Annotated in this window: 54 protein-coding genes (2 of these 54 only partly in view); 46 read left to right on the plus strand and 8 right to left on the minus strand. The window is 60.0% G+C overall.

What is annotated here, in order from left to right; all coding sequences use genetic code 11:
* Positions 1-419 carry the end of a branched-chain amino acid ABC transporter permease gene (locus J7447_RS04230; RefSeq protein WP_022997697.1) on the plus strand. 532 nt of this gene lie to the left of the window's left edge, so only the last 419 of its 951 coding nucleotides appear in the window; its start codon lies off the left edge, out of view; its stop codon occupies positions 417-419.
* Between the two features lie 16 nt (positions 420-435).
* On the opposite strand, the gene J7447_RS04235 is transcribed toward J7447_RS04230, so the two are convergent.
* Positions 436-894: an Lrp/AsnC family transcriptional regulator gene (locus J7447_RS04235; protein WP_055659083.1), complete on the minus strand. Its 459-nt coding sequence runs from the start codon at positions 892-894 to the stop codon at positions 436-438.
* 113 nt (positions 895-1,007) lie between these two features.
* Here J7447_RS04235 and J7447_RS04240 point away from each other — a divergent pair, with 113 nt between their 5' ends.
* Positions 1,008-2,210 (plus strand): methionine gamma-lyase, encoded by a 1,203-nt coding sequence (locus J7447_RS04240; RefSeq protein WP_209168876.1) that lies wholly within the window; start codon positions 1,008-1,010, stop codon positions 2,208-2,210.
* Between the two features lie 205 nt (positions 2,211-2,415).
* Here J7447_RS04240 and J7447_RS04245 read toward each other — a convergent pair whose 3' ends face one another.
* A complete protein-coding gene (locus J7447_RS04245) occupies positions 2,416-2,898 on the minus strand; it encodes an Lrp/AsnC family transcriptional regulator (protein WP_022997694.1) in 483 nt (160 codons plus the stop codon).
* Between the two features lie 110 nt (positions 2,899-3,008).
* Between J7447_RS04245 and J7447_RS04250 the strand changes: the two genes are divergently transcribed.
* Positions 3,009-5,366: a 1-deoxy-D-xylulose-5-phosphate synthase N-terminal domain-containing protein gene (locus J7447_RS04250; protein ID WP_209168878.1), complete on the plus strand. Its 2,358-nt coding sequence runs from the start codon at positions 3,009-3,011 to the stop codon at positions 5,364-5,366.
* A gap of 50 nt (positions 5,367-5,416) precedes the next feature.
* Here the strand turns inward: J7447_RS04250 and J7447_RS04255 are convergent, their stop codons facing one another.
* From J7447_RS04255 to J7447_RS04265, 3 genes are all read right to left on the minus strand, one after another.
* On the minus strand, positions 5,417-5,848 hold the full coding sequence (locus J7447_RS04255; RefSeq protein ID WP_055659087.1) for an RbsD/FucU domain-containing protein: 432 nt from the start codon (positions 5,846-5,848) through the stop codon (positions 5,417-5,419).
* Positions 5,838-6,890, minus strand: coding sequence for an aldo/keto reductase (locus J7447_RS04260; RefSeq protein WP_209168880.1), 1,053 nt, complete (start codon positions 6,888-6,890; stop codon positions 5,838-5,840). The genes J7447_RS04255 and J7447_RS04260 overlap by 11 nt, the downstream gene beginning before the upstream one ends.
* 81 nt (positions 6,891-6,971) lie before the next feature.
* Positions 6,972-7,685 (minus strand): GntR family transcriptional regulator, encoded by a 714-nt coding sequence (locus tag J7447_RS04265; RefSeq protein ID WP_022997690.1) that lies wholly within the window; start codon positions 7,683-7,685, stop codon positions 6,972-6,974.
* Positions 7,686-7,890: 205 nt separating this feature from the next.
* Here J7447_RS04265 and J7447_RS04270 point away from each other — a divergent pair, with 205 nt between their 5' ends.
* The 6 genes from J7447_RS04270 to J7447_RS04295 all read left to right on the plus strand — a co-directional run bounded on the left by J7447_RS04270 (position 7,891) and on the right by J7447_RS04295 (position 14,734).
* Positions 7,891-9,417, plus strand: coding sequence for an altronate dehydratase family protein (locus tag J7447_RS04270; protein ID WP_062491761.1), 1,527 nt, complete (start codon positions 7,891-7,893; stop codon positions 9,415-9,417).
* Positions 9,418-9,462: 45 nt separating this feature from the next.
* On the plus strand, positions 9,463-10,218 hold the full coding sequence (locus J7447_RS04275) for an SDR family oxidoreductase (protein WP_209169374.1): 756 nt from the start codon (positions 9,463-9,465) through the stop codon (positions 10,216-10,218).
* Between the two features lie 36 nt (positions 10,219-10,254).
* A complete protein-coding gene (locus J7447_RS04280; protein ID WP_209168882.1) occupies positions 10,255-11,781 on the plus strand; it encodes a sugar ABC transporter ATP-binding protein in 1,527 nt (508 codons plus the stop codon).
* Positions 11,778-12,782, plus strand: coding sequence for an ABC transporter permease (locus tag J7447_RS04285; RefSeq protein ID WP_209168884.1), 1,005 nt, complete (start codon positions 11,778-11,780; stop codon positions 12,780-12,782). Before J7447_RS04280 ends, J7447_RS04285 begins: the two co-directional genes overlap by 4 nt.
* Before the next feature lie 75 nt (positions 12,783-12,857).
* Positions 12,858-13,802 (plus strand): ABC transporter substrate-binding protein, encoded by a 945-nt coding sequence (locus J7447_RS04290; protein WP_022997686.1) that lies wholly within the window; start codon positions 12,858-12,860, stop codon positions 13,800-13,802.
* 77 nt (positions 13,803-13,879) lie between these two features.
* Positions 13,880-14,734, plus strand: coding sequence for a fumarylacetoacetate hydrolase family protein (locus tag J7447_RS04295; RefSeq protein ID WP_062489284.1), 855 nt, complete (start codon positions 13,880-13,882; stop codon positions 14,732-14,734).
* A 279-nt stretch (positions 14,735-15,013) separates the two neighbouring features.
* On the opposite strand, the gene J7447_RS04300 is transcribed toward J7447_RS04295, so the two are convergent.
* Positions 15,014-15,763, minus strand: coding sequence for an SDR family NAD(P)-dependent oxidoreductase (locus tag J7447_RS04300; RefSeq protein ID WP_022997684.1), 750 nt, complete (start codon positions 15,761-15,763; stop codon positions 15,014-15,016).
* Between the two features lie 159 nt (positions 15,764-15,922).
* Between J7447_RS04300 and J7447_RS04305 the strand changes: the two genes are divergently transcribed.
* Positions 15,923-17,266, plus strand: a complete 1,344-nt coding sequence (locus tag J7447_RS04305; protein ID WP_286188921.1) for an aminotransferase class III-fold pyridoxal phosphate-dependent enzyme — start codon at positions 15,923-15,925, stop codon at positions 17,264-17,266.
* A gap of 40 nt (positions 17,267-17,306) precedes the next feature.
* Here J7447_RS04305 and J7447_RS04310 read toward each other — a convergent pair whose 3' ends face one another.
* On the minus strand, positions 17,307-18,788 hold the full coding sequence (locus J7447_RS04310) for a PLP-dependent aminotransferase family protein (RefSeq protein ID WP_209168888.1): 1,482 nt from the start codon (positions 18,786-18,788) through the stop codon (positions 17,307-17,309).
* Positions 18,789-19,049: 261 nt separating this feature from the next.
* Here J7447_RS04310 and J7447_RS04315 point away from each other — a divergent pair, with 261 nt between their 5' ends.
* The 4 genes from J7447_RS04315 (at position 19,050) to J7447_RS04330 (ending at position 23,453) form a co-directional block, all read left to right on the plus strand.
* Positions 19,050-20,189, plus strand: coding sequence for a substrate-binding domain-containing protein (locus tag J7447_RS04315; RefSeq protein ID WP_075282063.1), 1,140 nt, complete (start codon positions 19,050-19,052; stop codon positions 20,187-20,189).
* A 101-nt stretch (positions 20,190-20,290) separates the two neighbouring features.
* The gene (locus tag J7447_RS04320; RefSeq protein ID WP_062489280.1) at positions 20,291-21,379 is read left to right on the plus strand and encodes an ABC transporter ATP-binding protein; all 1,089 of its coding nucleotides are present in this window, start codon (positions 20,291-20,293) and stop codon (positions 21,377-21,379) included.
* Between the two features lie 2 nt (positions 21,380-21,381).
* Positions 21,382-22,305 (plus strand): ABC transporter permease, encoded by a 924-nt coding sequence (locus J7447_RS04325; RefSeq protein ID WP_022997679.1) that lies wholly within the window; start codon positions 21,382-21,384, stop codon positions 22,303-22,305.
* A complete protein-coding gene (locus J7447_RS04330) occupies positions 22,302-23,453 on the plus strand; it encodes an ABC transporter permease (protein ID WP_022997678.1) in 1,152 nt (383 codons plus the stop codon). Before J7447_RS04325 ends, J7447_RS04330 begins: the two co-directional genes overlap by 4 nt.
* A 22-nt stretch (positions 23,454-23,475) precedes the next feature.
* Here J7447_RS04330 and J7447_RS31220 read toward each other — a convergent pair whose 3' ends face one another.
* On the minus strand, positions 23,476-24,015 hold the full coding sequence (locus J7447_RS31220) for a PAS and helix-turn-helix domain-containing protein (RefSeq protein ID WP_055659566.1): 540 nt from the start codon (positions 24,013-24,015) through the stop codon (positions 23,476-23,478).
* Between the two features lie 86 nt (positions 24,016-24,101).
* Between J7447_RS31220 and J7447_RS04340 the strand changes: the two genes are divergently transcribed.
* From J7447_RS04340 to J7447_RS04495, 32 genes are all read left to right on the plus strand, one after another.
* Positions 24,102-25,427: an acetylornithine deacetylase/succinyl-diaminopimelate desuccinylase family protein gene (locus tag J7447_RS04340; RefSeq protein WP_168687865.1), complete on the plus strand. Its 1,326-nt coding sequence runs from the start codon at positions 24,102-24,104 to the stop codon at positions 25,425-25,427.
* Entirely contained in the window at positions 25,414-26,898 is a 1,485-nt protein-coding gene (locus tag J7447_RS04345; RefSeq protein ID WP_077290326.1) for an ABC transporter substrate-binding protein, read from the plus strand. The genes J7447_RS04340 and J7447_RS04345 overlap by 14 nt, the downstream gene beginning before the upstream one ends.
* Before the next feature lie 101 nt (positions 26,899-26,999).
* Entirely contained in the window at positions 27,000-27,947 is a 948-nt protein-coding gene (locus J7447_RS04350) for an ABC transporter permease (protein WP_022997674.1), read from the plus strand.
* Entirely contained in the window at positions 27,947-28,777 is an 831-nt protein-coding gene (locus J7447_RS04355; protein ID WP_022997673.1) for an ABC transporter permease, read from the plus strand. Before J7447_RS04350 ends, J7447_RS04355 begins: the two co-directional genes overlap by 1 nt.
* Positions 28,774-30,363 (plus strand): dipeptide ABC transporter ATP-binding protein, encoded by a 1,590-nt coding sequence (locus J7447_RS04360; RefSeq protein WP_209168890.1) that lies wholly within the window; start codon positions 28,774-28,776, stop codon positions 30,361-30,363. Before J7447_RS04355 ends, J7447_RS04360 begins: the two co-directional genes overlap by 4 nt.
* Before the next feature lie 11 nt (positions 30,364-30,374).
* Positions 30,375-31,829, plus strand: a complete 1,455-nt coding sequence (locus J7447_RS04365) for an aldehyde dehydrogenase family protein (protein WP_209168892.1) — start codon at positions 30,375-30,377, stop codon at positions 31,827-31,829.
* A gap of 124 nt (positions 31,830-31,953) precedes the next feature.
* Entirely contained in the window at positions 31,954-32,694 is a 741-nt protein-coding gene (locus tag J7447_RS04370; protein WP_022997670.1) for an SDR family oxidoreductase, read from the plus strand.
* 85 nt (positions 32,695-32,779) lie between these two features.
* Complete coding sequence (locus J7447_RS04375) at positions 32,780-33,169, plus strand: GFA family protein (RefSeq protein WP_055659119.1); 390 nt, start codon at positions 32,780-32,782, stop codon at positions 33,167-33,169.
* Between the two features lie 410 nt (positions 33,170-33,579).
* A complete protein-coding gene (locus J7447_RS04380) occupies positions 33,580-34,500 on the plus strand; it encodes a sugar ABC transporter substrate-binding protein (protein WP_022997667.1) in 921 nt (306 codons plus the stop codon).
* Between the two features lie 77 nt (positions 34,501-34,577).
* Entirely contained in the window at positions 34,578-36,146 is a 1,569-nt protein-coding gene (locus tag J7447_RS04385) for a sugar ABC transporter ATP-binding protein (protein WP_209168894.1), read from the plus strand.
* Positions 36,143-37,141, plus strand: a complete 999-nt coding sequence (locus tag J7447_RS04390) for an ABC transporter permease (RefSeq protein WP_062489262.1) — start codon at positions 36,143-36,145, stop codon at positions 37,139-37,141. Before J7447_RS04385 ends, J7447_RS04390 begins: the two co-directional genes overlap by 4 nt.
* Positions 37,138-37,548, plus strand: a complete 411-nt coding sequence (gene rbsD / locus J7447_RS04395; RefSeq protein ID WP_209168897.1) for a D-ribose pyranase — start codon at positions 37,138-37,140, stop codon at positions 37,546-37,548. Before J7447_RS04390 ends, rbsD begins: the two co-directional genes overlap by 4 nt.
* Positions 37,545-38,471 (plus strand): ribokinase, encoded by a 927-nt coding sequence (gene rbsK / locus J7447_RS04400; RefSeq protein ID WP_209168899.1) that lies wholly within the window; start codon positions 37,545-37,547, stop codon positions 38,469-38,471. Before rbsD ends, rbsK begins: the two co-directional genes overlap by 4 nt.
* 80 nt (positions 38,472-38,551) lie before the next feature.
* Complete coding sequence (locus J7447_RS04405) at positions 38,552-39,541, plus strand: LacI family DNA-binding transcriptional regulator (protein ID WP_022997662.1); 990 nt, start codon at positions 38,552-38,554, stop codon at positions 39,539-39,541.
* A gap of 151 nt (positions 39,542-39,692) precedes the next feature.
* Positions 39,693-41,987, plus strand: coding sequence for a bifunctional salicylyl-CoA 5-hydroxylase/oxidoreductase (locus J7447_RS04410; protein WP_209168901.1), 2,295 nt, complete (start codon positions 39,693-39,695; stop codon positions 41,985-41,987).
* Positions 41,984-42,727, plus strand: a complete 744-nt coding sequence (locus J7447_RS04415) for an SDR family oxidoreductase (protein ID WP_209168903.1) — start codon at positions 41,984-41,986, stop codon at positions 42,725-42,727. Before J7447_RS04410 ends, J7447_RS04415 begins: the two co-directional genes overlap by 4 nt.
* Positions 42,727-43,209: a MarR family transcriptional regulator gene (locus tag J7447_RS04420; protein WP_055659133.1), complete on the plus strand. Its 483-nt coding sequence runs from the start codon at positions 42,727-42,729 to the stop codon at positions 43,207-43,209. The genes J7447_RS04415 and J7447_RS04420 overlap by 1 nt, the downstream gene beginning before the upstream one ends.
* Positions 43,199-43,999, plus strand: a complete 801-nt coding sequence (locus tag J7447_RS04425; RefSeq protein WP_055659135.1) for an enoyl-CoA hydratase family protein — start codon at positions 43,199-43,201, stop codon at positions 43,997-43,999. The genes J7447_RS04420 and J7447_RS04425 overlap by 11 nt, the downstream gene beginning before the upstream one ends.
* Positions 43,999-45,153, plus strand: a complete 1,155-nt coding sequence (locus J7447_RS04430) for an acyl-CoA dehydrogenase family protein (RefSeq protein ID WP_152511336.1) — start codon at positions 43,999-44,001, stop codon at positions 45,151-45,153. The genes J7447_RS04425 and J7447_RS04430 overlap by 1 nt, the downstream gene beginning before the upstream one ends.
* A gap of 3 nt (positions 45,154-45,156) precedes the next feature.
* The gene (locus tag J7447_RS04435) at positions 45,157-46,776 is read left to right on the plus strand and encodes an AMP-binding protein (RefSeq protein WP_209168905.1); all 1,620 of its coding nucleotides are present in this window, start codon (positions 45,157-45,159) and stop codon (positions 46,774-46,776) included.
* A 137-nt stretch (positions 46,777-46,913) separates the two neighbouring features.
* Positions 46,914-48,050 carry an ABC transporter substrate-binding protein gene (locus tag J7447_RS04440; protein WP_055659142.1) on the plus strand — a complete coding sequence of 379 codons (1,137 nt, stop codon included), beginning with the start codon at positions 46,914-46,916 and terminating at the stop codon, positions 48,048-48,050.
* Between the two features lie 57 nt (positions 48,051-48,107).
* Entirely contained in the window at positions 48,108-49,028 is a 921-nt protein-coding gene (locus J7447_RS04445; protein WP_022997654.1) for a branched-chain amino acid ABC transporter permease, read from the plus strand.
* Complete coding sequence (locus tag J7447_RS04450) at positions 49,025-50,008, plus strand: branched-chain amino acid ABC transporter permease (RefSeq protein WP_022997653.1); 984 nt, start codon at positions 49,025-49,027, stop codon at positions 50,006-50,008. The genes J7447_RS04445 and J7447_RS04450 overlap by 4 nt, the downstream gene beginning before the upstream one ends.
* Positions 50,001-50,750, plus strand: coding sequence for an ABC transporter ATP-binding protein (locus tag J7447_RS04455; RefSeq protein WP_022997652.1), 750 nt, complete (start codon positions 50,001-50,003; stop codon positions 50,748-50,750). The genes J7447_RS04450 and J7447_RS04455 overlap by 8 nt, the downstream gene beginning before the upstream one ends.
* Positions 50,747-51,436: an ABC transporter ATP-binding protein gene (locus tag J7447_RS04460; RefSeq protein WP_209168907.1), complete on the plus strand. Its 690-nt coding sequence runs from the start codon at positions 50,747-50,749 to the stop codon at positions 51,434-51,436. The genes J7447_RS04455 and J7447_RS04460 overlap by 4 nt, the downstream gene beginning before the upstream one ends.
* A gap of 3 nt (positions 51,437-51,439) precedes the next feature.
* Positions 51,440-51,841, plus strand: coding sequence for a thioesterase family protein (locus J7447_RS04465; RefSeq protein WP_062489245.1), 402 nt, complete (start codon positions 51,440-51,442; stop codon positions 51,839-51,841).
* Between the two features lie 100 nt (positions 51,842-51,941).
* On the plus strand, positions 51,942-52,337 hold the full coding sequence (locus tag J7447_RS04470; protein ID WP_022997649.1) for a RidA family protein: 396 nt from the start codon (positions 51,942-51,944) through the stop codon (positions 52,335-52,337).
* A 364-nt stretch (positions 52,338-52,701) separates the two neighbouring features.
* Positions 52,702-53,460: an FCD domain-containing protein gene (locus J7447_RS04475; protein ID WP_022997647.1), complete on the plus strand. Its 759-nt coding sequence runs from the start codon at positions 52,702-52,704 to the stop codon at positions 53,458-53,460.
* Positions 53,453-54,616, plus strand: coding sequence for an aminotransferase class I/II-fold pyridoxal phosphate-dependent enzyme (locus J7447_RS04480; RefSeq protein ID WP_022997646.1), 1,164 nt, complete (start codon positions 53,453-53,455; stop codon positions 54,614-54,616). The genes J7447_RS04475 and J7447_RS04480 overlap by 8 nt, the downstream gene beginning before the upstream one ends.
* 44 nt (positions 54,617-54,660) lie before the next feature.
* Positions 54,661-55,917: a sugar ABC transporter substrate-binding protein gene (locus J7447_RS04485; RefSeq protein WP_031268042.1), complete on the plus strand. Its 1,257-nt coding sequence runs from the start codon at positions 54,661-54,663 to the stop codon at positions 55,915-55,917.
* A gap of 65 nt (positions 55,918-55,982) precedes the next feature.
* Entirely contained in the window at positions 55,983-56,846 is an 864-nt protein-coding gene (locus J7447_RS04490; RefSeq protein WP_286189053.1) for a sugar ABC transporter permease, read from the plus strand.
* 9 nt (positions 56,847-56,855) lie between these two features.
* On the plus strand, positions 56,856-57,374 hold the 5' portion of the coding sequence (locus tag J7447_RS04495; protein WP_022997643.1) for a carbohydrate ABC transporter permease. Its footprint extends 324 nt past the window's final position; the window shows 519 of its 843 coding nt (coding positions 1-519); it begins with the start codon at positions 56,856-56,858; its stop codon lies off the right edge, out of view.

Below are 57,374 nucleotides of genomic sequence, written 5' to 3' on the forward strand. Positions count from 1 at the left end.
CGATCCGCGACAACGAGGCTTCTGCGGCGGCCGTCGGCAAGAACGTCGAGAAATTCAGAATCCAGACCTTTGTCATCGGTTGCGCTATCATGGGGATCGCCGGTGGCCTGTCAGCGCATTATTTCCGCTTCCTGTCGCCCACGGCCACCGATCCGCTGCTGGTGACCTTCCTTGTCTGGGTGATGCTGATGGCCGGTGGTTCCGGCAACAACAGGGGTGCCATCCTTGGTGCCTTGACCATCTGGACGCTATGGTCCGTGACGGAAATCTTCACCAACCGCCTGCCGCCGGAATGGGCGACCCGCAGTTCGTTCATCCGCATGCTGCTGGTGGGTCTGCTTCTGCAGGTGGTGCTGCAGCGTTTCCGGTCCGGACTGTTGCCGGAGAAATCGCCGCCAGTGAAATTCCGGCAGGAATAGCAACATTGCCGTATGGTCAGGCGAGTGGTGGAAACACCGCCGTCTTCTTCACGGTGCCATAAACGAAACTGGTATCGATCGACGCAATGCCGCCGATCGGATGAATGCGGTTGCGGATGAAGGTCTCATAGGCTTCAAGATCCGACACCACCACGCGCAGCTGATAATCCATCGCACCGGTCAGCACGTGGCATTCCAGAACCTCCTCGATAGTCTGCATCCGGCTTTCGAACCGGCGCACATCCTCCTCGTTGTGTCGCTCCAGCCGGATGCGGACGAAGACGGTGATCGGCAGGCCGTAGGCGGCAGCATCCACATCCACCGAAAACCCCTTGATTGCCCCGGAGGCTTCCAGGTTCCGGAGCCGGCGCAAGCAGGGCGAGGGCGACAGGTTGACCGCTTCCGCCAGGTCCTGGTTGGTCATGCGGCCATCCCGTTGCAGCGCACGAATGATCTGTCTGTCTTTCTTGTCCATTTGAAGCTCGATTGGCAGATTATGCTAATCTGAAGGCTAGCACTGACAGATTTTGAAATCTATCACCCTCATGATTGGATCATATTGCTCAGGCTGAAATCAGGGAGACAGCCATGAGTGCCTACAAGGGTTTTGCCAGCCGTGCGATCCACCTCGCTTACAATCCGCTTGAAAACGAGGGATCTCTGACGCCACCGCTGCATCTGACCTCCACCTTCGTGTTCGAGACGGCGGAAGCCGGCGGCGAGATGTTCGCGGGCGAGCGGGCAGGGCATATCTACAGCCGCATTTCCAATCCGACGCTGGATCTTCTGGAACGCCGCATTGCGGATCTGGAAGGAGCAGAAGCCGGTCTCGCGCTTTCTTCCGGCATGGGCGCGATCACCGCGACCCTTTGGACGCTCGTGGCACCGGGAGACGAGATCATCGTCGACGAAACCCTTTACGGCTGCACCTTTGCCTATATGCGCCATGGCCTGACCAAGTTCGGCATCAAGATCACCCATGTGGACCTGACCGATCCGGAAAACCTGCGCACCGTCATTTCCGACAAGACCCGGGTTGTCTATTTCGAGACCCCGGCCAACCCGAACATGCGCCTTGTCGACATCAGCCACGTTTCGGAAATCGCCCATGAGGCCGGTGCGACGGTAATCGTCGACAACACCTATGCCACGCCTTATCTCACCCGCCCGATCGAACTTGGCGCCGACCTCGTTCTGCATTCGGCCACCAAGTATCTGGGTGGTCATGGTGACGTCGTGGCCGGTCTGGTTGCCGGACGGGCCGACCAGATCCAGGAGATCCGTCTCGTCGGAATGAAGGACATGACCGGCGCGGTGATGGCCCCGTTCAGTGCCATGCTGATCCTGCGCGGTTTGAAGACGCTTGCCCTGCGCATGGACAGGCACTGTGCGTCCGCGCAGAAAGTCGCCGAATGGCTGCAAGACCATCCGGCGGTCTCAAAGGTCTACTTCCCGGGACTTGAAAGCTTTGTGCAGCACGAACTGGCAAACAGGCAGATGAGCCAGCCGGGCGGCATGATTGCCTTCGAACTGAAGGGTGGTCTGGAAGCTGGTATTTCCATGATGAATGGCCTCAAGATGATCCAGCGGGCCGTATCCCTGGGTGATGCCGAGACGCTGATCCAGCATCCTGCGTCCATGACCCATTCCACCTACACCCCGCAAGAGCGCGCCGCCCACGGCATCAGCGACGGCCTCGTGCGCCTGTCCGTGGGCCTGGAAGATCTCGACGACATTCTTGAAGACTTGGCGCAGGCCATGCCGCAGGTGCCTGTTGCGGCGGCAGCCTGAGCTCAGTCAACAACCAGGTTTTTCCAAAGACCACCAGATCCTCTCCTCCTCTCAACCTCATCCTGAGGAAGCGCGAAGCGCTGTCTCGAAGGATGGGCCTCACATTCCGGAGCAAGTGGCCCATCCTTCGAGACGGGCCGTTGGCCCTCCTCAGGATGAGGGAGCGGTGGAAGTGAGAGTCGGGGAACGTGGCGGACAGCCCAAATCAGGGCGTCCGTGCCACGCCGGATTTCACCCGCCGCAGCGGAATGGAACTTTCGATGTTGGCGACACCAGGCACCTTGGTCAGCTTTCCGGTCAGGAAGGTTTCGAAGGCGGCGAGCCCGGTGGTTGCCACGCGCAGAAGATAGTCCCGGTTGCCGGTCATCAGCCAGCAGTCGACGACTTCCGGAAACGCCTGAATGGCGGCTTCGAACTGGTCCAGGGTGACGTCGATCTGCTTGTCGAGCTGAACGGACACAAAGACCGAAACCTCGTAGCCGAGCTTCACCTCGTCGATCAGCGCGCAATATCCTGTCACGATGCCGCGGTCTTCCAGGTGCCTCAGGCGGCGGGCTGCCGGTGTCGCACTCAGGCCGATACGTTCGGAAAGATCCTGAATTGAAATTCTGCCGTTCTGGCGCAGCTCCCGCAGGATCTGGATATCAAATGTGTCGAGAGTGTCGGAAATCGCCAAGGAAGGCCTCATTCTTGGTGGAACTCTCCAAGACTTAGCCGAAAAGATTAGGAAATAGCAAGAAACCGGTTCTTGCCCGAAGCTAGAGTAACGGCAAGTACGCACTTAACGGGAACGCCTCCATGAGCACCGAACACCTGAAGACCATCGAACAGCGCCTGTTGTGGCTGTCGCACTGGATGATCCATCACGCCAACCACGTGCGTCCGAAGGTGGATGGCATCAAGATCGGCGGGCATCAGGCAAGTTCAGCTTCCATGGTTTCGATCATGACGGCGCTCTACTTCTCTGTTCTCCGGCCGGAAGACCGGGTGGCGGTCAAGCCGCATGCCTCGCCGATCTTCCATGCGATCCAGTACCTGATGGGCAATCAGACGCGCGAAAAGATGGAAAACTTCCGCGGCTACGGCGGCGTTCAGTCCTATCCTTCGCGTACCAAGGATATCGATGATGTCGATTTCTCCACCGGTTCGGTTGGGCTCGGTGTTGCGATTACCTCCTTCGCGTCGCTGGTACAGGACTATATCGCAGCCAAGAGTTGGTCGGGCGACAAGCCGCTCGGCCGCATGATCGCTCTGGTCGGCGATGCTGAACTCGACGAAGGCAATGTGTATGAAGCTCTTCAGGAGGGCTGGAAGAACGATCTCAGGAACTGCTGGTGGATCATCGATTATAACCGCCAGTCGCTCGACGGTATCGTTCGTGAGGGGCTCTTTGATCGGGTCGAGAAAATCTTCGATGCCTTCGGCTGGCAGGTGGTCCGGGTCAAATACGGGGTCTTGCAGCGCGCGGCCTTTGCCGAACCCGGCGGCGACAAGCTGCGCCAGTGGATCGACGATTGCTCCAACCAGGATTATTCCGCGCTTACATTCATGGGTGGAGCCGTCTGGCGCAAACGCCTGATGGACGACCTGGGTGATCAGGGCGATGTCACCGCGCTGATCGACCGCCGCTCGGATGATGAACTGGCGGATCTCATGGAAAATCTCGGCGGCAATTGCACCGAGACCATGGCGGAAGCCTTCGCCGCCATCGATCACGACAAGCCGACCTGCTTCCTTGCCTATACTATCAAGGGGTGGGGCACGCCGATTGCCGGCCACAAGGACAATCACGGCGGCCTGATGAACAAGACCCAGATGGCCGAGTGGCAGAAACACATGGGCGTTGCGGAAGGCGAGGAATGGGAGCCCTTCGCGACAGTGCCGGACGTTGGAGCGCTGAAGGCGTTTCTGGATCAGGTGCCGTTCTTTGCCAAAGGCACCCGCCGTTTCTCTGACGACAAGATCGCCGTACCTGCCATCGAGCTTGCCCCCGACCGGGATATTTCCACCCAGATGGCCTTCGGCAAGGTTCTGGATGATCTCTCCAAGGGCGACAGCAAACTGGCCGAGCGTATCGTTACGACCTCACCGGATGTCACCGGCACCACCAACCTTGGTCCCTGGGTTAACCGGCGCAAGCTCTTCGCCCGCAAGGCCATGGCGGATGCCTTCATCGAGCACAGGATTCCCTCGACTGCGAAGTGGGAGTTCACGCCGGAAGGCCAGCATATCGAACTCGGCATCGCCGAGATGAACCTGTTCCTGCTGTTGGGCGCTGCCGGTCTTTCTCATTCGCTTTTTGGCGAAAGGTTGGTCCCCATCGGCACAGTCTATGATCCTTTTGTCTGCCGGGGGCTCGATGCGCTCAACTATGCCTGCTATCAGGATGCCCGCTTCATGATTGTCGGTACGCCATCCGGCGTGACCCTGTCCCCGGAAGGCGGTGCGCACCAGTCCATCGGCACACCGCTGATCGGCATGAGCCAGGACGGACTGGCCGCTTTCGAACCCGCCTTTGCCGACGAACTGGCCGTGATCATGGAATGGGCCTTCGATTACTTGCAGCGCGACGGCGAGGGTGATTCGGACGAACGCACCTGGCTGCGCGACGAGACCGGGGGCTCCGTCTATCTGCGCCTGTCGACCAACCCGATCGAACAGCCCGTCAAACGGGCCGACGATGCCTTCCGCCAGGGCGCCATTGACGGTGCCTACTGGCTTCGCAAACCCGGCCCCAACTGCGAAGTTGTGATCGCCTATCAGGGTGTCGTTGCGCCCGAAGCCATCAAGGCGGCGGGAGAACTCGCCGGTAACCGGCGGGATGTCGGTGTTCTTGCCGTCACGTCCGCCGACCGCCTCAACGCGGGCTGGACGGCGGCGCAAAGAGCAAGGTCTCGTGGCAACGCGGCCGCCAGGTCCCATATCGAGCAACTGCTGGGCGATCTGCCCGGTCATTGCAAACTGATCACTGTGATTGACGGCCACCCGGCAACGCTCGCCTGGCTTGGCGGTGTTGCCGGCCACCAGACCATCCCGCTCGGTGTCGAACATTTCGGCCAGACCGGTACGATTGGCGATCTCTACCGCCATTTCGGTATCGACGCCGCGTCGATCATCGAGAAGGTGAATGGATTGACGCCGGGGCGGCGAGTCTAAGTGCGCCTGAAGCTAAAGGCAGGGGCTGGATGGCACGTGATGTCTGCAGGTCATGGCTCGATTATGCCCTTGGTCAGAATGATGTTGCCGTAGAGGCGGGTCTCGCCTGTCTGGACCACGGCAAAGGCATGGCTGGCCGCTTCATAAAAGGCGTGGCGTTCCAGCGTTGAAATCCTGGCCGGCTTGTCGGCGGTGTCATCGATGATGGTCTGGAACTCGGCGACAATCTCCGGCACCGCGTCCGGATCACCGACCACCTGCATCGTCCGGGCGGGCGCGGCGACGAACGTGTCGAGCGGCATAACCGACAGGATCGCCTTCAGCGTGTCTGTTGCCGATATGCCATCGAGACGAACACAATCGGGACCGGAGCTTTCCGCCGGGAAATTGGCGTCGACAATGGCGATCTCGTCGCCGTGCCCCATGGCTCTGAGGGCATAAAGCAGCGAGGGGCTCAGGATGGGGGGAAGGTTACGCAACATGGGAGGTCTCGCTCGGCAAGGGGGCATCGGGGCGGATCAGGCCAGCAGACCTGAGGTCTGACCAGAGTGCGGCAGGGATATCGGTCTTCAAGAGAGCAATATTGGCTTCAACCTCGGCCGCGTTCACCGCGCCGGGGATGACGGTCTTCACACTTGGGTGTCCAAGCACGAACTGCAGCGCGGCCGCGATCAGCGGCACTGAATGGCTGCGGCAGACATCTTCGATCTTGCGCACGCGCTCAAGGATCTCCGGCGGTGCATCGGCGTAGTTGTATTTCGCACCGGGAACGGCCCCGGTTGCCAGAATGCCGGAATTATAGGGCCCACCCAGAATGATGCCGACGTCCCGTTGCTCGCAAAGCGGCAGGAAGCTCTCAAGGGCGTCCTGTTCCAGAAGCGTGTAGCGGCCGGCAAGCAGGAAACAGTCGAAATCGGCAAGGCCAAGCAGCTTTTGGCAAACCTGCCATTCGTTTACCCCTGCGCCGATGGCCGCAACGTCTCCGGCCTCTTTCAACTCGGTAAGCGCCTTGTAGCCGCCAAGATCGAAGAGCTCGCGGACGCGGGCATCGCTGGCTTCCTGAGAGCCTTGCGAAAAGGCGCAGACGTCATGCACGAAAAGGATGTCCGCGTTGGCGACCTCCAGTCGCTGACGGCTTGCCTCGTAGCTGCGCATGACGCCGTCATAGCTGTAGTTGAAGACGATCCGCTTTTGCGGCACATCGACAAAGGCTTCCGGGGTCACCTCGTGCGGCTCGCAATCCAGCAGCAGGCGGCCGATCTTGGTGGAAAGCTGAATGTTCTCGCGGCCAAAACGCTTGATGGCAGTGGCAAAGCGCATTTCCGATCGGCCCAGGCCGTATTGCGGCGCCGTGTCAAAGTAGCGGATGCCGTTGTCATAGGCCGCCTGAAGGGCAGCCTGGGCATCTTCTTCCGAAACCTTGCGGTAGAGATTGCCGAGCGGCGCGCCGCCGAAACCCATCTCCGTCAGGTCGATCGGCCTAGCGGTTCTGCTGTTCAGCCGCTGTGTTCTTAGAGCGGTCATGTGTTTCCTCTGGATGTTTCCTCAGGAGCTGTTTGAACGCCGCATGATCTGCGGTCTGGTGTCGGGCCACGGGCCAGGTTTTCAGTCGAACAAGTCCGGTCTGGTCTCCGCGAGCGGTTCCAGGCGCGTGACAAGTTCGCTCAGGTGCTTTTGCATTGCCTGGCGTGCCCGTTCCGGATCGCGGTCGCGGATTGCTTCCACGATGACCCGGTGCTCGTCATAGGCCTCAAAGGCCCTACCACGCATGGGCAACAGCAATTGCCGTGCCCGGTTGACCTGCATCCACCCGGTGGCAGACAGGCTGTGGAGCTTCGGGTAGCCGGTGAAGGAGAAGATAAGCTCGTGCATGCGCTCGTCTTCCCGGTAGAAGCCGGTTTCGTCGTGGTCTTCCAGGCAAAGAGCCTGCAGACGCAAATTGCGGTTCAACTCCGTCAACTGCTCTTCGGTGCGCTCCGCCGCCACCTTGGAAACCGCCGCCAGTTCGATGGCTTCCCGCAGGAAAGCACCCTCGCGGATTTCCGACATGGAGAATTTGGTCACGCGGGAGCCGGACTGGGGAATGACTTCGACAAGGCCTTCGCCTGCTAGCCGGGTGATCGCTTCCGTCACCGGCGAGCGGGAGACACCAAGCTGCTCGCAGATGACTTGTTTCCTGAGAAGGGTGCCCGGCGGCAGGTCCATCGCCAGGATCGACGAGCGCAGCGCCTCATAGACACGCTGTGCGAGCGAGCCGGACAGTTTGCCAATGTCGGGCAGGGTGATCTCGGGAAAATCTTGTTCGTTGGTCAGGGACATTGTCAACTCGATTGAATGCTAACATGTTAGTTGACACAGTTACCCTGTCAAGCTAATCGTGAAGAAAGACCGGCCGTGCCGATGCTCCATGGAGAGAGCTCGGAGAAGAGTGAAAAGCTGATTGATGTCAGCGGGTTGAGAAGGGTCTTGTCATCTTGAAATGACAAGGCGGACCAACCGTAGCGGCCGTAGCGGGGAGAGAGACGTGTTGCAGCCTCATGCCAATTCGATCCTTCTGAATGCCGATGACAATGTGGTCATCGCCCTTCAGGATATTGCGGCCGGCGCAAGCGTTGCCCATGTTGACTGTCCGCTACCCGGGCAGGTCATGCGTGGCCACAAGATTGCCCGCAAGCCGATCTCCGCTGGCGAAAACGTCATTCGGTACGGTCAAATCATCGGGCAGGCGAAGGCAGACATCAAGCCGGGGGAGCATGTCCATGTTCATAACCTCGGCATGGGCGATCACAGCCAGGACTATCAGCACGCCGAAGCCTCGATCCCGCTTGAGCCCGCAACGCAAGAGCGCACCTTTCTCGGCTACCGCCGGCAAACGGGGCGAGCAGGCACGCGCAATTACATCGGCATTCTGACCTCGGTGAACTGCTCGGGGTCTGTCGCAAAATTCATTGCGGAGGCTGCCGAGAAGTCCGGTCTGCTGGACGAGTTTCCGAATGTCGACGGCATCGTGCCAATCGTTCACGGAACCGGCTGCGGCATGTCCGGCAAGGACGAAGGTTACGCAACGCTGTTCCGGACGCTTTCCGGTTATGCCCAGCATCCGAATTTCGCAGCTATCCTGCTGATCGGTCTTGGCTGCGAGGTCATGCAGATTGCCGATCTCGTCGGTGACCGCAAGATCCGCCCTGACGGCGATTTGCGCTACATGACCATTCAGCAGACCGGCGGCACGCGCAAGACCATTGAAGCCGGGCTGAAAGAGTTGCGGGCGCTTGCCGAACTTGCCAACAAGGCCGAGCGCACGCCAGTGCCGATTTCTGAAATCACCGTCGGAATGCAGTGCGGCGGCTCGGACGGATATTCCGGCATTACCGCCAATCCGGCACTCGGGATTGCCTCCGATCTTCTGGTCCGTCATGGCGGTACCACGATCCTGTCCGAAACGTCGGAGATCTACGGCGCGGAGCACCTTCTGACCCGCCGGGCGGTTTCCGTCGATGTCGGCAAGAAGCTGATCGAGCGTGTGCGCTGGTGGGAAGACTACACTGCCCGCAATGGCGGCGAGATGGACAACAATCCGTCGCCCGGCAACAAGCGCGGCGGATTGACCACAATCCTGGAAAAGTCTCTTGGTGCAGCGGCCAAGGGAGGCTCTGCCCCCCTTGTGGACGTCTACAAGTTTGGCGAACCCGTCGACAAGAAGGGGTTCGTCTTCATGGACAGCCCAGGCTTTGACCCATGTTCGGTGACCGGTCAGATCGCCTCAGGTGCCAATATCATCGTCTTCACCACGGGGCGCGGCTCCGTGTCCGGTTACATGCCGACCCCTTGCATCAAGCTCGCCACTAACAGCGAGATGTATGGCCGGATGTCGGAAGACATGGACATCAATTGCGGTGACGTGATCTCCGACAATGTCAGTCTGGAAGCCAAGGGCGAGGAGATCTTCGAAATGATCATCGCCGTTGCCTCCGGAAAACAATCGAAAAGCGAGGAACTCGGCTTCGGCGGAGTGGAGTTCGTGCCGTGGCAGATCGGTGCGGTGATGTAGCCGCATCCGGCAGAACGTTGTGACGATGCGCGGACTTTCGGGAGGATTTCAGTGCGCTTGAAAGATAAAACAATATTGGTGACGGCAGCCGGGCAGGGTATCGGCCGTGCAAGCGCGATTGCCTGTGCCAGGGAAGGCGCAAAGGTCTACGCCGCGGACATCAACGAGGAAACGCTGTCGACGCTCCCCGGCGAATGCCCCGGTATCGAGATCCAGAAACTGGATGTCTGTGATCGCGCAGCCGTTGACGACCTGGCAAAAAAACTGCCGGCGCTCGATGGGCTCTTCAACTGTGCGGGCTTCGTTCACAACGGCTCTGTCCTCGATATCACCGAAGACGACTGGGCCTTCAGCTTCGAGCTGAACGTCACCTCAATGTACCGGATGACGCAAGCTTTCCTGCCGGGCATGCGCGAACGCGCCAAGGCAACCGGCACCGCATCAATCCTGAACATGTCGTCGATGGCATCGTCCATCAAAGGCTTTCCGATGCGCACGGCCTACGGCGCCACCAAGGCAGCCGTGATTGGCCTCACAAAGGGCGTCGCAGCGGATTTCGTTAAGGAAGGCATTCGTTGCAACGCGCTATGCCCGGGCACTGTCGATACTCCGTCCTTGCGCGGCCGCATTGCTTCTGCACCGGATCCGGTGGAAGCGGAAAAGAATTTCATCGCCCGGCAGCCAATGGGCCGTCTGGCAACCGTCGACGATATGACGCCGATGATCGTCTACCTGTTGTCCGACGAAAGCCGGTTCGTTTCCGGGCAGGCACTTCTGGTCGATGGAGGTGTCACCATCTGACGGTGGCTCCTTTGTCGCGGTTTGGGAGGATCGCGCATGACAAATCTGGTGAGGATGACGGGGATCGAAAAACGCTTCCCCGGTGTGCACGCCCTCAAGAATGTCAGCTTCGACCTGAACAGCGGCGAAGTGCATGCTCTGATGGGCGAAAACGGCGCCGGCAAGTCGACGCTGATGAAGATCTTGTCCGGAATTTACCCCAGGGACGGGGGCGAGCTGCTGGTCAACGGTCAGGCAGTGGAGATCGATGGTCCACGGGCCGCCCAGGCGCTGGGCATCGGTATCATTCATCAGGAACTCAGCCTGATGAATGATCTGACGGTCGCGCAGAACATCTTTATCGGCCGGGAACCGCGCAAGCGTTTCGGCCGTCTGGATGAGACGGCGCTCAACGCCCGGGCGCTCGAGATCTTCAAGTCGATGAACCTGAAGATGAACCCGAAGACGATCGTTGGTGAACTCACCATTGCCCGTCAGCAGATGGTCGAGATCGCCAAGGCGTTGTCCTACCGGTCACGCGTCCTCATCATGGACGAGCCGACCGCCGCCCTGAATGATGCGGAAATCGCCGAACTCTTCACCATCATCCGCCGGCTGAAGGCCGGTGGCGTGGGCATCATCTACATCAGCCACAAGATGGACGAACTCAAGCAGATCGCCGACCGGGTGACGGTCATGCGTGACGGCTCCTATGTCGGCACGGTTGATGCAGCGCAGACGCCTGTTTCCAAGATCATCTCCATGATGGTGGGCCGGGAGCTGACCAGCGAGGCCATCGTCATCCCCGATCTGTCCGACGCCGAGACGGTGCTGGACATACGTGGGTTGAACAGGGGGCGCGAGATTCGCGACGTCAGCTTTTCCGTCAAGAAAGGCGAGATCCTTGGCTTTGCCGGCTTGATGGGAGCCGGGCGGACGGAAGTGGCACGGGCGATTTTCGGAGCTGATCCGCGCGACAGCGGCGAGATCCGGGTTCACGGCAAGCCCCGTTCGATATCGAAACCTTCCGACGCCGTGAAGGCGGGGATCGGATACCTTTCGGAAGATCGCAAGCATTTCGGTCTGGCCACCGGCATGGATGTTCGGACCAACGTGGCGCTGGCCAGCCTCGATCGCTTTTCCAGCCGGTTTGGCGTCCTGAATGACGATGCCATGCGCAAGACGGCGCAGGACTATATCGCCAAACTGGAAATCCGCACACCGTCCGACCGGCAGGAAGTCCGCCTGCTTTCCGGCGGAAACCAGCAGAAGGTCGTCATCGCCAAGTGGCTTTACCGGGATTGCGACATCCTGATCTTCGACGAGCCGACCCGCGGCATCGATGTCGGTGCCAAGTCGGAAATCTACAAACTGCTGAAGGCACTGGCCAACGAGGGCAGGGCGATCATCGTCATCTCCTCGGAATTGCCGGAGATCATGCGTCTCAGCCATCGCATTGCCGTCATGTGTGAAGGTCGTCTCACCGGCATCTTGCCGGGCGGTGAAGCCACCACGCAGGAAGACATCATGCATCTGGCGACGCTTCGGGCGCCATCCATGCAGCCAGAAGGATACCAGCAATGACCGCCGTCAACCCGTCCTCCTCGCCGTCGCTCGTTGCACGTCTGATCGAGACAGGGGCGCACCAGAAGCTGCTGGCCTTCGCCAGCCTGGTTCTTCTGCTGATCGGTTTCTCGATCGCTTCACCCAACTTCATGCAAACCTCCAACATGATCGCGATCCTGCAGGCGACCTCGGTCAATGGCGTTTTGGCTGTTGCGGCAACCCTGGTGATCATCACCGGCGGGATCGATCTTTCCGTCGGAACCTTGATGACGTTCTGCGCGGTCATCGCAGGCGTCGTTCTGACCAATCTCGGCATGCCGCTGCCGCTCGGTGTGATTGCCGCCATCGCGACCGGTGCGCTCTGCGGCCTGTGTTCGGGCACCTTCATTGCCAAGATGAAAATCCCGCCGTTCATCGCGACCCTCGGCATGATGCTGATCCTGAAAGGCCTTTCGCTGGTGATTTCCGGAACTCGGCCGATCTATTTCAACGACACGCCCGGCTTCGACCTGATTTCCCGTGGCTCGCTGATAGGCGACATTTTCCCGGCACTACCGATCCCGAACGGTGTTCTGATCCTGTTCCTGGTGGCAGGGGTAGCATCCTACATACTCGGCCGTACGGTTCTTGGCCGCTACACGTTCGCGCTGGGCTCCAACGAAGAGGCGGTTCGCCTTTCCGGCGTCAACACCGACTTCTGGAAAATGTCGGTCTATGCGCTGGCCGGTGCGATCTGCGGCATTGCCGGGATCCTGATCGCCTCGCGCCTGAACTCCGCCCAGCCGGCGCTGGGTCTCGGCTACGAGCTGGAAGCCATCGCAGCCGTCGTCATTGGTGGTACGTCGCTTTCCGGTGGGCGGGGCACGGTTCTCGGGACCCTGATCGGCGCTCTGATCATGGCCGTCCTGACCAACGGTTTGCGGGTCCTGTCCGTCGCCCAGGAGTGGCAGACGGTGGTGACCGGCGCAATCATCATCCTGGCCGTTTACGCGGACATGGTGCGCAGGCGCAAAGCCTGAGTTTCATCAACACACAAGAGGGTGGTCACACCCCGGTACCGGACCTTCCGTCCAACCCAACCACAGGAGAGGAATATGCTGAACAGACGTACTCTTATCGGAGCTGCAAGTGCCGCTGCCCTGATGCTTTCCGGGAACTTTGCCTTCGCCCAGGAAACCTACATTCCGCTCATCTCCAAGGGTTTCCAGCACCAGTTCTGGCAGGCCGTGAAGGCTGGAGCCGATCAGGCCGCCTCGGAGCTGGGTGTCACCATCACCTTTGAAGGCCCGGACAACGAAACCATGGTCGACCGCCAGATCGACATGCTGGCCGCTGCCCTTGCCAAGAACCCGACGGCAATCGGCTTTGCCGCTCTCGACAGTCAGGCTGCCATTCCGCTTCTGAAGCAGGCTCAGGAAAAGGGCATCCCGGTCATCGCGTTCGACAGTGGTGTCGACAGCGATATTCCGGTGTCGACGGCTTCAACCGACAACATTGCTGCAGCAGCACTGGCTGCCGACAAGATGGCAGAGCTGATCGGCGGTGCTGGCCAGGTTGCCGTGGTGGCACATGACCAGACGAGCCGGACCGGCATTGACCGTGTCGACGGTTTCGTCAACCAGATGAAGGCAAATCATCCGGATATCGAGGTCGTCACCGTTCAATATGGCGGCGGTGACCATCTGAAGTCGACAGAACTCACCAAGGCCATCCTGACAGCCAATCCGGACCTGAAGGGCATCTTCGGTGCCAACGAAGGGTCTGCCCTTGGTGTGGTCAACGGTGTCTCCGAAATGGGCAAGTCCGACGTGGTCATCATCGGCTACGACAGTGGCAAGGCCCAGAAGGATGCGATCCGCAACGGCGTCATGGCCGGTGCGATCACCCAGAACCCGGTCGGCATCGGCTACGAGACCGTGAAAGCAGCTCTCGAAGCATCGCAGGGCAAGGAAGTTCCGGCTCATATCGACACTGGTTTCTACTACTACGACAAATCCAACATTGACGATCCGAAGATCGCTGCTGTCTTGTACGACTGATCGATTTTGTCGTAACCAACCCCATCGAGCCCGGTTGCACGCGCAACCGGGCTCCAACCACTCAAGGACGATCCTTTATGAAATTGCTGAGATTTGGCGCTCCGGGACAGGAAAAACCCGGTGTTCTCGATGCCGACAACCGCGTTCGTGATCTTTCTTCCGTTGTCGCGGATATCGCCGGAGATGCTCTTCTGCCTGAAAGCATTCAACGCCTGCAGGGGCTCGACGTCGCTTCGCTGCCACTGGTGGAGGGCGCTCCGCAACAGGATCTGCGCGTCGGGCCTTGCGTCGGCAATATCGGCAAGTTCATCTGTATCGGCCTCAACTATGCCGACCACGCTGCCGAATCCGGCATGGATGTGCCGCCGGAACCGGTGGTCTTCAACAAGTGGACCTCGGCCATTGTCGGTCCGGATGACGACGTCAAGATCCCGCGCGGCTCGCAGAAAACCGACTGGGAAGTCGAACTCGGCGTCGTTATCGGCAAGGGCGGTGCCTATATCGAGGAAGCCGATGCGATGAGCCATGTCGCCGGTTTCTGCGTGATCAACGATGTCTCCGAACGCGAATTCCAGATCGAACGGTCCGGCACCTGGGACAAGGGCAAGGGTTGCGATACCTTCGGCCCGATCGGCCCCTGGCTGGTAACGCCGGATGAAGTCGGCGACTTCGACGATCTCGGCATGTGGCTGGAAGTGGACGGCAAGCGCTACCAGAACGGCTCCACAAAGACGATGGTCTACCGGGTACCGTTCCTGATCTCCTATCTCAGCCGCTTCATGAGCCTGCAGCCTGGCGACGTCATCTCCACCGGCACGCCCCCGGGTGTTGGCATGGGGCAGAAGCCGCCAGTCTACCTCAAGGGCGGCGAAGTCATGACGCTTGGCATCGACAAGCTGGGCAGCCAGACCCAGAAGGTGACCAAGGCCTGATCGTTCCGGATCTTGTATGAACAGTCACGGCCGGACGCGGGAACGCGTTCGGCCGTTGGCGTTTTTGAAGAAGGGACGCGCGGCATCTCCTGCGTGTCGTCCCGGTTTGTCGCGTCAGCGTCAAGACCGGGATCCAGTATCCTATGTGGCTGGTGAGGGGCAGATGCGACTTCATGCGATTACTGGACCCCTGCCTTCGCAGGGACGACAAGGCGCATGTGGACAGATTGATAGAAATCCGCTTTTTCCGTGGACGAGCAGCGCTGCCACAGGTTCACCTCAGCCCTCTCTGGCGATCTGCCAGCCGGCCCAGGACTGGCTGACGGGCATCAGTTCCAGCGAGTTGATGTTGAGATGCGGGGGCTGTGTCGCGACCCAATAGACCGTGCTGGCGATATCTTCCGGCTGGATCGCGTTGGCGCCGCCATAAAGAGCATCGTAGCTTTCCTGGTTGCCACCGGTACGCACCAGCGTGAATTCGCTTTCGCATAGGCCCGGTTCGATGGAGGTAACCCGAACCCCCTTGCCGTGAAGATCCGACCGCAGGCCAAGCGAGAACTGGCGCAGGAACGCCTTGGTTCCCGCATAGACGTTTCCGCCCGGATAGGGCCAGTTGGCAGCAATGGAGGAGATGTTCACGACCATGCCCTTGCGCTCGATCAGTTTCGGTAGAAGCTTGTCGGTGATGGTGACGAGACCGGTGATGTTGGTATCGATCATGGTCTTCCAGTCGGAGAGTTTCGTCGCCGGTGCCGAAGCCGTGCCGAGGGCAAGGCCGGCATTGTTGACGAGAATGTCGATCTCCTGAAAGTCCTCCGGCAGGCTGGCGAGGGCCGCGGTTGTTGCAGCTTCGTCCATGATGTCGAAGACAAGCGCGTGAAATGCCTCGCCGAGATCCGTCTTCAGCTTTTCCAGCCGATCCGCGCGCCGGCCGGTACCGATAACCTTCCATCCGTTTTGCACGAACAGCCGGGCCATCGCCTGACCGAAGCCGGAGGTCGTTCCGGTAATGAGGATTGTGCCGCTCATGAGCCTGCCTTTCCGAAGTATCTGAAACAGTCGCTTGACCGGACCATAGGCAGCTGCCCCGCCAGCACAACGCCAAAAGCGGGCTTTGGGCCTCTGGCTCCTATGAATTCAAGCGCTGGCTCTACGGCGGGTTTGCGACTGGTCCTAGGAGTGATGGGAATGCTCCGATCTGAAGGACCCTGCGCCATGACCCAGATGCCGATCAACATGGATCACCACTGGCTTCCGTTCACCAACAACCGTCTCTTCCACAAGGAACCGCAGATGTTCGCGCGGGCAGAGGGCGTGCGGTATTGGACGCCTGAGGGGCGGGAAATCCTGGACGGATCTTCAGGCCTGTTCACCTGTGCAGCGGGGCATGGCCGCAAGGAGATTGCCGAAGCCGTCTACAAGCAGCTTCAGGTTCTGGATTATTCCCCGCACTTTCAGCGCGCGGCGCCGATTTCCTTCGAACTTGCCGAGGCGCTCAGCGGAATTCTGCCGGAAGGTCTCGACCGCATCTTTTTCGGGTCTTCCGGGTCTGAGGCAGTCGATTCCGCCATCAAGATCTGCCTTGCCTATCACAAGGCCAAAGGCGAGCCTCAGCGCACCCGTTTTGTTTCGCGCGCCTGGGCCTATCACGGGGTCAACCTTGGCGGCACGTCACTGGCGGGCATGGTCAACAACCGGCGGGACTTTTCCGGCGTTACTTGCGACGTCGTTCACATGCGCCACACCTGGAACGAGGATCAACGCTTCACGAGGGGGCAACCGCAAGACGGAGCGTGGATTGCCGAAGATCTGGAAGAGATCTGCAAGACCTACGGTGGCGAGACCATTGCCGCGGTCTTCGTCGAGCCGATAGCGGGTTCTATCGGCACTATCGTGCCGCCCGTCGGGTACTTGCAGAAGCTGCGCGAGATCGCCGATAAATTCGGCATTCTGCTCGTGTTTGACGAGGTCATCACAGGTTTCGGCCGGACGGGCTCGGCCTTCGCGGCCCAGGAATTCGGTGTCACACCGGATGTCATGACGATGGCGAAGGCGATTACCAACGGTGCGATCCCCATGAGCGCTGTCGCGGTGAAGACGGAAATCCAGAAGGCCGTCATTGATTCCATCACCGCGGATCGGCCGGAACTGATGCACGGTTATACCTACTCCGCCCATCCGGTTGCCTGCGCCGCGGCTTTGGCAACACTTGGCATCTACAGGACCGAAGGTCTTTTCGAGAGGGCGGCAAGCCTCTCGTCAACATTCCTCGATGGCGTTTTCAGCCTTCGCAATCTGCCTCATGTCCACGACCTGCGAGGTCACGGCATGATGTCCGGTATTCAGCTGACACCGGGCGAAACGCCGGGAGCAAAGGGATCTCTGGTGCAGCGGAAGCTGTTCGACGAAGGCCTGCATGTCAAAGCAACCGGCGATGCGCTGATCTTCGCCCCGGCACTCACTACATCGGAAGAAGATCTCTCGATGATGATCGATGTCCTCCAGAAGGTCTTGGGCAAGGCAGAGCTGTAAGCTGCCAGTCACGGGGTATCCCGGCTTTGAGCCGGGGTCGCTACCTGCTGTCCGCCAGAAGTTGTCCGAGCAGCTTGATGCCCGGCTCCATCTTTTCTTCAGAAATTGCACCGAAGCCCAGGCGGATCCGGTTTCGAGGACTATTCGGGGAGAAATACCGGTCATCTCCTGCCTCGATCAGCAGACCTTGCCGCGCGGCTCTCGATTGCAGTTCCGCAGCGCGGATACTCTCCGGTAGCCTGATCCACACGCCTGACCCGCCCGTCGTGACCGTTGCCTGACAGGTCGGCAGATGCGTTTCGATGAGCCTGAAGATCTTCTTCCATTTCTGCGACAGCACCTTTCGCTGACGTCGGATATGGGAATCATAATGGCCCTCGGACAGAAAGATCGCCATCGCCCGCTGGTCGAGTGCTGAGGGGTGCCGATACATCAAGCGTCTGAGTGCCCGAAGCTCTCTGATAATGCGCCTGTCCGCAGCGATGAAACCGAGCCGCAATCCCGGAAACAGGGCCTTGGAAAGACTGGCAACGTGGATGACACGTCCGGTACGGTCGAAACTGCGCAAGGACGGTTTTTGTGCGCCGATGAAATTCAGCTCATGCTCATAGTCGTCTTCCAGGACGATGAAATCATGCGTTTCGGCATGGGCCAGCAGCCGCAGACGCCGCTCTATCGACATGGTGACGTTGGTTGGGGACTGATGGCCAGGTGTCGCATAAACAAGTCGTGCCCCCTTCAATTCGTCTCCAACCCGCATGCCGTTTGAATCGACCGGGTGATACTTCAGCTCTGCCCCAAAGGATTGGAAGATGTTGCGGGTGTCCACATAGCCGGGTTCTTCCATGTCCGTCCTGACCCCGGGCCGGCAAAAGAGCTGTGCCACCAGGAAGAGGGCATTCTGGGCGCCGACGGTTACCAGAATCTCGTCCGGCTCTGCCCGGAAGCCCCGTTGCGGCAGCATCCGGCGGATGATCTGGTTGACCAGCATCGGGTCGTCCTGATCGACCAGATCGCCGATCCAGGTCGGGGCGTGCTGGGCAGTGCCTGCCAACCGGACACAATCACGCCAGCGCGCGACGGATGTCTTGTCCGGAGCAAGCTGGCCATAGATGAAAGGGTAGGGATAGGACTGCCAGTCGGCCGGTTTTGAAATGTTTTCCTGGGCCGCGTAGCTGTAGGTCAGAAAGGCTTGCGGATTGAACGGGTGCTCCGCAGTGGGCAGGATGTCCTTGGCGTGATCATCCACCCGGATGTTGAGCTGCTCGCGGATGTGCCGTTCGTTGATGAAATACCCGCGCCGGCTGACCGATTTAAGATAACCGTCCTCAACCAGTCTCTCATAGACGATGGCGACCGTGTTTCTGGACACCTTTATCTCGCTGGAAAAGACACGGGTTGCCGGCAGCGGTTCGTGCAGGGGCCACACGCCGTCCAGAATGGCCTCTATAAGCCGTTCCTGAATCTGGTGCTGCAATCGTCTGCCCGGATCGAAGGGCGTGTCGAAATAGGTGGCAAGCATTTGAACTTTTTGGTCGTCCCTGAATTCGGTTGGCCCGAAGGCGGCAGTTTGAAGCTGTTTCCCGAACCTGCAAAGCCCGGCAATTCCTCTGGCTCCATAGTTTTCACTCTCTGGCTCTAAGGGTGAATATTGCACCGCAATATCCTTTCTTGCAACGCGGCGCAGGATCGTCCGGGCAATGCGACCCTTTCCAAAAAAATGCGGCCTGTAACGCGCCAGAACGAGGAACAGTTTGGTGAGACCAACAGTGAAGGGGAAGTCATGATCAGTTTTAAAAAGGGAGCATCCGCAACGCGGCGCGATTTCCTGAAAACCGCAGCCGCGGCAGGCGCAGGGCTGTCCATGCCGGCAATCGTCAGCTCCAGCGTGCTGGCCTCGTCCGGTGAAATCAACATCATGATGTGGTCGGACTATCTGCCGGAAAGCTTCGTCAACGGCTTCACGGACAAGACCGGCATCAAGATCAACTTCACCGGCATCGGCTCCAATGAAGAGATCATCAACAAGCTGAAGGCCACCAACGGCGAAGGCTTCGACATCGTTTCACCGACCGTGAACCGCAACCTTCTGTGGGCAGAACTTGGCCTCTTGCAGCCGTTCGACATGTCGAAGGTCGCGCTCGACAAGGTCAACCCTTCAATGGCGCTTGGCGAAACCCACTGGAACTTCGACGGCAAGGGCGTCTTCTGGCTGCCGCATATCTGGGGCACGGAAGGCATTGCCTGGCGGACGGACGCCTTTGTTCCGGGCGGCGAATTCCCGAGCTATTACGATGTCTGGGATGAAGCCAATGCCGGTAAGACAATGGGCCGTGGACATTCCATGCTGCTTGGCCTCGGTCTCGGCCTCGAAGGCCGCGGCGAACTGGAGCCGGGTTCCATGTGGGCTGCTTACGAGAGCCCGGAAAAGATGGACGAGGTCTGGACCAAGGTCGTTGAGGCCGCCATCGCCAAGAAACCGAACATCAAGCTGATCTGGAACGATGCGGATACCCAGAAGAACGGTCTCCTGAACGAAGGTGTGATCGTCGGCCAGACCTGGGACGGACCTCCGCTTGCCCTGAAAACGGCAGGTGAGCCGGTCATGTACCGGGCGCCGAAGGAAGGTGCGATGGCCTGGGTTGATGGGCTAGCCATGCCGACCGGTGCGAAGAACATCGACCAGATCTACGCCTTCATCGAGACGGCTTATGACGCCAAGCTCGCCGGCGAAGCCATCAAGACCCACGGCTACAATTCACCGGTAATCGGCGCGGCCGAATTCGGCGGCGAAATCTATGCCAAGAACTTTGCCGATGCTTACCCGGGTGAAGCGCTGGACAACCTGAACGCCTGGCCGGCGGAAGCCCCGTGGTATTCGGAAAAACGGACCGAATACACCAACAAGTTCCTGTCCGCTTAAGGCCTCTCCGGCTTTCTGAATGGCGGGTGCCGGGTGCAATGCGTCCGGCGCCTGGCCGCCCTTTTTCCGTCTCCCTTTCCCGCCGTCCTTCTGAGAGCGCCATGGCCACAAAAGATATTGTTCTGGATCACGTTTCCATTCGTTTTGGGGCCTATACCGCGGTCGACAATGCACATCTCGTCATCAAGGGCGGCGAGTTCTTCTCCTTCCTCGGGCCGTCCGGCTGCGGCAAGACCACCTTGCTGCGGTGTATTTCCGGCTTCTCCGATCCGTCCGAAGGCCGGGTGCTGATCGGCGGACAGGATATGAAGGGCATCGGCCCGAACAAGCGCCCGACAGCGCTGATCTTCCAGAACCTTGCTCTCTTTCCGCTCATGAGCGTTGCCGACAACATCGCCTTTCCACTGGAGGTCCGGGGCATCGGCCGCAAGGACCGGCGCAAGCGGGCAGACGAACTTCTGGACATGATCGCGCTTCCCGGTGTCGGCGACAAAAAGGTGCACGAACTTTCCGGCGGTCAGAGACAACGCGTGGCGATTGCCCGTGCGCTGGCGGTCGAGCCGGATATTCTGCTTCTTGATGAGCCGCTGTCCGCGCTCGATCTGAAGCTGCGCCACCACATGCGCACCGAATTGCGCGCGATCCAGCAGCGCGTCGGACTGACCTTTATCTATATCACCCACGATCAGGGTGAGGCCCTGACGATGTCGGACCGTGTCGCGGTCATGAACTCCGGCGTTATCGAGCAGGTCGACCCGCCGGAAACCATCTACAATCGGCCGAAGACTTCGTTTGTCGCCTCATTCGTGGGCGAGACCAATGCCATCGAAGGCAAGGTTGCCCAGCAGTCGGAAGCGCTGGTTTCCGTTGAAACACCACTCGGCCGCCTGCAGGGAAGGGCAGCAGGTGGGCGCCAATACAAGGCGGGCGAAGACTGCATCCTGTTCATTCGGCCTGAGCAACTGAGCCTTGGCGAAGGCGCCCCCAACAGCCTGACAGCAAACTGGGTGAAGGAAGAGTTCGAGGGCAATTCGCGGCAGATGTTCCTGGAAGCGAACGGTGTCCAGCTTCGGCTCACCCGGGTCAACCTCGGCGGTGCGCCGGACAATCTCTCCGGTGGTGCTGTATCGCTCGGCTTCACGCCTGAGCAGGCAATCGTCCTGCCGCATGGCGCACTTGCGGGAGCGTGAGGATGAAAGCGCTTCAAAACGTATTCAGGGAAATTTCCGGCAAGCATGGTCTTGGCGCTGCATCGTTCGTCGCCGTGGCGGTCCTCTTCTGGGTCATCTGCCTGATCACGCTGCCGCAGGTGGCAATGCTCGACTATTCCTTCCGGTTCAACCTGCCGGCAGCTGAAGTCGGTGGACCGCAAGATGTCTATACTCTTGAAAACTACTCTTATTTTTTCCAAGGCAATGACGGCACGGTCAACACGCTCGATATCGGTATCCTGTTCAAGACCCTGATTGCGGCGGTGTTCGTCACTTGTATCGACATTCTGCTTTGCTACCCCATCGCCTTCATTCTCGCTCATTCGGCCACTGGCGTGGCGGCGCGGATGATGGTCATCGGCCTGATCGTGCCTTTCTGGGTCAACGAGATCCTGCGTGCCTTCGCCTTTCGTGTCCTGTTCGGCTCAACGGGCCTTATCAACGGCATCGGCATGTCGGTGGGTCTGTGGGATCAGCCTGTCGATTTCATCCGGGCTGACGTCGCGCTCTATTCCGGGCTGACCTACGCCTACATCCTTCTGATGGTGTTCCCGATCTTCAATGCCGTCGAGGCGCTCGACCGCAACCAGATCGAAGCGGCAAGGGACATGGGCGCAAGCTGGTGGCGGGTGCATTGGCGGGTGGTGCTGCCGGTTGCCAAGCCGGGCATCGCCTCCGGGGCAACCATGGTGTTCATGCTGACGGCAGGGGCGCTTGCAGCACCCCAGATCCTCGGCGGTCCTTCCAATCTCTGGTTCACCCAACTCATCTACCAGTGGTTCAACGAGAGCGCCAACTGGCAACGCGGTTCGGCCTATGCGGTGATCCTGCTCATTGTCTGCATCTCCTTCGTCATGATGCTGATGCGGATCTTCAAGGTCTCCATCGGGGAGATCGGCCGATGAACCGGGGCACAGGCGGCGGCGTGGTCGCGGCAGGCTTCTCCCTGCTTTTCTTCACCTTCCTGTTCGGGCCGCTGATCATCATGGTGATCACGGCGTTCAATTCGTCCTCTTTCCCGCGGATCACGCCATGGGAATGCTTCACGACGGATTGGTTTGGCGTCCTCTTCGCCAATGACCGTCTTATGAGCGGGCTGGCCAACAGCTTGGTGATCGCCATCAGTGTGGTGGTCATTGCCGTGCCGATCGGGCTGGCGGGAGCGCTTGCGCTATCGGAGCTCGGACCGCGCCTGCGGGCGGCGCTCTACACGGTGCTGATCACGCCTATCCTCATTCCGGGCGTCGTTCTCGGCATCTCGACCATCGTCTTCTGGGGCGCTTTCGGCAGGTCCGTCGGGGCGGACTACGGTTCGATCTTCTACAACGGCATGTTTCTGACGCTTGCCGGTCAGGTCACCTTCATTTCCGCCTATGCGATGCTGGTGTTTCTCGCAAGACTGCAGCGCTTCGATCCGATCCTTACGGAAGCCGCGCTCGACCTCGGCGCGACGCCGGGACAGGCCTTCCGCAAGATCCTGTTGCCGTTCCTGTGGCCTGCCATCGGCTCTGCCGCGTTCCTGACCTTCCTGGCGTCCTTCGAGAACTACAACACCACCGTCTTCACGATCCTCTCCGGCAATACGTTCACCACGGCACTGGCTTCCAAGGTCCGTCATGGGACAGACCCTTCCTTGTCGGCGCTCGCGGTCATCATCATCGGTATTACGCTGATCGGGGCAGTGGTCCACGAAGCCCACATGCGGCGGAAGGAAGTGATGCGGACCGGCACTGCTGCGCGTTCCCGCATTTACGGCAATCCGGTTCTGCGAACGCTCGTCCACCCGCTGACGATCTTCGTGATCCTTCTGGGTGTTGCAGGCTTTGCCACCTATCAGGGTTCGCAGCACGATGCTGGCGTTTGCAAACAGCAGATCCTCGATGACAAGCGCGCGCGTCAGCAGGAACTTCTGGAGGAGCAGCGCCGGAAGATGGAAGCGCAACAGCAGAACCAGGCACCTGCGTCCACGGCGCCGGTTGAAGCGCCGGTGAAAGCCAATCCGTCGCCCTTCGGCGGGGCCTTCAAGCCCAATGGTTTGAAACCAGGCGAGTAACAAGTGAACAGAAGCGTGCCGTCTATTGTCCGGAAAGCCGGGACAGCAGCACGGCAACGCTTTTGACCTGAAACTTCTTCAACAGCCGCGCGCGCACATCCTCAACGGTTCTTGGAGACAGGCTCAGGACACGGCCCATTTCCTTGCTGGTCTGTCCCTGGGAAAGAAGCAGCAGGACATCGCGTTCGCGCGGTGTCAGCTTCGGCCCGGCAGCAGCATTGTCGATCAGGGCGAAACTCAGGACGATCCGTGCCAGCGGTGTTTCCGGCGTCAGCGTTCGCGCCCGAAACCGGCACCAGATTGGCGTTCCATCGGACCGGCGCATCAACCGCTCGTCCGTGTAGGGCAGGGACCGTCGCAAGGGCTCCAGGCCAATGTCGCGGATCTGGTGAAATTCCTGATCCGTGCCGTAGAGCAGCCGGAAACTCTGCCCGATCAGCTGAGACTTCTTGAACCCGAACATCTCAAGGAATGTCTGATTGCAGGCACGAATGATACGGTTTTCGGTCAGCGCCAAACCCATGGGCGCGTTTTCGAAGGCCAGTTGGTCGAGGTCTGTCATGTTTCACCGTGTTCCTACGGTATTGGCACCGTAGTTTGACGGTAGCATAGTTCTCGTTGCTTTTACCAAGGGGAGGCTGAGACGGGATGGCGCTAGCAGACGACCTGATCCGGGAGATCGACGGAAGGCGCGAGGATCTGATCGCGTTGACCCAGGACCTTCTGCGCATTCCCACGCTCAACCCGCCCGGCGAGAACTACCGCGATATCTGCGATTATCTGCAGAAGCGACTGTCCAGGTCCGGCTTCGACATCGAACTGATCCGGGCGCATGGAACACCCGGCGACAGCGACAAGTATCCGCGCTGGAATATCGTCGCGCGTCGGGATGGCGACCGGCCAGGCGAATGCGTGCACTTCAACAGTCATATCGACGTTGTCGACGTCGGCCACGGCTGGACAAAGGATCCGTTCGGCGGGGAACTTGTCGACGGCAAGATTTACGGCCGAGGCGCCTGCGACATGAAGGGCGGCCTTGCCGCCAGCATCGTTGCAGCCGAGGCATTCCTTGCAGTCTGTCCGGACTTTGCCGGAGCTATCGAGATCAGCGGAACGGCCGACGAGGAATCGGGGGGCTACGGCGGCGTCGCCTATCTTGCAGGCAAGGGCTATTTCAGTCCGGACCGGGTTCAGCATGTCATCATTCCCGAGCCGCTGAACAAGGACCGGATCTGCCTTGGACACCGAGGAGTGTGGTGGGCCGAGCTGGAGACATTCGGAGAGATCGCACATGGCTCGATGCCGTTCCTCGGCGATTGTGCCGTCCGGCACATGGGAGCGGTGATCGATGAGATGGAGCAGAGCCTGTTTCCGGCGCTCGCGCAAAAGCGCACCGAAATGCCGGTGGTGCCGGAAGGCGCGAAACAGTCGACGCTCAACATCAATTCCATCCACGGTGGTCAATCGGAAGGCGATGCGGATTTCACGGGTCTTCCGAGCCCCTGCGTGCCGGACAGTTGCCGGATGGTGATCGATCGCCGGTTCCTGCTGGAAGAGAACATCGACGACGTGCAGGCGGAAGTCCTGGAAGTTCTGAGGACGGTTGAAGGACGGCGCGACAAGTTCCGCTACGACTTGCGGGAACTGCACAGGGTGCTGCCCACCATGACCGAAAAGGATGCGCCCGTCGTGCGGACCGTCGCCAAGGCCATTGCCGAAACCATGGGCCGTGAAGCTGAATATGTCGTCAGCCCGGGTACCTACGACCAGAAGCATATCGACCGTATCGGCAAACTGAAAAATTGTATCGCCTATGGCCCGGGCATTCTGGATCTGGCACATAAACCGGACGAATATGTGGGAGTGGATGACATGCTCGATTCTGCGAAGGTCATGGGCCGTTCGCTGATCGAGCTGTTGGCAAGGCCTTGCGAAAGCAGCCTCAATAAAGGGGGAAGTCATGCGTTTGCGTAAGTTTGGATTGGGTCTGGTCAGTGCTTTGGCGCTGGCAGCGAGCATGGGAATGGCCCATGCAAAGAGCGATATCGTGGTTGCCATGCAACTGGAACCGCCACATCTGGACCCGACTGGTGCCGCTGCAGGCGCAATTGATTCTGTCCTTTACTCCAACGTCTTCGAAGGCCTGACCCGCTTCGGTCCGGATGGTTCGGTCAATCCCGGGCTGGCCGAAAGCTGGGAGATTTCCGAGGACGGCAAGACCTATACCTTCAAGCTGCACGACGGCGTGAAATTTCACGATGGATCGGATCTGACAGCAGACGACGTCAAGTTCAGCCTCGATCGTGCCCGCGCAGACGACAGTCAGAACGCCCAGAAAGCGTTGTTTGCCGGTATCGAGAGCGTGGAAGTCGTTGATCCGCTGACCGTGAAGGTAACGCTCAAGGAGCCGAACGGCAGTTTCCTGTTCAACATGGCCTGGGGCGATGCGGTTATTGTCGCTCCGGAATCCATTGGCGATATCAAGAGCAAGCCGGTTGGAACGGGCGCGTTCAAGTTCACCGACTGGGTACAGGGCGACCGGATCGATCTGGAAAAGAACGCCGACTACTGGGGTGAACCGGCCAAGCTCGACAAGGTCACCTTCAAGTTCATTTCCGATCCGACGGCTGCCTTCGCGGCCGTGATGGCGGAAGACGTCAACGCCTTCGTCGGTTTTCCGGCGCCGGAAAACCTGCCGCAGTTCGAGGCCGATGCCCGCTTCCAGGTGCTGGTCGGCTCGACCGAAGGCGAGACCATTCTTGCAGCTAACAACAAGTTGCCGCCGCTCGACAACATCAAGGTGCGCGAAGCGATTGCCCACGCGGTTGACCGGCAGGCGATCATCGATGGCGCGATGTTCGGCTACGGCACGCCGATCGGAACGCATTTCGCGCCGCATAACCCTGACTACGTCGATCTGACGGGGAGCAGCCAGTACGATCCGGACCTCGCCAAGAAGCTGCTGGCCGAAGCCGGCTATGCGGATGGTTTCACCACCACACTCAAGCTGCCGCCGCCATCCTATGCTCGCCGGGGCGGAGAGATCATCGCCGCTCAGCTCCGTGCCGTCGGTATCGAAACGGAAATCACCAACCTGGAATGGGCGCAGTGGCTGGAGCAAGTCTTCAAGGGCAAGGATTTCGGCCTGACAATCGTCAGCCATACCGAGCCGATGGATATCGGCATCTATGCCCGGCCGGATTACTATTTCCAGTATGACAATGCGGACTTCCAGAAGCTCATTGCCGATCTGACTGCGGAGAACGATCCGGCAAAACGCTCCGACCTTCTGAAACAGGCTCAGGAGACGATCTCCAGGGACTACGTCAACACCTACCTGTTCCAGCTCGCATTCCCGACCATCGCCGACGCCAAGATTAAGGGGCTCTGGGAAAACCAGCCGACCCAGGCAACGGATCTGACGGCGGTCTATTGGGAAGACTGACCCATACCGCAAAGCGGATGCTCGCGCCCGGTGTGCGGGCATCCACCTTCACTCCTTTCCTTTTGCCGGTATCTGACTGCCGATAGGCACGCGACGCGTTCATGCTGCAATATTTCCTGAAACGCCTTCTGTCCCTGGGGCTCAGCCTCGTGGCCGCGTCGGTGATAATCTTCCTGGCGCTGGAAGTGGTGCCGGGTGATCCGGCGTCCTACATGCTTGGCCTCAACGCCCAGGAAGACACGCTTGCAGCCCTGCGCGAGGAACTGGGCCTTGGCGGCAGCATCCTAGAGCGCTATGCAGCCTGGGCGGGTGGCCTTCTGGTTGGCGATTTCGGCACGTCCTACACATATCGCACGCCCGTTGCAGGCATGATCGCCGACAGGCTTTGGGTGTCTCTGCCGCTGGCGGTCTATGCTCTGGTGCTGAGCACCTTGATCGCCTTTCCGGCCGGCATCTGGGCTGCCTCGCGCCGGGGCTCCCACGCCGATGGCGCTGTCATGGGCGTGACACAGCTCGGCATCGCCATCCCCAACTTCTGGTTCGCGATGCTGATGGTGCTGGTTTTTGCCATCAATCTGCGCTGGTTTTCTGCCGGCGGATTTCCCGGGTGGGACGCGGGATTCTTCGCTGCCATGAAAGCGCTGACACTGCCGGCCATCGCCCTGGCCCTGCCGCAGGCGAGCATCCTGACACGGGTCATGCGCTCCAGCCTGCTGGACACGCTGGGAGAGGACTTCATCCGCACTGCCCGTGCCAAGGGTCTCAGCAAGGGACAGGCACTCTGGCGTCATGCGGTGCGCAACGCCCTTATTCCGGTGCTGACGATCCTCGGGCTGCAATTCTCCTTCTTGCTGGCGGGTGCAATCATCATTGAAAACGTCTTCTTCCTGCCGGGCCTCGGCAGGCTGGTCTTTCAGTCTATCAGCGCGCGCGACCTGATCGTGGTCGAAAGCGTCGTGATGCTGCTGGTCTTTGCGGTCATCGTCGTCAACTTCACCGTCGACATGGCCTACGCCTGGGTCGATCCGAGACTGCGGAGGCGACGTTGATGAGCGTCCTGTTCCACAGCCGCACACTGCTGCCAGGCGCCATTCTGACGCTTCTGTTCACGGCCGCCGCGCTTATCAGCCTCGTATGGGTTCCGTATGACACGACGGTGCTGGATATCGCCAACCGAATGAAGCCGCCAAGCTGGCTGCACCCCTTCGGTACCGATCAGTTCGGGCGGGACATTCTCAGCATGATCATGGTCGGTGCACGAACGTCCATTGCCGTTGCCCTGGTGGCTGTCGGCATCGGCATGGCTGTTGGTGTGCCGCTCGGTCTTGCGGCAGCTGCCAGGAAAGGCGGCCTGATGGACGAGATCATCATGCGCGCCAATGACCTTGTGTTTGCGTTTCCAAGCCTTCTGATCGCGGTCATGATCACTGCCGTCTTCGGGGCGTCGGCGCTCAACGCCATCATCGCCATCGGCATCTTCAATATCCCGGTCTTCGCCCGCCTGACGCGGGGCGCCGCGCTGTCGCTCTGGAACCGGGAATACATTCTGGCGGCGCGGGTCGCGGGCAAAGGCTCGGCGCGTATTTCGCTGGAACACATCCTGCCCAACGTCGCCAATCTCCTGATCGTTCAGGGCACGATCCAGTTCTCTCTGGGCATTCTCGCCGAAGCGGGGCTCAGCTATGTCGGCCTCGGAGCACAGCCGCCGACTGCCAGTTGGGGGCGGATGCTGGCAGACAGCCAGACGATGATATCGCTCGCGCCTCATCTGGCGCTGTTTCCGGGCCTTGCCATCCTTTTGACGGTCCTTGGACTGAACCTGCTTGGCGATGGCCTGCGGGACAGTCTCGATCCGAAACTCAGGAGGGCCCGGACATGAGCCTTCTGACCATAAGGAACCTGTCGCTTTCCATTCACGGTCTTCAGATCCTCCGGAATGTCTCAATGGAAGTGGCGCCGGGCCGTATTCTCGGGGTGATCGGCGAGAGTGGATCAGGCAAGTCGATCACAGCCTTTTCCGTGCTGCAGCTGTTGCCGGGCGGCGCTTCCTGCACCGGTTCGATCTATCTGTCGGGCAAGGATATCCTGTCGCTTGGCGAAGCTGAAATGTGTGGCCTGCGCGGGCGGGACGTCGGCATGGTCTTCCAGGAGCCGATGACCGCGCTCAATCCGCTGAAGACCATCGGCGACCAGGTTGCCGAGACAATCCTGATCCACGAGCGCGTTTCGAAAGCCGAAGCAATGGTTCGCGCAGCGGATGCCCTGCAACGCGCGGAACTGCCGCAGGAACGGTTTCCGTTAAGCCGGTATCCGCACGAACTGTCCGGCGGTCAGCGCCAGAGAGTGGTCATCGCCATGGCCATTGCGCTCAAGCCCAAGCTGCTGATTGCCGACGAACCGACCACCGCTCTGGATGTCACGACCCAGGCACAGATCCTGGAACTTCTGAAGCGTCTCGTCGCCGAGGACGGCATGGGGCTGATGCTGATCAGCCACGACCTCGCGGTCGTGGCCGACCTTGCCGACGATCTGGTGATCATGCGTCAGGGCGAGGTGGTCGAAAGCGGTCCGGCCAAGACGCTCTTCGGCAATCTGCAGCATCCCTATTCGCGCGCGTTGCTGGAAGCCTCCGCCCATGTGCCCGAACGCGGCAACGAAACGCTGGAGCAGCCCCTGCTGCAGGTGCGTGATGTCGTGCGCGATTATACCGGACATACACACGGATGGTGGGGCAAGACCACGCAGTTTCGTGCTGTTGATGGCGTCAGCTTCGAGATCCGCAAGGGCGAGAGCCTCGGTCTTGTGGGTGAATCGGGTTGCGGCAAGTCCACACTGACGCGGGCTATCCTGGGTCTGGAAGAAGTGCAGGGCGGCGAAATTCTGTTCGACGGCCTGCCTGTCTTCACCCATCAACACGCCAACCAGATCGTGCGCCGGCGCATGCAGGTGGTCTTTCAGGACCCCTATGGAAGCTTTAATCCGCGCTGGCGGGTGGACAGGCTGATCACGGAGCCTTTCCATCTGCTCTCTGACCCGCCCAAAGGGGCGGAGCGAGACGCGGCAATTGCCGAAGCTCTTGAAAGCGTCGGTCTGAGCGCGGCGGATGCCCACAAGTACATACACGAATTCTCCGGCGGCCAGCGTCAGCGCATCGCAATCGCACGTGCGCTCATCATCAAGCCGGACCTGATCATTCTCGACGAAGCAGTTTCGGCGCTCGATGTGTCCGTTCGCGCCCAGGTGCTCGACCTTCTGGCGGATCTGGCCGACAGGTTTGGCCTGACCTACCTCTTCATCAGCCACGATCTCAGCGTGGTCCGTTCGATAACAGATCGGGTGCTGGTGATGAAATCCGGCAAGATTGTCGAGCAAGGGCCGACGGACACGGTCTTCGACCGGCCGAACCATCCATATACACAACAACTTGTTGCTGCCGCACCGGTCCTTCCGGCCGGCATCCTTTAGGGGAGGAACCCATGACCCAGGAACTGGACCTTTGGTTCGATCCGGCCAAATGCCTGATCGGCGGAAAATGGGTGGATCCGGCAGGAGGCGGAGAACTGCCGCTCAACGATCCTTCGACCGGGGCTCGCATCGGTGCGATTGCCCGCGGTGGAGCGACCGATATCGATGCAGCGGTCGATGCGGCCGAAGCCGCCATGGCAGGCGAATGGGGGCGGACCAACGCCGCCGAGCGCGGCCGGTTCCTGTTTCGCCTGCGCGAGCTGGTGCTGGAAAAGGTCGACCATCTGGCGCGGATCGAATCCATCGACGTCGGCAAGCCGCTGAAGCAGGCACGTGCAGACGCTGTCGCTCTTGCCCGATATCTGGAGTTTTATGGCGGGGCTGCAGACAAGCTCCATGGCGAGACAATTCCCTATCTCGATGGGTATACGGTCTACACCTTGCGCGAACCGCATGGCGTTACCGGGCATATCGTGCCCTGGAACTACCCGATGCAGATCATCGGCCGGTCTGTTGGTGCGGCGTTGGCAACAGGAAATGCCTGTGTGCTGAAACCGGCGGAAGACGCCTGCCTGACGGCGCTCGCCTTTGCCGATCTCGCCCGCCAGGCCGGTTTGCCTGACGGTGCGCTAAACGTGGTTCCGGGTCTCGGGTCGGAAGCCGGTGCAGCCTTGACCGCGCATCCGCGTGTCCATCACATTTCTTTCACCGGTTCGGTTGCAACCGGTGTTCAGGTGCAGACGGCGGCAGCCCGGAATGTCGTGCCGGTAACGCTGGAGCTCGGCGGCAAGTCGCCTCAGCTTGTGTTCGAGGATGCCGATCTGGATGCTGCCCTGCCATTCCTGGTGAACGCAGGCATCCAGAACGCCGGGCAGACCTGCTCGGCTTCCTCTCGCATTCTGGTGCACAGGTCTGTTCTCGATCAGGTGACCGAGCGCATGGCGGCTCGCTATGGGTCGCTGACGGTCGGGCCTGCACTGAACGATCTCGACGTCGGACCGCTGATCTCGGCCAAGCAGAAAGACATAGTCTCCGGTTTTCTGGGGCGGGGGGCGGACCTGCAAAAGGTGGCGGAAGGTGTGTTGCAGGATGCGCCGGAAGGCGGGAACTACGTCTGCCCGACCCTTTTTGCCGGCGTTTCACCCGCCCACGTGCTGGCACGGGACGAGATTTTCGGCCCGGTGCAGGTGATCATTCCCTTTGACGACGAGGAAGAAGCAATCTCGATTGCCAATGGCACAGACTACGGCCTTGTCGCGAGCCTGTGGACCCGCGACGGTGCCCGCCAGATGCGGCTCGCCAAAAAGATCCGGACCGGCCAGGTTTTCATCAACAACTACGGTGCCGGTGGCGGTGTCGAGTTGCCGTTCGGCGGTATGGGCAAGTCCGGTCACGGCCGGGAAAAGGGGTTCGAAGCGCTTTACGGCTTCACCACGCTGAAGACCGTTGCGGCGTTTCACGGATGAACGCCCCGACGCTCAATTCGATGCGCGTACAAAGAACAATTGATTGTAGCTCCCCGATCCCGGCTCGCGCTTCGCTCAGCCGGGATGACGCTGGAGAGCAAGGAACCAAGATCGGGAGGTTTGCATGAGACTTGAAGGAAAGAAGGCGATTGTCACGGGTGGGGCCTCGGGCTTTGGTGCCGGCATCGTGCGCAAGTTCGCAGCAGAAGGCGCAAAGGTTATGGTCGCCGACCTGAACCTGGATCTTGCAGAGGAAATTGCCGCAGAAGTTGGCGGACTGGCCATCAAGACGGATGTCTCCAGCAATGACAGCGTCAGCCACTTGGCCGATGTTGCCTCCTCGCTGCTCGGCGGGGTCGATATCCTGGTCAACAATGCCGGTATCACGCATCTGCCTAAACTGATGCAGGACGTCACGGAAGAAGAGTTCGACCGGGTTCTCGCGGTCAATTGCAAGTCGGTCTATCTGACAGCGAAGCACTTCGTCCCGGCCATGACGGAAGCCGGCAAGGGGGCGATCCTGAATGTGGCTTCCACAGCAGGCCTCAGCCCGCGTCCCAGGCTCAACTGGTACAACGCATCCAAGGGGTGGATGATCACCGCGACAAAGACGATGGCGGTCGAACTCGCCCCGTCGGGCGTGCGGGTCAATGCAATTTGCCCGGTGGCCGGCGAAACGCCGCTTCTGAAAAGCTTCATGGGTGAAGACACGCCGGAGATGCGTGCCAAGTTCCTCTCTACCATTCCCATCGGCCGTTTTTCGACACCGGAAGACATGGGCAACGCGGCCTGTTTCCTGTGCTCGGATGAGGCGGGCATGATTACCGGGGTTGCGATGGAAGTTGACGGCGGCCGCTGCATCTGAGGATTGATCAGCCTTGGCCGGATCATGTATCGACAGGTCCGAACAGATTTGCGCGACATCCAGACGGCCGAAGGACGACGAGATCATGAAGCGATACACCGGTGGCTGCCTGTGCGGGAATGTCCGGTTCGTGGCAGAAGGCGAACCGTATCGGGTCGGCCTTTGCCATTGTCTTGACTGCCGCAAGCATCACGGGGCGCTCTTCCACGCCTCTGCTGTCTTTCCGCAGGATGCCGTAAGCCACGAAGGTGAAACGGGCGCGTATCGGGGGCGGTTTTTCTGTCCTCGGTGCGGGTCGTCCGTTTTTTCGCAAACGGGTGATGAAACCGAGGTGCATCTGGGAGCGCTGGACGCACCCGACCAAATGACCCCGACCTACGAACTCTGGACCATTCGCCGCGAAGCCTGGCTGCCGGAATTTCCGATTTCCAGACACTACGAGCGCGATCGGGAAAACGAGGGCCGCGAGGAGTAGAGGCTGTCAAACCAGGGCCGCGGGTGCCAAGTGGATGGCGAGTAGGCCCTGCATTGCGCATCACGCCTTCGCGTTCCGGTCGCTGACGCCTCGAAACCTGTAAGACTGCGCGCTCTGTCATCCGGTTTGTGCATCTGCAACAGGTTGTGCCATTGCAGTCAGGCAGGAAGTCAGGGGGCTGGATTCGGCCCCCTTTTTGCTGCGCCATAACGTTCCCGAGTAAATTTTTTCACGTTTAAATTCAGGTGAAAGATCCTGAAATCACTCGCTATTTCTACGCATGAAATGAATGCATTCAAAAAAATGAAACGTTTCATATTGACGTTGTAATTCGGCCGTGCTTTCAATTGTGCAGCCTGATAGCGCCCTTGGAATGGCGTGAGAGGTGCAGCCTTTTTGGGAGGAAAATCATGAAGTTATTGAAAATCGCTGCTGCGGCAGCGACCGGCCTCGCTTTGCTTGGTGGAACCGCTCTTGCCGACGACAAGCCGGTGGTGGGCCTGATCATGAAATCACTGGCCAACGAGTTCTTTCAGAACATGATGGTTGGTGCCGAGGAGCACCAGAAGCGCCGTGGCGACTATGAGCTCAAGGCCGTCGGCATGCAGAACGAGACCGACTTTGAATCCCAGATCAATGCGGTCGAAAACTTCATCACGCAGGGTGTGGACGCCATCGTTGTCGCTCCCGCCGACAGTCGCGCCATGGTCCGTCCGCTGAAAAAGGCGATGGAAGCCGGTATCGTCGTGGTCAACTTCGATGTGGCGCTTGATGAGGAAGCCAAGAAGCAACAGGGCGTAGAACTCGCGTTCGTCGGTCCGGACAACCGCGGCGGTGCCAAGCTTGCCGGTGATGCACTGGGCAAGAAGCTGGGTGAGGGCGCAAAGGTTGTCATCATCGAGGGCAACCCGGGTGCGGACAATGCCACGCAGCGCCGCCTGGGCTTCGAAGACTCTGTTGCCGAGTACAAGCTGGACCTGCTCGACAGCCGGACAGCGCATTGGGAAACCGAAGAAGCCAACCAGGTCTTCGCCACAATGCTGACAGCGCATCCCGACGTTCAGGGCGTGATGGCGGCCAACGACTCCATGGCGATTGGCGTTGTAAAGGCACTGGAAAGCGCCGGCCGCACCGACATTGAAGTCATTGGTTTCGACAACATTCCTGCAGTCGGCCCGATGATCGAAGACGGCCGGATGCTGGCTACCGTCGACCAGTTCGGCACCGACATGGCGGCCAATGCCATCGACATGGCGCTCGACGTCGTTTCGACCGGTGAACAGCTTCAGGGCTGGGTCAAGACGCCGATCGAATTGGTGACTGCGAAGTAAGCAGTCTCAAGAACGCTCCCGCCCGGTCAGCTTCAGGGCGGGAGCTGTTTATCCATCAAAAAACGACTGGACGCACCATGGCAGCAGCATCGCTTGCCGCAGCGCCCGCCGCTGCACCGGACCGTGCTTTCCTGACGGTCGAGGGTCTGAAAAAGCATTTCGGTGGCGTCAAGGCACTGGACGGGGTCAGTTTCTCTCTGGAAGAAGGCGAGGTTCATGCGCTCGTCGGAGAAAACGGCGCCGGCAAATCCACCCTTATCAAGATCCTTTCTGGCGTGTTTCCCTACGATGCGGGTCAGATCGCCCTGGCTGGCGAACCTTACCGCCCCATGAGCCCGCATGGCGCCAAGGATCATGGCGTTCAGGTGGTTCATCAGGAATTCAACCTGCTTGAACACCTCACCATCGCCGAAAACATCTCCATAGAACATCTGCCGAAGAACAGCCTCGGTCTGTTGGACCGCAAGGAAATGAACCGGCGCGCGCGCAAGGCACTGGATGCAATCGGACTGACGGATGTGGACGTCACCGCTCCAGTCCGCTCTCTCGGAATTGCGCATCGCCAGCTGGTCGAAATTGCCCGGGCGTTGCAGTCGAAAAGCCGGATCCTGATCCTGGACGAGCCGACCGCAACCCTGACGGAACGCGAGACCAGACGCCTGTTTGACATCGTTGCCGGTATCAAGGCGGACGGGGTCACCGTGGTATTCGTCTCGCACCACCTCGATGAAGTGTTTGCCATCTGTGACCGTGTCACCGTGTTTCGAAACGGCAAGACCATTGCGACCGATCTGATCAGCGAGACCACTCCGGAAGGTGTTGTGCAGCGGATGGTGGGGCGCAAGCTTGCCGCCGAACAGGACGAACAGCCCGATGGCCATGCGCTTGGCGCAAGCGCACTGAGGCTGGAAGACCTTCTTACCGTTGCAAATCCCGGGACAAACGGGTTTTCGCTTGATTTGCGTTACGGCGAGATTGTCGGGATATCCGGACTTGTCGGGGCAGGGCGTACCGAAATCCTGCGCGGCATCTTCGGGATCGATCCGCTCAAGTCCGGCAAGATCTACCGTGATGGCGCGGAAGTACGCTTCAGGGGGCCGCGTGACGCCATTGCTGCGGGCATCGGTTTCGTCACCGAAGATCGCAAGGACGAAGGCCTCATTCTGGACATGCCCATTGCTGCCAACATATCGCTGGCCAACATGGGCTCGGTCTCGCGCAAAGGGCTTTTGAAGCTGGCCGAGGAAACGCGCCAGGCTATCGCAAGCGCGGCCCGGCTGACCCTCAAATACGGACGGGCCTCGGATCCTGCCTCGAGCCTTTCCGGCGGCAACCAGCAGAAGGTTGTTCTGGCCAAATGGCTGGCGCGCAATCCGAAGGTGTTGCTGCTCGACGAGCCGACACGCGGTGTGGACGTCGGCGCCAAGGCGGAAATCTACGCCATTCTGAAAGACCTGGCCCGAGAAGGGGTTGCCTTGCTTGTCGTCTCTTCGGAAATGCCGGAGCTGATGACACTGGCCGATCGCATTCTGGTGCTTGCCGAACATGAGATCCAGGGCGAAGTGAAACGCCCGGATTTCTCTGAAGAAAACATTCTGAAACTGGCCTACGGGCAAACGCCGAGCGCCGGGGAAAACGACAAATGACAACCGAAACCTTGAGTGAAACGGCCGCCGCCGCACCGAAGTTCTCCATCCGGACGGTGTTGCACAACGCAGGCATCGGCCTGGCTCTGCTGGCGCTGATCGTCTTTTTCTCGCTCTTCACCGAGCACTTTCTGACGCCCAACAACATCACCAACATCCTGACCCAGATCACCATCAACCTTGTGCTGGCCGTCGGCATGACTTTCGTGATCCTGATCGGCGGCATCGATCTGTCTGTCGGATCCGTCATGGCCTTTGCCGCCGTTGTTGCCGGCAAGGCGATTACCTTGCCCGGCTTTGGCCCGGCTGAGGCGATCGCGCTAGCCGTGGTCGCAGCCACCCTGACCGGCGTCTTCTGCGGCTTTCTCAACGGCGCCATCAGTGCCTACTGGTCGCTGCCGTCTTTCATCATAACGCTCGGCATGCTGAACATTGCCCGCGGCGCAGCGCTGCAGGTTTCCGAGGCACAGACCATCTATTCCTTCCCCTTCGCGTTCGAGGAATTCGGGTCCGCCATGGTTTACGGTGTGCCGGTAGTGTTCCTGGTGGCGCTTGTGCTGGTGTTCATTGCCTGGTTCGTGCTGAACTTCACGGTCTTCGGCCGTCTGATCTACGGTATCGGCAACAACGAGGAAGCCGTCCGGCTGGCCGGTCATTCGGTGGCTCGCTACAAGATCGCCGCCTTCACCATCTGCGGTCTGACCGCCGGGATTGCCGCGGTCGTCTATATGGCACGCCTCAACATCTCCAGCCCGATTGCCGGCATCGGCTTTGAACTCAATGCCATTGCTGCCGTCATCATCGGCGGCACCAGTCTCAGCGGCGGGCGCGGATCGGTCATCGGGACGCTGCTGGGGGCCTTCATCATCGGTGTCCTCGCCAACGGGCTCATCCTGATCGGCCTCAGCGATTTCATGCGCCAGATGATCACCGGTGTCGTCATCATCGTTGCCGTCATCCTCGACTACTACCGTGCAAAGTACGCATCCAAATGAAACGCACAGCCCTTTTGAACCGCCACCTGAGTTCGCTTGTTGCTTCTCTCGGGCACCTGGACGAAATCGTTGTTGCCGATGCCGGTCTGCCTGTCCCGGCCGGTGTGAAGGTGATCGACCTTGCCGTCACTGCAGGGGTGCCGAGCTTTCGCGAACTGCTGACCGCACTGAAGTCCGAACTCGTCATTGAAGGTGCCGTCTGGGCAGAGGAGGCATCTGCGGAACTGACCTCGTTGATGCAGCATGAAGTGGCTTCCTGGGCGGAGGAGACGGGTAAGGCGATTACCGTTTCAAGGCTTACGCACGAGGCTTTCAAGCACCGGACGCAAACGGCCAGGGCCGTGATCCGCACCGGCGAGGTGACCCCCTACGCCAACATCATTCTCATCAGCGGAGTTGCGTTTTGACGTCCGTTACCGTTGTCGGCAGCATCAATATCGACCTCACCAGCTATCTCGACCGCTGGCCGAAAATTGGCGAGACGATTTCCGTTCGCGAAACCGTCACCTCGCTGGGCGGGAAGGGGGCCAACCAAGCTGTCGCCGCCGCCCGTCTGGGAGCCAGTGTCAACTTCATCGGTGCCGTCGGCAAAGATGGCTTTGGCGCGGAAGCCGCCGCAGCCCTCCGGCCAGAAGGGGTTGCGATCCTTCTGGAGGAAATGACCAACACCGCAACCGGTCTTGCCTTCATTGATGTCGGCCCTGACGGGCAGAACATTATCCGCCTCTCCGCCGGTGCAAATGGCAGGCTGTCACCGGAAAATGTCTCGAGATATGCAGATATCCTCCGCAAGAGCCGCGTCCTGCTTCTGCAGAACGAGATCGGTCTGGAAACATCGCTGGCCGCCGCGCGGATTGCCCGTGAGGCGGGTGCGCTGGTCATCATGGATCCGGCACCCGCGCCGGACCCTGCCTGGCCCGCTGAAGTTCTGTCCAGCTTCGATATCCTGACACCAAATGCGGGTGAGGCAGGCGGCCTGTTGGGAACAGAACCGCAAACACTGGCCGAAGCCCGCGAGGCGGCAGGTGCGTTGCGCAGCTTGGGCTTGCGCGGGGCCGTCGTCACCATGGGGGCAGACGGAGTTGCCTGGTCAATCGACGGCAGTACCGGCGCCTTGCCTGCGCCCAGGGTTCGCAGCATCGATACGGTTGCCGCCGGTGACTGTTTCAACGGTGCTTTTGCAGCAAGAATAGCCTCGGGCAAGTCGATTGAGGATGCATTTTCGTTCGCCATGCAGGCGGCGGCCCTGGCAACAACCCGTAAGGGAGCGGCAACATCGTTGCCACGTCTGGACGAGATGGAGGCTTTCCCCGCCCAACGCATTGCCTGAATGCATTCATTTGCTTGATCAGATCACCGAGGAATGGTTCAAGGGGGGCATCGCCTGGGGCGCGGGGAGAAACGCAAAACATGCCAACAATCAAAGACGTCGCACGCAAAGCCGGTGTGTCCGTTGGTACTGTCTCCCGCGTTCTGTCCAAAAACGAGTCGGTCAAGCAGCCCCTGAAGGAGCGTGTGCTCGCGGCTATGAAGGAGCTGGACTACAAGCCCAACCTGGCTGCCCGGGCTTTGCGCACCAACAGCATCGACGTGATCGGCCTCGTGGTGCCGGATATCACCAACCCTTTCTTTTCCCAGCTCGCCAAGAATATCGAAATGGAAGCCGCCAAGCGGGGCCACTCCGTGATGCTCGCAAATTCCCATGACGATGCGGAAGCCGAACAGACCCAGATCGCGGCATTGCTGGACAGGGCCGTGTGCGGGGTCATCGTGGTGGCAACCTCCGACGGTGGCCAGACACACAAGGCCGACGTGCCGATCGTTTCGCTCGACCGCCGTTTCGGTCCCTATCCGCTGGTCGCAACTGACCATTTCGACGGGTCGGCGAAAATCGCCGATCATCTCGTCGGCCTCGGCCATCGCCGCATCGCCTATATCGCCGGCCCGCAATCCATGGAAGTGGCCCGCCAGCGGCGGGAGGGCTTTGTTGCCCGGATCAAGGCCCTGTCAACGCCGGAAGATCCGATCACGCTTACTGTCCACGAAGGTCATTTTGATTACGACAGCGGTGAAGACATCGGCCGGTCAATCCTGAAAGACGCTTCCCGGGAAACGCGCCCGACAGCCATTGCCGCCGCAAGTGACCAGCAGGCCATCGGTGTCTTGCGCTGCGCCCGCGATCTGAAGATCGCCATTCCGGCGGATCTTTCCGTCACCGGCTTCGATGATATTGCACTGGCAGCTCTCGTGGTCCCGCGTCTCACCACCTTGCGTCAGCCCATTGAACAGCTGGCCGGGTCAGCGGTTGCAAGGATCTTTGCCGGGGAGGCTGCGGCCGACGAAGCGATTGCCGGGGAGATTGTGGTGCGGGAATCGACTGGCAATATCCCGAATTCCTGAGACGCATTGAACGGTTCCGGACCTGTATCCAGCCTGACAAAAAAGATGATTTGCAGATCGATACCGTCATTTATTTCAAGCTTGAAATTTTAGGCTTGAAATAAATATCTCCCTGTGGTTCGCTGAGCATACCACAGCAGGGGAGGTTCGTATGCGGATTGCTTGTCTGGGCGGGGGACCTGCCGGTCTCTATTTCGCCATCTCGATGAAACTGCGAGACCCATCCCACGAGATTGACGTGATCGAGCGCAACCGCGCCGACGATACGTTCGGTTGGGGCGTGGTGCTCTCCGATGAGACCCTTCAGAACCTTGCGGTGAACGACGCTGTCAGCGCCAAGGCCATCGGCGAGAATTTCGCTTATTGGGACGACATTGCCCTTCATATGCGTGGAGAGCGTCTCGTCTCCACAGGGCATGGTTTCTGCGGCATCGGTCGCATGAAATTGCTGCTGCTCCTTCAGGAGCGCGCCCGCGAGCTCGGCATCAACCTGAAGTTCGAAACCGAAGTCGACAGCGCCGAGGATTATCGCAAGGACTACGATCTCGTAGTGGCCAGCGACGGTCTGAATTCCAAGACACGCACGCTCTATCAGGACACGTTCAAACCTGACATCGATCAGCGCCTGTGCCAGTTCGTCTGGCTCGGCACGCATCAGAAATTTGCCGATGCCTTCACCTTCATCTTCGAGGAAACCGAACACGGCTGGGTCTGGGCGCACGCCTACCAGTTCGATGATGAAACGGCGACCTTCATCGTGGAGTGCACGCAGGAAACCTTTGACGCTTTCGGCTTTGGCGAAATGAGCCAGGAAGACAGCATCCGGACCTGCGAGGAAATCTTCAAGGATCACCTTGGCGGCCATCCGCTGATGACCAACGCCAAGCATATCCGGGGCTCCGCCTGGATCCGCTTCCCGCGTGTTCTGTGCGAGAAGTGGAGCCACGAGAATGTGGTTCTGCTCGGCGATGCTGCCGCAACGGCGCATTTTTCCATCGGTTCCGGCACCAAGCTTGCCTTTGAATCGGCAATTGCGCTCGCGGAATACCTGCACACCGAAGCGGATATGGCCGCTGCTTTCAAGCGCTACGAGGAAGACCGGCGCCTGGAGGTGCTGCGTCTGCAGTCGGCAGCGCGCAACTCGTTGGAATGGTTCGAACACGTCGAGCGTTACCTCCATCTCGATCCGGTCCAGTTCAACTATTCCATGCTGACCCGTTCCCAGCGCATCAGCCACGAGAACCTGCGTCTGCGGGATCCGAAATGGTTGGAATCTGCCGAGCGCTGGTTCATGAACCAGGCCGGCGTTTCCCCGAATTCTCCCGTGCGCGCACCCATGTTCACGCCGTTCAAACTGCGCGAGATGGAGTTGAAGAACCGCATCGTCGTCTCGCCGATGGCGCAGTACAAGGCCGTTGATGGTTCGCCGACCGACTGGCACATGGTCCATTACGCCGAGCGTGCCAAGGGCGGGGCAGGTCTCGTCTTTGTCGAAATGACCTGCGTCAGCGCCGAGGGTCGGATCACGCCAGGCTGTCCGGGGCTCTATGCGCCAGAACACGAGGCAGCCTGGAAACGGTTGACCGATTTCGTGCATGCCGAAACAGATGCCAAGATCTGTTGCCAGATCGGCCATTCCGGCCGCAAGGGGTCCACGCGGATCGGCTGGGAAGGCATGGACAAGCCGCTTCACGACGGCAACTGGGAACTTGTTTCCGCGTCCGCGATCCCCTGGTCAGACGGCAATGCCGTGCCGCGCGAGATCACACTTGCCGAGATGGACGCGATCAAGGCGGAGTTCGTTGCCGCAGCCGAAATGGCTGAGCGCGCCGGCTTCGACATGATCGAGCTTCATGCGGCTCACGGCTACCTGCTGTCGTCTTTCATTTCGCCGGTGTCCAACGCACGGACGGACGATTACGGCGGGTCACTGGATAACCGCATGCGCTGGCCGCTGGAGGTCTTCAACGCCATGCGCGCTGTCTGGCCTGATCACAAGCCGATGTCTGTTCGAATTTCTGCCTGCGATTGGGTGGGCGAGGAAGGCATCACGCCGGACGACGCGGTCGAGATAGCTCGCCGCTTCCGTGATGCCGGCGTCGATCTGGTCGACGTCTCCGCAGGTCAGACAACCCCGAAGGCGCGTCCGGTCTATGGCCGCATGTTCCAGACGCCGTTCTCAGACCGTATCCGCAACGAGGGCGGGCTGCCGACCATGGCTGTCGGCAATATCTACGAGGCAGACCACGCCAACTCGATCCTTATGGCGGGCCGGGCGGATCTTGTTGCCGTCGGCCGTCCGCATCTGGCGGATCCGTATTGGACGCTGCATGAAGCTGCCAAGATCGGCGACCGGAACGCCACCGACTGGCCGTTGCCGTATCTCGCGGGCCGCGACCAGATGTGGCGTCTGGCCGATCGGGAAGCGGAGATGTTGAAGGTATGAGTGTCGCTTGCCGCCATATCCTTGTTACCGGTGGCGGCAGTGGCGTCGGTGCCGCCTGTGCCCACCTCTTCGCTGAAAAAGGCGCAAAGGTCACCATTCTCGGCAGGACGGAAGCAAGCCTTGCCGAACAGAAGCTGCCGTACCAGGTATGCGATGTAACCGATGCGCAGGCTGTCCAGGCAGCCGTTGCTGCCGCCCGGACGGTCAATGGTCCGGTTGATGTCGTGGTCGCCAACGCAGGGGCTGCCAGCAGCAAACCCTTTGCCCGCACCACGGCGGAAGACTTTCAGGCCATGCTGGCGGTCAATCTCTTCGGCGTGTCGAATGTCTGGCAGGCCGTTTTGCCGGACATGAAGGCGAGCGGCTGGGGCAGGATGATCGCAATAGCTTCCACCGCCGGGCTGCGGGGTTATCCCTATGTAAGCGCTTATAGCGCCGCCAAACATGCTGTCGTCGGGCTGACGCGCTCGCTGGCGCGGGAACTGGCCAGAACCGGCATCACCGTCAATGCGATTTGCCCCGGCTTCATCGAGACGCCGATGCTGCATCGCTCCATCGACACGATTGTCGAAAAGACCGGCATGAGCCGGGAAGCCGCGGCTGACAGCCTGAAAGCGGACAATCCACAGGGACGCTTCATCCAGGTGTCGGAAGTGGCCGAAGCTGCGCTTTATCTGTGTTCTGATGGAGCGGTGTCCATCAACGGTCACGCGCTGACACTTTCGGGAGGAGAGTTGTGATGGCGGAAACCGCAGCGAAACAGGAAGCCCTGTCCAAGACGCGTTTGCGCCTGTGGCTGAAGCTGTTGAAATCCGTCAATGGCATCGAAGCCGAAATCCGCCGGAACCTGCGTGACCAGCATGGCACGACGCTGCCGCGGTTCGACGTCATGTCGGCGCTCGCCCGCTTTCCCGACGGATTGAAAATGTCGGAATTGTCCACGTTCCTGAAGGTGTCGAACGGCAATGTCACCGGCATTGTCGACAAGCTGACCGAGGAAGGTCTGGCCCTGCGTGTCGCCGTTCCAGGTGACCGGCGAGCCCAGGTGGCCCGGCTGACGCCGAAGGGCAGAGCCGCCTTCGAGGAACTTGCAACCCATCACGAAACCTGGATCGACGAGCTGCTGGACGGCTGGTCGGCGGAAGATATCGCGGCGCTTTCGAGCCGCCTCGATCTGGTCCTGAAACGTCAAAGCCAAGAGGAGAGCGGCAATGCGAAGTGACGTGACGCATTTCAAATGTGAGATCGCGAACGGCATTGCGCGGATCGCGCTCGACCGCCCTGAACGCAAGAACCCGCTGACGTTCGAAAGCTACGCCGAGCTGCGCGACTGGTTCAGGGATCTCGTTTATTCGGACGATGTCCATGCAGTGGTGATCCTGCCGAACGGCGGCAACTTCAGCTCCGGTGGCGACGTGCATGATATCATCGGCCCGCTGACGAAGATGAACATGAAGGAGCTCCTGGCCTTCACCCGCATGACCGGTGATCTGGTGAAAGCCATGCTCAACTGCGGCAAGCCGATCATATCCGCGGTCGACGGCATTTGCGCCGGTGCTGGTGCCATCATGGCCATGGCGTCCGATCTGCGCGTTGCGACACCGGAGGCCAAGGTTGCCTTCCTGTTCAACAAGGTCGGCCTTGCCGGTTGCGACATGGGTGCTTGCGCGATCCTGCCACGTATCATCGGGCAGGGCCGTGCGGCGGAGCTGCTTTATCTCGGTCGTTCGATGAAGGCCGAGGAAGGTCATGCGTGGGGGTTCTTCAACGCGGTGGTGCCGGCGGGTGAGCTGGACCAGGCGGCCATGGATATGGCCGGCCGTATTGTTGCCGGACCGACCTTCTCCAACTCCATGACCAAGACCATGCTGGCGCAGGAGTGGTCCATGGGCCTGGATCAGGCCATCGAGGCGGAAGCCCAGGCGCAGGCGATCTGTATGCAGGGCAACGACTTCCGCCGGGCTTACGAAGCCTTCGTGAAAAAAGAAAAGCCGGTGTTCGAGGGCGACTGATGTCGGATAAATCTTTCCTCCACTGGCCGTTCTTCGAAGAAAAGCACTGGCGTCTCGCTGAAGAACTGGAGATCTGGGCAGGATCGCATCTGGCTCATGTTGACCATTCGGACACGGACGCAGCCTGCCGTCATCTGGTGACAGCGCTCGGTGATGCAGGCTTCCTGCAGCACAGCGGTGCCCCGGACGGCAAGCTGGATGTGCGCAGCCTCTGCCTCATTCGAGAAACGCTGGCCCGCCATGACGGCCTGGCGGATTTTGCCTTTGCCATGCAAGGCCTCGGAACCGGTGCAATTTCCCTGTTCGGTACGGACGAGCAGAAAGCCGAGTGGCTTCCGCAGACGCGCACCGGCAAGGCAATCTCCGCCTTCGCGTTGACCGAACCTCAGTCCGGTTCCGACGTTGCCAATTCGACCATGACCGCCACCGACGATGGTGATGCCTATGTGCTCGACGGCGAAAAGACCTGGATTTCCAACGGTGGTATCGCCGACGTCTACACGCTTTTTGCAAGAACCGGCGAAGCACCCGGCGCAAAGGGTTTGTCGGCCTTCATCGTGACGCCTGACCTTGAAGGTTTCGAGGTTGTCGAACGCCTGGAAACAATCGCGCCCCATCCGCTTGCCACACTGCGTTTCACCGGCTGCCGCATTCCGAAAAAGAACATGATCGGCACGCCGGGCGCAGGGTTCAGGATTGCGATGTCTGTCCTGGACATTTTCCGCTCGACCGTCGCCGCCGCCGCCCTGGGCTTTGCCCGCCGGGCGCTGGATGAGGCGCTTTCACGGGTGACGACACGCGAAATCCAAGGCTCGCCGCTGTTCGACCTGCAGCTGGTGCAGGGGCATATCGCGGACATGGCGCTGGATGTCGATGCCGCAGCCCTGCTGATTTACCGTGCCGCCTGGACCAAGGACAGCGGCGCCCCCCGCGTGACGCGGGAAGCCGCCATGGCAAAACTCTTTGCCACCGACCAGGCACAGAAGGTCATCGACAAGGCCGTGCAGCTTCACGGTGGCGATGGTGTTCGCTCGGGCATGCAGGTCGAAAAGCTCTATCGAGAAATCCGTGCCTTGCGCATCTACGAGGGTGCGTCGGACGTTCAGAAGATCATCATCGCGCGCCAGACCCTTGGCGCCTTTCAGGGAGACTGATCCATGCTTGGTCCCTCCGCACACGTCGATACCTTTACCCGGGACAACCTGCCGCCGGAAGACAGCTGGCCCGATTTCCTGCTCGATGGGTTTCAGTATCCCGAACGTCTCAATGCAGGCGTTGAGCTTACCGACAGGATGGTGGAACAGGGACTGGGGGATCACACCGCTCTGATCGGGAATGGCCGCCGCCGAACCTACAAGGAACTTGCGGACTGGACCAACCGGCTGGCGCATGCACTCACCGAAGATCTTGGTGTGAAGCCGGGCAACCGGGTGCTTATCCGTTCCGCCAACAACCCGGCAATGGTCGCCTGCTGGCTCGCCGCAACCAAGGCCGGTGCCGTTGTCGTCAACACGATGCCCATGCTGCGCGCGGGCGAACTTTCCAAGATCGTCGACAAGGCGGAAATCGAGTTCGCACTGTGCGACACGCGTCTCATGGACGAGATGGTCGCCTGTGCCAAGACATCATCCTTCCTGAAGAAGGTGATCGGCTTCGACGGCACGTCAAACCATGATGCGGAGCTGGACCGGCTCGCGCTGGAAAAATCCGTGCTCTATGACGCTGTCCCGACCGGACGCGATGACGTCGCCCTGCTGGGCTTCACGTCCGGCTCCACGGGCACGCCCAAGGCCACGATGCACTTCCACCGGGATTTGCTGATCATTGCCGACGGCTATGCCAAGGAAGTTCTGGGTGTCACACCGGACGATGTCTTCGTCGGCTCACCACCCTTGGCCTTCACTTTCGGTCTTGGGGGGCTTGCAATCTTCCCACTGCGGTTCGGCGCAGCAGCCACGCTACTGGAAAGCGCGACGCCGCCGAACATGATCGAGATCATCGAGAAATATAAGGCGACCGTCTGCTTCACTGCACCGACCGCCTATCGCGTGATGCTGCAGGCCATGGAGGAGGGGGCTGACCTTTCCTCGCTACGCGCCGCGGTCTCCGCCGGTGAAACTCTGCCGGGTCCCGTTTATGACGCCTGGATGGCCAAGACCGGCAAGCCCATGCTGGACGGGATCGGCGCTACGGAGATGTTGCATATCTTCATTTCCAACCGCTTCGACGACCACAAGCCTGCCTGCACCGGAAAACCCGTTTCCGGATACGAAGTCAGGATCCTCGATCAGGACGGCAAGGATGTCGCTCCCGGTGAAGTGGGGCGTCTTGCAGTGCGCGGTCCCACCGGATGTCGCTATCTGGCGGACGATCGCCAGGGGCAGTACGTGGTGGATGGCTGGAACATCACCGGTGACAGCTTTTCCATGAGCGAGGACGGCCATCTGCACTTTGCCGCCCGCAATGACGACATGATCATCTCCGCCGGCTACAACATTGCAGGCCCGGAAGTGGAAGCGGCACTGCTTGCACACCCTGCTGTCCAGGAATGTGCCGTCATCGGTGCGCCGGATGAGGAGCGCGGTTCCATCGTGCAGGCCCATGTGGTTCTTGCTGCTGGGCACGAAGCCTCAGACGACCTTTCCAAGGCCTTGAAAGATCACGTTAAAGCGACGATCGCGCCTTACAAGTATCCACGCTCGATCATCTTTGCAGACGCCTTGCCGAAAACAGAAACCGGCAAGATCCAGCGCTTCCGGCTGCGTCCGGACGCCTGACCAGACCCTCGCGTGGGGCACGCGGGACACTAATAAAGACAAGCCCCTTGCTGACCGTGCCGCAAAAACGAAGCACGGCGGTCCAAACTAAAAAACCGAATGGGAATAGCAGGTCACAAGACCAAGAGGAGCAGCATATGAAATTTGTAACAATGGCGGCCGCAGCCGCTCTCGCACTCGGCCTTTCCAGCGCCAACGCGGAACCGGTGAAGGTCGGCATGATTACCACTCTGTCTGGTGGTGGTGCAGGCCTTGGCATCGATGTGCGCGACGGCTTCATGCTGGCTGTTAAACAGGCCGGCAACACGGATTTGGAAGTGGTGATCGAGGACGATCAGCAGAAGCCGGACATCGCCGTGCAGCTGGCCGACAAGATGATCCAGTCGGAAAAGGTGGACGTCCTGACCGGTATCATCTGGTCGAACCTCGCCATGGCCGTGGTGCCGTCCGCAACCGCGCAGGGCAAGTTCTACCTGTCGCCGAACGCAGGCCCCTCCGCGCTGGCCGGCAAGGGCTGCCACCCGAACTATTTCAACGTCGCCTGGCAGAACGACAACCTGCATGAAGCTGCCGGCGCCTATGCCAATTTCGAAGGCTTGAAGAACAGCTTCCTGCTTGCGCCGAACTACCCGGCCGGCAAGGACGCGCTGACCGGCTACAAACGCATGTACAAGGGCGAGTTCGCGGGCGAAATCTACACCAAGCTGGGTCAGACCGACTACGCGGCTGAAATCGCGCAGATCCGTGCCTCCGGTGCAGACAGTGTCTATTTCTTCCTGCCGGGCGGCATGGGGATCTCCTTCCTGAAGCAGTACAAGGACTCCGGTGTCGACCTGCCGGTCATCGGACCCGCTTTCTCCTTCGATCAGGGCATTCTGCAGGCCGTTGGCGATGCGGCGCTTGGTGTCAAGAACACCAGCCAGTGGAGCAAGGACATCGACTCCCCGGCCAACAAGGCCTTTGTTGAGAGCTTCCAGGCCGAGTACGGCCGCCTGCCGTCGCTTTACGCTTCGCAGGGCTTCGATACCGCCAATCTGCTGCTGTCGGCCATGGCCAAGGCGGACGTGAAGGATGCTGATGCGTTCCGCGCGGCGCTGGAAGAAGCCGATTTCGCTTCCACTCGTGGCGGCTTCAAGTTCGGTCCGAACCATCACCCGATCCAGGACATCTACGTCCGCGAAGTCATCAAGGAAGGTGACGTCTACACCAACAAGATCATCGGCAAGGCCTTGACCAGCCATGCGGATGCCTACTGGTCCGAGTGCAACATGTAAGGTATTGACCCAAAAGCCGGTGCGGGAAACCGCGCCGGCCAAAGGGGCGGGGTACTCATGTCACTGATATTGCTCATAGAGCAGGTTCTGAACGGCCTGCAATTCGGCATCATGCTGTTTCTGATGGCCGCCGGGCTGACCTTGATCTTCGGCGTCATGGGTTTGATCAACCTTGCCCATGGTTCGCTTTACATGATCGGGGCGTTCTGCGCGGCGGCTGTTGCGGCTGCAACCGGATCGTTTCTGCTGGGCCTCGTGGCGGCACTTGCCGGTGCTGCCATCGCGGGCGCCTTGGTCGAGTTGGTGGTCATCCGCCGGCTTTACGCCAAGGATCATCTGGATCAGGTGCTGGCGACATTTGCGCTGATCCTGATCTTCTCCGAAGGAACGCGCTGGATCTTCGGTTCCTTTCCGCTGTTTCTCGACGTGCCGGAATTCCTGTCCGGTCCGGTCACGTTGCCGGGCGGCATCGAATATCCTCTCTACCGGCTGACGTTGATTGCCGTCGGCCTTGCCGTGGCGCTCGGTCTCTGGATGCTGATTTCCAGAACGCGTCTCGGTGTGCAGATCAGGGCAGGGGAAAATGACCGCGAGATGATCGCGGCCCTCGGCATCGACATTGCGCGGCTCTACACCATCGTGTTCGCGCTTGGTGCTGCTCTGGCAGGTCTTGCCGGCGCCCTGGTCGGTGCCATCCAGTCGGTGCAGGTCGGCATGGGGGAACCGGTGTTGATCCTGGCTTTCGTCGTCATCGTCATTGGCGGCATCGGCTCCATCAAGGGGGCGCTTGTGGGCGCTATCCTGGTCGGATTGACCGATACGCTCGGCGGCATCTTCCTGCCGGAGATCCTGAAGCTGTTCCTCGATCCGTCGACAGCCACGTCCGTCGGATCCTCGCTCGCCTCCATGGCGATCTATATCCTCATGGCTGCGGTGCTGATCCTGCGTCCTGCCGGTCTGTTCGGAGCGCGCGCATGATCCGGGAACGCTATCTCAATGCGCTGACGCTGGCGCTCTTTGTCGCGATCCCTTTTTGGGCGATCTCGGCGGAAGAACCCTTCACCATTACGCTGATGACGCGTGCCGTCGTCTTTGCGATCGCGGCCGTTGGCCTCAACATCGCGCTCGGCCTTGGCGGGCTGGTCAGTCTCGGTCACGCGGTCTTCTTCGGCCTCGGCGGTTATGCCATGGGTATCCTCGCCTACCATGCCCAGAACTATACCGCGCTCACCGAGTGGCCATTCCTGATCGAAGGCACGAAGTCCATGCCGGTGATCTGGCTTGTGGCCGTCGTGGTGTCTTCCCTGGCTGCGCTGGTGATCGGGATCCTGTCCTTGAGAACGGCAGGGGTCTACTTCATCATGATCACGCTGGCCTTTGGCCAGATGTTCTTCTTCTTTGCCATTTCCTGGGCGGAATATGGCGGAGAGGACGGACTGTCGATTTATGTCCGCAACGGATTTCCGGGGCTCAATACGCTGGACCCAATCCAGTTCTACGGGCTTTGCCTGGGGCTTTTGTGCCTTGTGCTGCTGTTTGCATGGCGGCTGTCCGGGTCTCCATTTGGTCTTGCTCTCAATGCTGCCCGGCAGGTTCCCGTTCGTGTGGAGACCGCGGGACTGGACCCGGTGCGGCTGAAGCTCGTTGCCTTCGTTGTGTCCGGCGCCATCACGGGTCTTGCGGGAGCGCTGTTTGCTGACCTGAACCGCTTCGTCAGTCCGACGATGTTCAGCTGGCAAACCAGTGGCGAGATCATGATCTTCATCATCATCGGTGGGGTCGGACGGCTTTTCGGGCCTGTGGTCGGTGCGCTGGTCTTTGTTGCGCTGGAGCACTGGCTCGGAGCCTTGAGCGACTTCTGGCACATCTACCTGGGGCTGTTGCTTCTGGTCATCGTGCTCTTCGGCAAGGGCGGTGTGATTGGCATGATTTGCGGACGGGAGGCTGTTCATGACTGATGCTGTCCTGCAAACAAACGGCATTTCCAAGAGCTTTGGCGCCTTGCGAGCCAGCCGTGACATCTCCATCGACCTGAAGCCTGGCGAGATACACGCGATCATCGGTCCCAATGGTGCCGGCAAGTCCACCCTGATCGGGCAGATTTGCGGAACACTGCGGCCTGATGCCGGGTCGGTTCGCCTGCTGGGCAGGGACGTCACGCATCAGCCGACACGCGCCCGCGCGCGTGCCGGCCTGGGGCGTACCTTCCAGATCTCCTCGCTGGCCATGGAAGACACGGTTCTCCAGAACGTTCTGCTCGGGGCACTGGGCGCCAGCGGTCGGCCCTGGAGGTTCTTCTCCAACGTGACCAGGGACACCTCCTTGCGTGAAACCGCCGAAGAAGCGCTCGCCCGTGTCGGCCTGTTGGACCAGGCACGCATGCGCACGGCGGAGCTCAGTCACGGTCAGCGCCGTCAGCTGGAAGTGGCCGTTGCGCTGACGCAGAAACCAAAGGCGCTTGTGATGGATGAACCCATGGCAGGCATGGGCTCTGAAGGCTCGAAGCTGCTTACCGGATTTCTCGATCAGCTCCGGCACGAAGCGCCGATCCTTCTCGTCGAACACGACATGGACGCGGTCTTCTCGCTGGCAGACCGTATCAGTGTGCTGGTGTACGGCGAGGTGATTGCCACCGGCACGGTCGATGAAATCCGGTCCAACGCCGCCGTCAAGGAAGCTTACCTGGGAGACGAAGCATGAGCAGTCTTCTGACACTGTCCAACGTGACGGCCTCCTATGGCGCCAGCCAGGCACTTTTCGGCGTGGATCTGGAAATCGGCGAGGGCGAAGTGCTGGCACTGCTCGGCCGCAACGGCATGGGCAAGTCGACCACGGTCAAATGCATTTGCCGGATGCTCTCCGCGCAAGGCTCGCTGACATTTGCCGGTCATGACCTTGCCCGCCTGCCGAGCCACAAGGCTGCCCGGTTGGGACTGGGCCTTGTTCCGGAAGGGCGTCGCTGTTTCAGCACCTTGAGCGTTCAGGAAAACCTGATCGCGGCGGCACGGCGCGGCGACTGGACCTTCGAACGCGTCATCGGCATGTTTCCGCGGCTTGGTGAACGGCGCAGCCAGCGGGCGGGTTCGCTGTCGGGTGGCGAACAGCAGATGCTCGCCATTGGCCGAGCCCTGATGACCAACCCGAAGCTGCTGATCCTGGACGAAGCGACCGAAGGTCTGGCCCCTGTCATCCGCCAGGAAATCTGGGCCGTGATCCGTCAGTTGAAGGCGGAAACGGGGCTCGCGATCCTCGTCATCGACAAGTCGATCAAGGAACTGCGCCAGGTTTGCGACCGGGCGACGATTCTGGAGCGCGGCACATCCGTCTGGACTGGCGGTATTGATGCTCTGACCGACGACGTCACTGCCAAGTACATCGGAGTTTGAGTGATGTTCCGGTTCGAGCAACCCATCTTGTTCAAGCATTGCGATCCGGCGGGGATTGTCTTCTATCCCCGCTATTTCGAGATGATGAACGATTGTGTCGAAGCCTTTTTCGACAAGGTCGTCGAATGGCCGTTCAAGGACATACACAAGGTGGGAGCCGTACCGACTGCGGAAATCCGTACGCGTTTCATGGCTCCGAGCAAACTGGGCGATCTTCTGGTGCTCGGCTTGAACGTGACCAAGGTTGGCCGAACCAGTTGCGGCATCGCAATCAGCGCGCAATGCGATGGCGAGGTGCGCTTCCAGACTGAGCTGACCATCGTCAACGTGGACAGCAGCGGCAAACCGGAGCCATGGCCGGAACAGGTAAAACAACGATTTCTGGACCAGTCGGCACTCGCTTGAGCGCCGACCGGTTCAACAGGTAGGGAGCGATCAGCCTTGAGAGTTCAATCCAGTCGGATTGATTTTCAGCTGATCCGGAAGACAAGGAAAGTCAGGATCAATGACGGTCAAAAGCATTCAACCCGACGGCTGGGCCCCGGCAAAAGGCTATGCAAACGGCATGTTGACGGAGGGCAAGACGCTCCATATCGGCGGCCAGATCGGCTGGAACAAGGACCAGGTCTTTGAAACCAGTGACTTCGTCGGCCAGATGGAACAGACGCTCGCCAACATTGTGGCTATCGTCGAGGCCGCCGGTGGCGCCGTGACCGATATCGCTCGCCTGACATGGTTCATTACGGACAAACGTGAATATCTTGCCCGGCAGAGAGAAGTCGGTGAAGCCTACCGTCGGGTGATGGGGCGGCATTTCCCGGCCATGTCGGTCGTCGTGGTGGCCGGCCTCATCGAGGACGATGCATTGATCGAAATCGAGGCAACCGCCCAGGTCGGCTGACCCTCAAAACTGTCCTGTTGGAACCATCAGCAGCCCGGCACAGCGTGCCGGGCTTTTTGCGTTGGCAGCGGGCAATGCAGATCGGATGCCATTCCCGACAGAACGCAAAGGAGAACCAGGGAAAGGGAACAGACGTTCGCGATGGAGGACTGTGTCTCCAACCGGCTTTCAGGCTCTCCGATCTCGGCGCCCGGCTTGCTCCGCGGAGACGCCGACATGAGGCAGAACGCCATTGTTCCATTCCGGGAGTGGTTGGTGAATCTGAGTTGTATGAAAGAAATCAATGTCTTGGCGTGCTTCATGCTTGGTCCAAAAATTATGTCAGACAAAGTGTTTACAATGTCAGACAAAGTGGTAACGTGAGATGGCAAACAAAGAAGGTCGACATCTGTCCATGCCGGAAAATGCACAACAGCCGAAACCGGAAACGGGGTCTGCAGCAGCGAGTGAGCCGCGGGATGTGCCGCGAGCCCTGATCAGCCTCATCGAGCAGGAAGGCCTCAAGATCGGGGATCGTCTGCCGCCGGAACTGGAGCTTGTGCGCCGTCTCGGCTTTGGCAGGTCGACCATTCGCGAGACACTCAAGACCTGGGAAAGCATGGGTGTCGTCAGCCGCAACAAAGGAGCCGGCACAAGGCTCATCGCGGAAATATCAACCAATACACTGCGCGTGGCCCTCACCATCAAACATGAAGCCGAGAGCCTGTTGCGAATGCAGCAGGTTCGACGGCCTCTGGAAATCGAGTCGGTGCGCATCGCAACGAGATCCGCAACGCCGGAACAGCGCCGCATCATCAATGCCCGGGCGGCGGAACTGATGGCTGTGTTCGAAGCCGGTGAAGACTGGCGCCCGGCCGACCATCGGTTTCACAACGCCGTTCACGATGCGACCGGCAATCCCCTGTTCAGGCAGTTCATCGAACAGATCCAGAAAGCCTTTCACGACATTTACGAAACACCGTTCGGCAAGCCGCATCTCGGCCAGGACACCATCCCGCTGCACCGCCCGCTTGCCGACGCGATCATCGCCGGTGACGAGGACAAGGCAGCGGAACTGACCGAGATGATCATCGATATGGTCTGTGCCGAAACCCAGAAAATTTCAGAGGAACACGATGGCTGACGCTGTGCCGGGTGGATATTCGATCGAGACGCTGCTGGCGGCTGCTGCCGAGACAGGAGGCGCTGTGGCGCCGCCGATCGTGCAGACGTCTCTCTTCACCTTCGACAACTACAAGGCCTTCGAAGACCGGATGGCGGGCCGCTCCAACGAGCCGCTCTATACACGGGTTCAGAACCCCACTGTGGCTGCCTTTGAAAAGCTGATGGCCCAGGCGGAAGAGGGCGAAGCTGCTGTCGGTTTTGCGTCCGGCATGGCAGCGGTCTCCTCCACCGTTCTTGCCTTCGTCAAGCCGGGTGACCGAATTGCCTGCATCGAGCATGTCTATCCGGATGCCTATCGCCTGTTCGAGCGTATGCTGCGCCCGTTTGGCGTCGGGGTTACCTATCATTCAATTGAGGAGTTCCAGTCGGATCCGGATCTGCTCAAGGGCGTGAAGCTCGCCTATCTGGAAAGCCCGACCTCCGTCGTCTTCAAGACGCTGGATCTCGGACTTGTCGCCTCACATGCGAAAAAGCACGGCACGATCACCGTAATCGACAACTCCTGGGCAACACCGCTCTTCCAGCGCCCACTGACCCTCGGCATCGACATCGTTCTGCATTCTGCCTCCAAGTACCTGTCCGGTCATTCCGACACGGTTGCCGGCGTGGTGGTGGCACGCCAGGACCTGATCGACCGGATCCGGGACCTGACCCTGCCGTTGCTCGGCGGCAAGCTTGCCCCGTTCGAGGCTTTTCTGCTGACCCGGGGACTGCGCACCCTCGGCCCGCGCATGCGCCAGCACCAGGCGACCGCGAACCTGTTTGTTGACCGGCTGGCGAGCCACCCGCATGTCAGCGCTGTGCATTCGCCCGGTCCGAACATCGTGCCCGGTCTGACCGGCCGCTCGGGCCTGTTGTCCGTCGCGTTGAACGACAATGTCGACATCCCAAACCTTGCCGACAGCCTGAAGCTGTTCCGCCTTGGCGTCAGCTGGGGTGGTTTCGAAAGCCTGATCCTGCCGACACGCATCGGCCTCAACCAGGCGGGCGAGCAGAATTCAATGCAACGCTTTGGCGTGTCCGACCGGATAGTACGCCTCAGCCTGGGGTTGGAAGACCCCAACGATCTTTGGGCCGACTTCGAGGCGGCTCTGAGCAAAAGCGCCCGGACATAAGACGGCGCAATTCAAACCAAACCTGAAAGAAGCGGAGTTGAACCATGAGGGGACTGATAGGAGCAATTAGCGCATTGGCGTTTCTGGCAGGCTCGGCAGCGAGCGCGGAAACCCTGAAGCTGGTGGAAGTGATCACCAGCCCGGAGCGCACGGAAGTACTGCAGAAGCAAGTGGACGCCTTCGAGGCTGCCAACCCGGGCACGGAAGTTGAAATCGTCTCGCTGCCCTGGGGCCAGGCCTTTGAAAAGCTGGCAACCATGGTGGCCGGTGGCGACATTCCAGATGTCGTTGAAATGCCGGACCGTTGGGCGGGCATCTACAAGGACAGGCTGGTCGATCTGAACGACAAGATCGCAGGTTGGGAATATGGTGGCACGCTGACCCAGAAAACTCTGGACATGGGCCGCCAGACCGACGGCAAGACGGCACGGATGATCCCTTACGGCTTCTATCTGCGCGCCATGTTCTACAACAAGAAGCTGCTGGCGGAAGCCGGTGTCGAAAATCCGCCGAGCACGATGGCGGAATTCATGGATGCGGCCAAGGCCGTTTCCGAACTGGACGGAAAATACGGATATTGTCTCCGGGGCGGACCTGGTGGGCTCAACGGCTGGATCATGATGGCCGCCACCATGAACGGGGACAACACCTTCTTTGACGCGGATGGCAAGAGCACGCTCAACCAGCCGGGGTCCGTCGAAGGCATCCAGTTCCTGATCGACATGTACCAGAACGGCTATGCCCCGAAGGATTCCGTCAGCTGGGGCTTCAACGAGATCGTGGCCGGCTTCTATTCGGGAACCTGTGCGTTCCTTGATCAGGACCCGGATGCGCTGATCGCGGTTGCCGAGCGTATGGCGCCGGAAGACTTCGCTGTGGTTCCGATGCCTGTCGGTCCGGCCGGCAAGGCTTTCCCGACCATCGGTTTCGCCGGTTGGGCGATGTTCGACACGACCAGCAACGAAGACCTTTCGTGGAAGCTGATTGCGCATCTGTCCAGCCCGGAAACCAACAAGGAATGGGCAAAGCGCGTTGGCGTCATTCCGATCCATGAAGGTGCAGAGCAGGATCCGTACTTCAAGACCGAGCAGTTCAAGGGCTGGTTCGACACCCTGAACGGCGACCAGTACATCCCGACGGTCATGCCGACCTATCTGGAGCAGTTCGGTTACTTCGCGGACTCCATCGCCCTGGAATCCAGCCAGGAAGCCCTCCTGGGTGAAATCTCCGCTCAGGAAGTGGCCGACAAATGGGCCGAGTTCCTGACGGAAGAATATGGCCGCTGGAAAGCCGCGCAATGACCACGATCGACACTGCCGTGCCCGGGAAAAAATCCCGGGCTCGGCCCACCTTCTACTTCCGTTACATGGTGGAGCCTTATCTCTACCTGACCCCGGCAATCGTGCTGATTGCCCTGGTGATGCTGGTGCCGCTGGTGATCGGCGTTTCCTATGCCTTCCAGGCCGTCAACCTGCTGCGCCCGTTCCAGTCGGGCTGGGTTGGCTTCGCCAACTTCGAGGCCCTGTGGTCTGACCGGAAGTTCTGGCTGGCGCTCACCAACACGTACTGGTGGACGCTCGGGTCGATTTTCTTCCAGTTCTTCCTGGGACTTGGCCTCGCGATGCTGCTGAACACACAGTTCCACGGCAAGCGCATTGTTCAGGCACTGGTCTTTCTGCCCTGGGCCGTACCGACGTTCCTGTCGGCTCTCACCTGGGCCTGGCTCTTCAACCCGACCATCGGACCACTGCCGCACTGGCTGGCCGCTCTAGGGATCCTTTCGGAGCCGTTCAACATCCTGGGTGACAAGGACCTGGCCATGTGGGGACCTGTGACCGCAAACGTCTGGTTCGGCATTCCCTTCTTCGCCATCACGCTGCTGGCTGCGCTGCAGTCCATCCCGGGCGAACTTTACGAGGCTGCGGAAATTGATGGCGCGACCGCCTGGCAGACCTTCACCAAGATCACGCTGCCGTTCCTGGCACCGATGATCGCAATCACCGTCATGCTGAGGACGATCTGGATCGCGAATTTCGCCGATCTCATCTTCGTCATGACCGGCGGCGGACCTGCAAACTCGACGCAGATCCTGTCGACCTACATTTTCACAACAGCCTTCCGGAAACTCGATTTCGGCTATGCCTCCGCAATCGCGGTCGCGCTCCTGGGTCTGCTGCTGATCTATGCGGCAATCCTGCTGGTGCTGCGCCGGAAACTGGTCAAGATCTGAGGTGCTTCGATGAGTGCGCTTCGTAATAGCTCGCCTCTGGCGGTCACGGGAAAATATCTGGCTCTGGCGTTTTACGTCGCCTTTGCGCTTTTCCCGCTCTACTGGCTCGTCAAGATCGCGATCACGCCGGACAAGCTGATCTTCACGGAAGGGACGGCGCTTTTTCCGAGCGAGTTTACCTTCGAGAATTTCCAGACTGTTCTGATCGCAACGGATTTCCTGTCCTATTTCAAGAACAGTGTAATCGTGTCCATTGGCACCGCGGCCATCACCACGGCGATTGCGGCGGCTGCCGGATACGCTTTCTCGCGGTTCGATTTTCGCGGCAAACGGCTGATCATCGCCCTGATGCTGATCACCCAGATGTTTCCGCTTCTGATGATCATTGCCCCGATCTACAAGATCGTTGCAGCGATCGGCCTGCTGAACTCGCTTACCAGCCTGATCATCGTCTACACGGCCTTCAACATTCCCTTCGCCACCTTCCTGATGCAGTCCTTCTTTGACGGCATTCCGAAGGATCTGGAG

The sequence above is a fragment of the Labrenzia sp. R5_0 genome (genome assembly GCF_017743835.1).
Lineage (GTDB): Bacteria > Pseudomonadota > Alphaproteobacteria > Rhizobiales > Stappiaceae > Roseibium > Roseibium algicola.

Bases quoted from the DNA above. Each gene is read 5' to 3' on its own strand.
- J7447_RS04235 (WP_055659083.1), bottom strand. From the start codon at position 894: ATGGACAAGAAAGACAGACAGATCATTCGTGCGCTGCAACGGGATGGC.
- J7447_RS04240 (WP_209168876.1), top strand. From the start codon at position 1,008: ATGAGTGCCTACAAGGGTTTTGCCAGCCGTGCGATCCACCTCGCTTAC.
- J7447_RS04245 (WP_022997694.1), bottom strand. From the start codon at position 2,898: ATGAGGCCTTCCTTGGCGATTTCCGACACTCTCGACACATTTGATATC.
- J7447_RS04250 (WP_209168878.1), top strand. From the start codon at position 3,009: ATGAGCACCGAACACCTGAAGACCATCGAACAGCGCCTGTTGTGGCTG.
- J7447_RS04255 (WP_055659087.1), bottom strand. From the start codon at position 5,848: ATGTTGCGTAACCTTCCCCCCATCCTGAGCCCCTCGCTGCTTTATGCC.
- J7447_RS04260 (WP_209168880.1), bottom strand. From the start codon at position 6,890: ATGACCGCTCTAAGAACACAGCGGCTGAACAGCAGAACCGCTAGGCCG.
- J7447_RS04265 (WP_022997690.1), bottom strand. From the start codon at position 7,685: ATGTCCCTGACCAACGAACAAGATTTTCCCGAGATCACCCTGCCCGAC.
- J7447_RS04280 (WP_209168882.1), top strand. From the start codon at position 10,255: ATGACAAATCTGGTGAGGATGACGGGGATCGAAAAACGCTTCCCCGGT.
- J7447_RS04285 (WP_209168884.1), top strand. From the start codon at position 11,778: ATGACCGCCGTCAACCCGTCCTCCTCGCCGTCGCTCGTTGCACGTCTG.
- J7447_RS04290 (WP_022997686.1), top strand. From the start codon at position 12,858: ATGCTGAACAGACGTACTCTTATCGGAGCTGCAAGTGCCGCTGCCCTG.
- J7447_RS04295 (WP_062489284.1), top strand. From the start codon at position 13,880: ATGAAATTGCTGAGATTTGGCGCTCCGGGACAGGAAAAACCCGGTGTT.
- J7447_RS04300 (WP_022997684.1), bottom strand. From the start codon at position 15,763: ATGAGCGGCACAATCCTCATTACCGGAACGACCTCCGGCTTCGGTCAG.
- J7447_RS04305 (WP_286188921.1), top strand. From the start codon at position 15,923: ATGCTCCGATCTGAAGGACCCTGCGCCATGACCCAGATGCCGATCAAC.
- J7447_RS04310 (WP_209168888.1), bottom strand. From the start codon at position 18,788: ATGCTTGCCACCTATTTCGACACGCCCTTCGATCCGGGCAGACGATTG.
- J7447_RS04315 (WP_075282063.1), top strand. From the start codon at position 19,050: ATGATCAGTTTTAAAAAGGGAGCATCCGCAACGCGGCGCGATTTCCTG.
- J7447_RS04320 (WP_062489280.1), top strand. From the start codon at position 20,291: ATGGCCACAAAAGATATTGTTCTGGATCACGTTTCCATTCGTTTTGGG.
- J7447_RS04325 (WP_022997679.1), top strand. From the start codon at position 21,382: ATGAAAGCGCTTCAAAACGTATTCAGGGAAATTTCCGGCAAGCATGGT.
- J7447_RS04330 (WP_022997678.1), top strand. From the start codon at position 22,302: ATGAACCGGGGCACAGGCGGCGGCGTGGTCGCGGCAGGCTTCTCCCTG.
- J7447_RS31220 (WP_055659566.1), bottom strand. From the start codon at position 24,015: ATGACAGACCTCGACCAACTGGCCTTCGAAAACGCGCCCATGGGTTTG.
- J7447_RS04340 (WP_168687865.1), top strand. From the start codon at position 24,102: ATGGCGCTAGCAGACGACCTGATCCGGGAGATCGACGGAAGGCGCGAG.
- J7447_RS04345 (WP_077290326.1), top strand. From the start codon at position 25,414: ATGCGTTTGCGTAAGTTTGGATTGGGTCTGGTCAGTGCTTTGGCGCTG.
- J7447_RS04350 (WP_022997674.1), top strand. From the start codon at position 27,000: ATGCTGCAATATTTCCTGAAACGCCTTCTGTCCCTGGGGCTCAGCCTC.
- J7447_RS04355 (WP_022997673.1), top strand. From the start codon at position 27,947: ATGAGCGTCCTGTTCCACAGCCGCACACTGCTGCCAGGCGCCATTCTG.
- J7447_RS04360 (WP_209168890.1), top strand. From the start codon at position 28,774: ATGAGCCTTCTGACCATAAGGAACCTGTCGCTTTCCATTCACGGTCTT.
- J7447_RS04365 (WP_209168892.1), top strand. From the start codon at position 30,375: ATGACCCAGGAACTGGACCTTTGGTTCGATCCGGCCAAATGCCTGATC.
- J7447_RS04370 (WP_022997670.1), top strand. From the start codon at position 31,954: ATGAGACTTGAAGGAAAGAAGGCGATTGTCACGGGTGGGGCCTCGGGC.
- J7447_RS04375 (WP_055659119.1), top strand. From the start codon at position 32,780: ATGAAGCGATACACCGGTGGCTGCCTGTGCGGGAATGTCCGGTTCGTG.
- J7447_RS04380 (WP_022997667.1), top strand. From the start codon at position 33,580: ATGAAGTTATTGAAAATCGCTGCTGCGGCAGCGACCGGCCTCGCTTTG.
- J7447_RS04385 (WP_209168894.1), top strand. From the start codon at position 34,578: ATGGCAGCAGCATCGCTTGCCGCAGCGCCCGCCGCTGCACCGGACCGT.
- J7447_RS04390 (WP_062489262.1), top strand. From the start codon at position 36,143: ATGACAACCGAAACCTTGAGTGAAACGGCCGCCGCCGCACCGAAGTTC.
- rbsD (WP_209168897.1), top strand. From the start codon at position 37,138: ATGAAACGCACAGCCCTTTTGAACCGCCACCTGAGTTCGCTTGTTGCT.
- J7447_RS04405 (WP_022997662.1), top strand. From the start codon at position 38,552: ATGCCAACAATCAAAGACGTCGCACGCAAAGCCGGTGTGTCCGTTGGT.
- J7447_RS04410 (WP_209168901.1), top strand. From the start codon at position 39,693: ATGCGGATTGCTTGTCTGGGCGGGGGACCTGCCGGTCTCTATTTCGCC.
- J7447_RS04415 (WP_209168903.1), top strand. From the start codon at position 41,984: ATGAGTGTCGCTTGCCGCCATATCCTTGTTACCGGTGGCGGCAGTGGC.
- J7447_RS04420 (WP_055659133.1), top strand. From the start codon at position 42,727: ATGGCGGAAACCGCAGCGAAACAGGAAGCCCTGTCCAAGACGCGTTTG.
- J7447_RS04425 (WP_055659135.1), top strand. From the start codon at position 43,199: ATGCGAAGTGACGTGACGCATTTCAAATGTGAGATCGCGAACGGCATT.
- J7447_RS04430 (WP_152511336.1), top strand. From the start codon at position 43,999: ATGTCGGATAAATCTTTCCTCCACTGGCCGTTCTTCGAAGAAAAGCAC.
- J7447_RS04435 (WP_209168905.1), top strand. From the start codon at position 45,157: ATGCTTGGTCCCTCCGCACACGTCGATACCTTTACCCGGGACAACCTG.
- J7447_RS04440 (WP_055659142.1), top strand. From the start codon at position 46,914: ATGAAATTTGTAACAATGGCGGCCGCAGCCGCTCTCGCACTCGGCCTT.
- J7447_RS04445 (WP_022997654.1), top strand. From the start codon at position 48,108: ATGTCACTGATATTGCTCATAGAGCAGGTTCTGAACGGCCTGCAATTC.
- J7447_RS04450 (WP_022997653.1), top strand. From the start codon at position 49,025: ATGATCCGGGAACGCTATCTCAATGCGCTGACGCTGGCGCTCTTTGTC.
- J7447_RS04455 (WP_022997652.1), top strand. From the start codon at position 50,001: ATGACTGATGCTGTCCTGCAAACAAACGGCATTTCCAAGAGCTTTGGC.
- J7447_RS04460 (WP_209168907.1), top strand. From the start codon at position 50,747: ATGAGCAGTCTTCTGACACTGTCCAACGTGACGGCCTCCTATGGCGCC.
- J7447_RS04465 (WP_062489245.1), top strand. From the start codon at position 51,440: ATGTTCCGGTTCGAGCAACCCATCTTGTTCAAGCATTGCGATCCGGCG.
- J7447_RS04470 (WP_022997649.1), top strand. From the start codon at position 51,942: ATGACGGTCAAAAGCATTCAACCCGACGGCTGGGCCCCGGCAAAAGGC.
- J7447_RS04475 (WP_022997647.1), top strand. From the start codon at position 52,702: ATGGCAAACAAAGAAGGTCGACATCTGTCCATGCCGGAAAATGCACAA.
- J7447_RS04480 (WP_022997646.1), top strand. From the start codon at position 53,453: ATGGCTGACGCTGTGCCGGGTGGATATTCGATCGAGACGCTGCTGGCG.
- J7447_RS04485 (WP_031268042.1), top strand. From the start codon at position 54,661: ATGAGGGGACTGATAGGAGCAATTAGCGCATTGGCGTTTCTGGCAGGC.
- J7447_RS04490 (WP_286189053.1), top strand. From the start codon at position 55,983: ATGGTGGAGCCTTATCTCTACCTGACCCCGGCAATCGTGCTGATTGCC.